This is a genomic window from Leptolyngbya sp. ST-U4 (genome assembly GCF_039962215.1).
In the GTDB taxonomy this organism is placed as follows: domain Bacteria; phylum Cyanobacteriota; class Cyanobacteriia; order Elainellales; family Elainellaceae; genus Leptolyngbya_A.
In genome coordinates this window covers 57,672-114,003 of the sequence record NZ_JAMPKZ010000010.1, presented here as the reverse complement: position 1 = coordinate 114,003, position 56,332 = coordinate 57,672, and the positions used below count along the sequence as shown (strand labels likewise).

The window sequence follows — 56,332 nt, the reverse complement described above, 5'->3', positions numbered from 1 at the left end:
CCAGTCGGCGGTTTGGAGATTCTGGAATCCGGTTTCGCGGGCGATCGTTTCGTACTGCGGCAGGGAAATGACATAAGGCAGACAGTAGACGCGGTAGATGTCTTGCAGGTGCTTTTGTTCGTCAGGGGTGAGGGGCTGATTCTCGGTGGGGCGATGGCACCAAGTCACCATGAGAAATTTGCCGCCCGGTTTGAGAACGCGATAGCACTCCTGCACAAATTTTTGTTTGTCGGGCATATGTTCGCCGCTTTCCAGTGACCAAACAAAGTCAAACGAATTGTCGGGAAAGGGAGGTTGCTGGGCATCTGCGACGAGAAACTGGGTGCGATCGCTGAGTCCTGCGGCTTTCGCCCGTTCTGCGGCGCGGTTTGCCTGCACGGGGCTAAGGGTAATTCCGGTGGTGTGCGCGTTAAACTTTTCTGACAGGTAAAGAGAGCTGCCGCCAATCCCACAGCCGACGTCGAGGATCTGGCTTGCCTGCTGCACGTCTGCCCACTTCAGCAATTCTTCGATTAAGTCAATCTGTGCCTGTCGGCGGTCTTTGCGCTCCTGTCCCGATGCACCGTAATAGCCGTGGTGCATGTGTTCACCCCAAATTTGCTCCCACAGACCGGAAGAAGTGTCGTAAAACTGCTGAATCTGCTGCTGAAGGGTTAGGGTCATGTCTTATCTGTCCAATGAGCTGATAAATGAAAGTTGCCAAGCGGATCGGCATTCTGGTATCTCTTGCTTAGTTTATTAGAGGATGTTTGAGAAGTCATTGCTGAGACCCAAACCGTCCCCTTACCCTCCCCTTTCAAGGGGAATCTATTGATCCCTGGGTTGCAAAGTCCCCTCGCTCTTTTAGAGCGACAAGCCAAACTTAGGGATTGAGGGAGCGATGTAGAACATTGCACACTGCTCAAACGTCTAAACGAACTTTATTGAGGAAACGAAACTGCTCATGCACTCACCAGATCAATGGATTTTTGAACCCGGCACGGAAGGTCCACCACCGCGATCGCCTGCCTCAAAGCAAACGCTGAAGGAAGACATCAAGCAGGGACTTGGCTACGTTCAGTTTGTGGTGCGGATGGCAACGCGGATTCGGAGCTGGAAGAATCGGATTCGCTTTGTGGTGGGCTTGATTCTGTGGAAGCCAATCCTGCCCGATCAAGAATAGTGCCCGATCAAGAATAGTGCTGGAGAAGAATAGCCGATGAGGAACCGCTGATGTATTACGACGCGAACCAATTTGACTTCGTTACGCTGCTGGAAGACAACTGGAAGGTTATTCAGTACGAGCTGAGTCAACTGCCAAGCCAAGACTTCATTCCCTATCCAGAGCGATATTTGCTCGACAAACGGACGGGCTGGGATGTGTTTGGGCTGTACTTTGTCGGGGTCAAGATTGACTTCAACTGTGAGCTTTGTCCGCAGACGGCGCGTCTGGTGAAGCAAATTCCCGGCATGATCACGGCGGGCTTTTCGCGGCTGGCTCCCGGAGCGCATATTGTGCCCCATTCGGGCAGACCGAGCGGTGTGCTGCGCTGCCATCTGGGTCTGGATGTGCCGCCTCGGTGCGCTCTGCGAGTGGCAAACGAAGTGCGATTGTGGAAAGAAGGCAAGTGCCTTGTGTTTGATGACACCTCCGAGCATGAGGCGTGGAATTTGAGCGATCGCCATCGCGATGTGCTGCTGCTTGACTTTAAGGCTCCGCCTGGCTTTCTAGCCGCCTAGCCCCATTGCCCGAACGGGTTACCACACTGGAGCAGTTGGAATCGCTTACACTAGGAAAACTCTCGCTGCAAAGGGTTCACCCTGTCTCACAAGCGTCTCACAATCAATACGTTTCAATGTTTTTGAAAAAGCTGTCGTTTCGGCCGTCCAAGTTTGTCACCGTGCCGCGCACGATTTGTTTTGGCTTCCTTGCCGTGATTCTGCTGGGAACGCTGCTGTTAATGCTGCCGATCTCGATCGCAGAAGGAACCTGGGGCGATTTTATTACAGCCCTCTTTACCTCGACTTCGGCGGTTTGCGTGACGGGGTTGGTGGTCGTGGATACGGGAACCTATTTCTCCTTCTGGGGGCAGTTCTTCATTATGCTGCTGGTCCAGATCGGGGGTCTGGGCTATATGACGGCAACCACGTTTCTGCTGCTGCTGGTGGGGCGGCGGTTTGGCTTGCGGGAGCGGCTGGCGATTCAGCAATCCCTTGATAGTCCAGGGCTATCGGGCGTGGTGCAGTTGGTGAAGTCGATTATTGCGACGACGCTGGTCTTTGAGTTGACCGGGGCATTTTTGATGATGGCCGTCTTTGCGCCGCAGCACGGGTTCGATCGTGCCCTCTGGCTGGGACTCTTTCATAGCGTCAGCGCGTTTAACAATGCCGGATTTGGACTTTTTCCGGACAACCTCATCAGCTATGCGACCAATCTGCCCATTAACCTGATTATTCCTTTGCTGATCATTTTTGGCGGCATCGGTTATCAGGTGATTCAAGAAATGTATATTTGGCTGCGCGATCGCATTACTCGCAGCCGCGAACGCGTTGTGTTTCCGCTCAATTTTAAGATTGTCACCAGCACAACGATTTTTTTGCTGGTGCTGAGCACGCTCGCCTTTTTCCTGGTGGAGTACCGCAACGAAGAAACCTTTGGACAGTACAATTTCACCGGAAAGCTGATGGTTGCCTGGTTTCAGGGAGTCGTTCCGCGCACAGCCGGGTTTAACTCGATCGACTACGGCAAAATGACTGATGCGGGGCTGTTTATCACCATTGCCCTGATGTTTATCGGCGCGAGTCCGGGCAGTACGGGGGGCGGCATCAAAACCACAACGTTTCGGGTGCTGTTTGAATGCACAAAAGCCGTCTTGCAGGGCAAGTCTGAAGTACTGTGCTATCAGCGAGAAATTCCAACCGCTCTGCTCCGCAAGGCGATCGGCGTGGTGTTTGGCTCTCTGACCACCGTGATTATTGCCACGACCCTGATCGCGATTTCCGACCCTGATGTGGAATTTATCCGGGTGCTGTTTGAGGCAGTTTCGGCCTTTGCGACCGTAGGGCTTTCGACCGGGATTACTGCCAGCGTTTCGGTTTTTGCCAAGCTAGTGCTCATTGCCACCATGTATGTCGGGCGCGTCGGTGTGCTGCTGCTAGTGTCTGCCTTTCTTGGCGATCCCAGCCCAACGCTGGTGCGCTACCCAGATGAGAACCTGCTCGTGGGGTAGTAGCTTTTCCCCTCTCGATCGATAGATTGTTTCCCTTCTGGTTTAGGCTAGAAAATACGTCAGAGAAAAAATGCCACGTTACCTGATAACTCCGTGACCCTATCTTCCCTTTCTTCTCTCAGCTTTTTTAAGAGCCTGCGATCGAATAACCGTCAGTTTGCCGTGGTTGGGTTAGGGCGATTTGGGCGCGCGGTTTGCATGACGCTGCACCATTTGGGCTATGAAGTGCTGGGGGTCGATTCAGACGAGCGACGAGTCGCCCAGGTACTCTCTGATGAAATTGCTTCCCACGCGCTGCAAATTGACTCTACAGAACCTGCCGCACTTCGAGAAGCAGGGCTGTTTGAGTTTGATACGGTTATTGTGGCGATCGGCAATTACGTTCAAGAGAGCGTTATCACGACGCTCAATTTGAAAGAAGGCAAGGTGCCCCACGTCGTCGCCAAAGCCTCTTCTGAAATTCACGGCAAGCTGCTCAAGCGAGTGGGAGCCGATCATGTGGTGTTTCCAGAGCACGAAATGGGCTGTGAGCTAGCCCGATCGCTGACCCGCCCCGGAGTGCTGGAGCGGTTTGAGCTAGACCCGGATCACAGTATCGTTGAAATTGTGGTTCCGGCAGAGTTTGACGGCAAGACGATTTCCGACCTCGATCTGCGGAGACGCTACGGCTTAAACCTGCTGGCTGTTTGCCGGGAAAACCAATTTGAAATTAATCCCAGCCCCCTGACCCGCTTGGCGAAGGGTTCATTAATGGTGGTTATTGGCTCGAATCGGGGCATCGATCAACTTCCTGTCTAGTGATTTCTTCAAGAAAAGAAACGGAAAAATCATCTCAACGCGATGTGAAGCAGTGCTAAATTGCTCTCGCTCCAATCCTGATTTTAAAAATCAGCGAGATTGAACTCACTTCTGATTTCGCTTCATCCCTACAGGAAAACGAGCCAGAGCAGAAACCAGGCAATCAATTAAGGAATAAGGGCTCACTTAAAGAAGCGAAAGAAGCGAATTGAGAGGCGAATTGCGGGGTTGTCGCTCATCAAACGAAACCGAACGATAAACGCTAATTTAAGTAGAAATTAAAGAAATAGGTAGAAATCGCTTTTTATTCCATAATGTTTGGGAGGTTAGATTGACCCAAGCTTATTTGCCCGATGTCTTTTAGCAAGTCGCGGTGAAATTATACCGATTCTGTCTAAGGCAGGGCATCGGCAGGGACTTAGAACCTGCTTAGGAGCTTTGAGATCCCCCCAATCCTCCTTCAAGAGGGGAAAGGAACTGTTGCAGTGATTGGGGTTGTCAAGGAAAAGCTGAACCATTCCATGTCCCTCTTTTACACCTCTCTTTTAAGGGAATTGAGGGAGGTCTGAGCCGATCGCGCCACCCATTCATTGCCCCTTCCCCTCGCTGCCTCTGCTGATTACTGGGTCGAGTGAATCTGATGCAAGCTCAAACTCAATGAGTATTAAAAATGAGTATTAGATGAGTATTAGAAGTTGAACGATAAAAAACAGCAATAATTTTTGGCAATTTTCCCCAAGTTGAATATTCCATCCTTACAAGTTTCTTATCCTTACAAACGAAAATAAAGCGATACAAAACAGCGCTCAGTCAACTTAGCTCCTGCCTTAAGCACTTCTACCTGAAAATACGATCGTATTTCCTGTTTTAATTCCGCTTTTAACCCTGCCGCTTGCCCTTTTCTAACATCAACGCTTAAAAAACAAATTCTTGCTTGTGAATGAGTCTTGGCGATATCTTTTAGTTCTGGTAAGTGGAATAGTGTTGGGGCTGATTGCTTCTCATTTTGTCAGAGCGGTTGTCCTGCGGCGAGAACTTGCCCTAGTACAGGACATGAGCGAGCGCAAACGGGCAGAACAGGCACTTCAGGAACGGGAAGCTTTGCTGCGATCGATCAGCAACAATATTCCGAAGGGAATTCTCTACCAGCTTGTGCATGACCCCAAAGACAACTCGCTGGCGTTTTCCTACATCAGTACCGGAATTCAGGACTTGCTCGGTGTCTCCGCAGAAGCCGTCATGCAGGATATTAATGTGCTGTACGACTTGCTGCTCGACGAAGACCGAAAAGAAGTCGAGCGCCTGACCCAGCTCTCGCTGAAAAATTTGACCATTTACGAAGCGCAGGTGCAACAGCGTAAACTGCAAAACGGCATTCCTCAAGGCATTGTCTGGTCAAGTTCGCGGGCGGTTCCGCGTCGGTTAGCCGATGGGCGGACAATCTGGGATGGGGTTGCGGTAGACATTACGGACTTAAAAGAAGCCGAAGCCGCGCTCCGCCAGAGTGAGGCACAAATGCGAGCCGTGCTTCAGTCGATTCCCGATCTGGTGCTGCTGACTAACCGCCAAGGATCGGGACTGGCATATCACCATGGCGGAGAGGTTATGCTGCTGACCCCGAAGCCCATGCAGGAAGAAGGAATGACCGTATTCAATACGCTGCCGGAAACGGTTGCCCGCGATCGAATGCGCTGTATTCATCAAGCCCTCGACACAGGAGAACTGCAAACCCACGAATACGAGCTGCACAACAATGGCAAAACTCACTGCGAAGAAGCTCGCATTGTTGCTAGCAGTTCCGATGAAGTCGTGGTATTCGTGCGTGACGTTACCGCAGCCAAGCAGCGAGAAGCCGTTCGTCAACAGTTTGAAACCGAGCTAAAGCAGGCAAAAGAAGCCGCCGAAGCCGCAAATCAGGCAAAAAGCACCTTTTTATCCCACATTAGCCATGAGTTGCGATCGCCCCTGAGTACGCTGCTGGGATATGCTCAACTGCTTACCCGTAGCCCTAATCTGACTGCGATCGAGCGCGAATATCTGGAAGTTCTGAACCGCAGCGGCGACCACCTGACGCAAATTATTAACGATGTGCTGTCCCTTGCCCGGATCGAGGCAGGACGAGTCACGCTCAAGCAAAGCCCGGTTCATTTGCCCGATCTGCTGGGAAACGTTCAGTCAATCTTTCACATGCGGGCAAAGGCAAAGGGGCTACAGCTTCGCCTTGATCCTGCCGCTGATATTCCCACCTGGATCGAAGCCGATGAGGGCAAACTGCGCCAGGTGTTGATCAACCTGCTGGACAATGCGATTAAATTCACGCTTTATGGCAGCGTTACGTTGAGGGCCACGTTCAAGTCTCCTGCAGTTCTTCAGTTTACCGTGATGGATACCGGAGTTGGCATGGCACCCGAAGACCTGAACTCAATTTTTGAAGCCTTTATGCAGACCGAGAGCAGCGAACGATCGCGTCAGGGCAGCGGCTTAGGTTTGACCATTAGTGCTCGTTTGGTTCAGCTTATGGGTGGTGAAATCAATGCCGAGAGCCAGCCCGGAAAGGGAACAGCCTTGCAGTTTACGCTGCCTTATCAGCCAGCCCAGCGGCATGAGCAGAACCCAGCGACGCTTCAGAGCGATGGCAAGCAAATTTCCCAGCAGAATAACCGTTATGCCTATCTAAAAGTCAGACTCGCACCCGGTCAGCCTCCGTACCGCATTCTGGCGGTAGACGACATCGAAGCCAATGCCAATCTCGCTCAGCAGTGGTTAACCCTGGCAGGCTTTGAGGTGCAAATTGCCCACAGTGGGGTAAAGGCGATCGAACAATGGCAAACTTTCTCACCGCATCTGATCTGGCTGGATCTGCGGATGCCGAAAGTCGATGGACTAGAGACAACCGCTCGAATTCGTGCCCTGGAACAGCAGCAGCAGCGGCAAACTACGAAAATTATCGCGGTGAGCGCGACCGTGTTTGAAGAAGAACGACAGCGTGCCTTTGCTGCCGGATGCGATGACTTTGTCATTAAGCCCTATTCCGAGGAGGTTTTGCTGAATACGCTTCAGCAGCATCTTGGAGTGAAGTATTATTACGAACAATCCACAGCCGAGGTTTCAGCGAACTCAGTGAACTCAGCGAACGCTCGATCGGGTGCGATGCCTGTGCTCAATTCAGCAGATTTTCAGGGAATGCCTCAGGAATGGATTGCTCAAGTCAACTGGGCGGCGCGGGTTGCCCGGGATGAATCAGTCAGGCAGCTTCTTGATCAGATTCCAGCAGAGCAGCAGGCTTTGCGAGAAGCGATCGCCCATCTGGTTGACCACCTTCAGTTTGAGCAGTTAATCGAGATCACAGATGCCCTATGCTAGACAGCGACTCTTCCCCAGCCGTGCCGCCTTTGGGCAATGACAAAATGACGGGCGGCAATATCTTGATTGTGGATGATCTGCCAGATAATTTGCTGTTTCTGGCAACGCTGCTAACCGATGCAGGCTACGATGTGCGAAAAGTTATTTCCGGGCAGATGGCAATCAGCGCGGCGCAGGCAGAAGTGCCCGATCTGGTGCTGCTCGATATTGTGATGCCGGGAATGAGCGGCTATAAAGTGTGTGAACTGCTGAAAGCCAATGCCATTACCCGCAACGTACCCGTAATTTTCCTAAGTGCCCTGGATGAGGAACTGGACAAAGTGCAGGCATTTCAGATCGGCGGTGTAGACTACATTACCAAGCCGTTCCAGGTGGTCGAAGTGCTGGCACGGATTGAAACTCATCTCAAAGTCGGGAGGCTCCAGGCTCAGCTTCAGCAGCAAAACGCCCAACTCCAGCAGGAAATTGATTCTCGCACGGCTGCCGAATCAGCGGTGCAAATGCTGAATCAGGGAATTGAGGAAAAGATTCAGGAGCGGATGACCCTGCTTAAAGCCAATCATGCCGAGCTACTCCAGCAAAAAACGCAGCTCGCAACCGCCCTGACCGAAGAGCATCAGCAAACTGCAATCAACCCTCAACACCCGCTTGTTTTATCCAGAGAATGGCAAACCACGATCGCTGCCCTTCAAACCGCAACTCAGCGACTGCTTACCAGCAAAACCCCGCGATCGAAATCGGACGATCGTCATCTTGCCATCCTTGACGCAACCACCCGGCGCATCCCGCAGCTCATGCAGCAAGCCTTATCCGTTCCCCTGACTGATTTCCCCACAGACTTTCAGCCGATCGCGATCGACCCCACGCTGCTTTGCCGTGATCTGATAGAACAGTTCTCCTCACCCGAAAATCTGCATCAAATTACCTTTGTCCCCTGGGGAAAAGCTCCCGGCAAGCTCTCGATCGATCCAGTTCTGCTTCAGCAAGCCCTGCACCATCTGCTTGATAATGCAATTTGCTACTCGCCCCCAGGTGGAACCGTGCTGCTGGAGCTATTTTACGAACCGACTCGACTGATTCTCCGCATTCGGGATGAAGGCATTGGCATTCCGCCAGAAGAACAGGTGCAAGTCTTCAGCCCTTTCTATCGGGCAAGCAATGTAACGAGTAGCCCTTTTCCTGCGGGTTTTGGCATGGGACTCGCGCTCGCTCAACAAGCGATCGACCTGCACCAGGGCACAATCAACCTTCAAAGCGAACTGGCACAGGGCACAACAGTAACGCTCACCCTGCCGCTCACCCTGGCAACCGAACCCTGATTTCTCGTCCTACCCTGAAAGAGATGAAGTTCGATCGCGCATTCGATACACTCAATGATTGAACCTTCCATCCCCTGATCCTCTCACTCCCCTGATCCTCCCCTTTACCGGCTCCCTCCCCGCCCGCTCCCGATGTACCTGAAAAGCCTTGAACTAAAATACTTTCGCAACTACCAGGAACAGCAGATTACCTTTTCTGCCCCTAAAACGATCCTGGTTGGCGATAATGCTCAGGGCAAGTCGAACCTGCTGGAAGCCGTGGAGCTGCTGGCAACCCTTCGATCGCATCGGGCACTGCGCGATCGAGAACTGGTGCTGGAAGGAGAACCAATCGGACAAATCCTGGGCAGCTTAGAGCGAGACACAGGCACGATCGATCTATCGCTGATGCTTCGCAGCAACGGCAGACGCACCGTGAGTTTAAATGGGGAAGCCCTACGACGGCAGCTTGATTTTTTGGGCGTGCTGAATGCAGTGCAGTTTTCCAGCCTGGATCTGGATCTGGTGCGGGGCAGTCCGAGCGAGCGGCGCGACTGGCTGGATACCCTGCTGACCCAGCTCGAACCCGTTTACGCCTATATTTTGCAGCAGTACAACACGATTTTGAAGCAGCGCAATGCCTTTCTCAAACAGCGCAGCGATGCCTTCGAAGGCGAAACCCCTGCCCCCGAACCCACTCAACTTGCAATCTGGAATAGCCAGCTAGCGGCGATCGGCTCACGGGTGATTCGGCGACGGGCGCGAGTTTTGGAACGATTGGCTCCGGTGGCGCAGTCCTGGCATGAAGCAATCAGCGACAGTAAAGAAATTCTGGAAGTGCGATATTTGCCCAACGTGCATCTCGAAGCAGACGACCCGGACATTGTGCAGCAAACATTTTTGCAGCGATTAGAGCAGCGATCGATCGCCGAACTGCATCAGGGCACAACGCTGGTCGGACCGCACCGAGACGAAATCGAGTTTGCGATTAATCAAACTCCGGCGCGGCAGTATGGCTCTCAGGGACAGCAGCGCACCCTCGTCCTGGCGTTAAAACTGGCAGAGCTAAAGCTGATTGAGTCGATCGTGGGAGAACCCCCCCTGCTGCTGCTGGATGATGTGCTGGCAGAGCTAGACCTGAACCGGCAGAACAAATTGCTTGAAACCATTCAAGATCACTTCCAAACGCTGATTACCACGACCCATCTCGGCTCATTTGATGCCCAGTGGCTCAAGTCTTCGCAGATCCTCACGGTCAAAGCCGGACAGATTGTGCCTGAGCACTAACAAATTGTGCCTAGGTACTCGTTTAGCGGCGTTCGATATCGCATCGCCCTGTCTCGCAAAGCCGTTGATTTCGCTCAGCCAGGATCGTCTTCAGGTTGGGCCGTCCGGTGAGCTGAAGTCGCCATTTTGCCCAGATTCCATAAACCGCATCCGCAATCCAGCCGACGATCGGCAGTTTGGTTATGGCATAAACCCAGCCCATGCCCAGCACCTCATAGACGCGACGAAAAACTTCCACGTTTTGAATCACTGTGCCGTCAGGCAAAACGGCGTGAATTCGTGCCATTGCTGCTTCGTAATCTACGCCACCGTGAAGCTGTGGGTCATAGTCGTCAGCCACTACATCCACAAAGGCAACCAACCCGCGATCGGCATCTTTGCGCCGCAAAAAGTTGACTTCGTGCAGACAGAGCGGACATTGACTATCGTAGAGAAGCTTAATTTTCCACGTGGGTTGCGCTTCAGGATTGCCTGCAAGATTAGCTTCAGGACTAGCCTCAGGATGGATAGCAGAATTCATTTGGAGGGTTTGCGGATTCGATGCGTGCAGGTTGGATGAGTGCATGGTAAAAGGCGATCGTCTTTTTCTGCATTCTGTCCTGTTTAGCAATGGATTTGCAAGAGTTGGTGTGAATTTCAGGAAAAACCTTGCGGCTCAAACTCCTCCCTGAGAACTAATAATTTATAAATTCAGTTCGTTACGATGACAAAAGGCTTCATTCACCGTTACACAGCATTTGCATCACGCATGTGATGTTTGATGAATCAGAAATTGAACAATCAAGTAAGGATTGAGTGAATACTGACAATGACTATCGCAATATTAGGCTGGGGATCGTTGATTTGGAAGCCGCAGAATTTACGCTATGAAGGTTCCTGGGAAACAGGTGGTCCCGTTTTGCCGCTCGAATTTTCCAAAATTGCTGAGAACAAGCGGCTCACAGTTGTGATTGATTCGCAAAATGGAGCAATGTGCCCAACACAGTTTGCAATTAGTACCTGTACAAACTTAGAAGATGCAATCGAGGATCTCAAACAACGCGAAGGAACGACCACAGAATATATTGGCTATATCGATCGAGCAAATAACCGAAGTTCGATCGAGGAATACCCAGCACAAATTAACGTGGATCAAACCGTGCGCGAATGGTGTGAGGCAAACCGAATTGCCGCAGTGGTTTGGACAGCCATTTTGCCAAATTTCCCTGATAAGATGGGCGTCCCGTTTTCGATCGATGCTGCGCTGCGTTATTACCAGAGTTTATCGGCAGCGGATCAAGCCAGCGTGATGGAATATATTGACAAAACTCCGGCTGAAACTGATACGCCTTTGCGTTGCCGAATGCAATGTCAAACTGTTATCCGCTAAATCCATCCATTGCAGATCTCACAGTCACGGATCTCACAATTGCAGATCTCACGATCGCAAATAGCTGGCTCCGTTGACATCCACGATCGCCCCGCTGAGAAACAGCGATCCCTCTGCAGCTAGGAACAAAATCGTGTGTGCAACTTCCTCCGGGGTAGCGACTCGTCCAAATGGGCTTTGCTGACGGATCGCTTCTCCCGCAGGACTTTCCAACACCGATCGCGCCATTTCCGTTTCCACAAATCCGGGTGCAACTGCCATCACGCCAATTCCATAGGGCGCAAGGTGCTGAGCGAGCGATTGACTAAGCGCATTCAATCCTGCTTTGCTGGCTCCGTAGGCGTTAGCAATTGGCTCTCCCCGAAATGCCCCACGTGACGAGACGTTGATAATTCGTCCCTGTTGTCGATCGATCAGGTGACGCGCCACGCAATACGCCACATTTGCCGCCCCGATCAAATTCACGCCGATCGTCTCCTGCCAAACCTGCTGCCAATCGGTATAAGACGTTTGATTCAGTGGATGAAGCTGATAGACGCCAGCATTGTTCACCAGAATGTCGATCTTGCCGAGTTTGGCGATCGTTTCATTCACCATCTGTTCGATTGCGATCGGGTCAGTTAAACTCGCCTGCACCAGAATGTGACCCTCTCCTGCAAGCTCCTGTTTTACCTGGGCTGCGGCTTCCGATCGCTGACCATAATGCAGGGCGACGGTCGCTCCGGCTGCGGCAAAGGCGATCGAGGTTGCGCAACCAATGCCGCCCGATGCTCCGGTAATGAGAACTGTTTTGTCAGAAAAATCTTTCATGATATTGCGTCCTTTCCGAAGGGGGAGCCGGGCATCACACACTCAAACAAATGCAAGCCAAATCGCTGTGATAGCTCCTCGCAGACCCTTACGCCTCTGGCGCTATTGCCTCTTGCATCCAGTAAGGGCGAGAAAACTGCAATTCCCAGGCGAGCGGGCACAACCACAATAATGCCGCCGCTCACCCCGCTTTTGGCAGGCAGTCCCACTTTGTAAGCCCACTCTCCGGCAAAATTGTACATTCCGCAGGTGTACATAACGCTGAGGATATCGCGGACATAGCAGGCCGGAACCGCCTGAACACCAGTCAAAGGATTTTTGCCGCGATTTGCTAGGGTTGCTGCCATTGTTGCCAGGTCGCGACAGTCTACGAGCAGCGAACACTGCTGAAAATAAAGGTCTAATGCTTCGTCGATTTTCTCGTCGATCATGCCGAAGTTGAGCATGAGATGCGCCATTGCTCGATTGCGGTGCCCGGTTGTGCGCTCCGACATAAACGTGGGCATATCGATATAGGGTTCGTGTCCGATGTATCGCTGAAACATGGTCAGCATTCGATTCAGACGATCGGTTGCGCCGTTGCCCTTGATCAAACTGGTAGTCGCGATCGCTCCGGCATTCACCATTGGATTATAGGGACGCTTCGACTGTTCATCTAAAACGATCGCATTAAACGCATCTCCGGTTGGTTCTACACCAACTTTTGCCAGCACCCGATCGCGCCCATGATCTTCCAGTGCTAATCCATGCACAAACACTTTAGAAATGGATTGAATTGTGAACTGCTGCTCCCGATCACCCACGCCAAACTGCTGCCCATCTACCGTGGTGACGCAAATGCTAAACCAGTCAGGATTCATCTTCGCCAGTTCGGGAATATAATCTGCGATTTTGCCTGACTGTAGCGATCGATACTGAGCATAAAGCTCTTCCAACACCGATTGCAGCAGATCAATTGAAATTGGGGCAGGGGCAAAGCTGGGAGTCGAGCGAATATCGGGAGTCAGGGTCATAAGCTCGGTGTAAAGCAGGTGTTACCATTCTCCCATTTCTTTTTCTTCTGATTGCGTTTTTTATTGCAGAATCATGGTTCACTTGATTCCTGCGATCGTTCCCATTCCGGTCTCGCAACAGTACTTTTTAATTGCTAAACGAATTAACATAACGTTAATTTTTTTGTTTCTCTACCGAGCGGCACATCTCAATTTCAGTCCTTCCGCATAAGCTTGTAAAATGAGCTATGTAGATACTCTCAAATACACTGTTAAACAATACCAAAGCGGCAGAATTAGCCGTGATGAGTTTCGAGCCTGGCTGAAACACAGTTTGACCCTGCAAATGAGCATCCGCATCGAGCAAACCACCAAACGAATGCTGCAAAGCAAAATTCAGGCGGTTCGATCGCTGTTCTAAGTTAAAAATTTTTAAGAGAGCTTTTTAAGAAAGCATAAGCTGGGCTGGCAAAGCGTAACTCATGCAGCTTTGGAATTGCTGCGCTACTCAGGTACGTTACAACACTCTAGCAACTGCTGAGCAGGAGCGGTGCAGAATTCAGTCAACCGCTCGGATATGGCTCCGGTTAGCGCAGGCAGAATAAAGCTTAGGCAGGACAAGGCTGGCAGGACAAGAGGCTGGCTTGCTTTTTTCCTCAACGCAGATTCCCAGATGCAGCGTTTCTCCCTGTCGCCTGCTTCAAGCTACAGGGGCTAACTATATCAAATTTGGACATTTTAGAGATTTGGAGAAATTGCAGAATTGTATCCCAGTTCTTTAGATAAACAATACTGCCAATTTTCCTGATCAGGGTGAGGCTGCGGTGTAGTTTGAAGAAGTGCGGATTTTCTAATCTAGAATTGCTAAGATCTTGCGGGATTTTGCGATCGATCTGGAATAGATTGCTGAAATGATGAGGTTTTACTCAAGACTTCAGTTCAACGCTTCCCGGTTTATCGTGTTTGACTGTTTAACTGAGCTTTTTTAGCTGCACTTTAGTTTTAGTTGCACTTTGTTTTAGCTGCACTCTGTAAAACCGTGAATTCCAGCAATTCTAAGGCAATGTCTCTCGAAGCGTGCATCCGACAAGCCCTAGAGCAGGGCGAACTCACTCCTGGTCTAGAAATCCGTATTGAGCAAATTGTAGAGCAGGGCAACCTGACTGAGCGCGATCGGCAACTGCTGCAATTGCTGCAAGATGCGATTCAGGACGACTGTATTCGCCGAGCATAGGCTTTTGTCTGCCTAGCCCGCCACGTCTCGCATCCGCCATTTCCAGATGCAGCTTGACACCAGATTTGTCACGATATGCGCCACCACGGGAACGAGCAAATTTCCGGTTTCTAGCGCGCCCCAGCCCAGCACTAGCCCGATCGTTGTTGCCCAAATCATATATGACCACTGCTCGCGGCCGCTAAAGTGCATTACACCAAAGCACAGGCTTGAAATCAGCAGTCCATACCAGTTCAACCCCACCGAGGGCAGCATCACCCCCCGAAACAGTAGTTCTTCGCTCAGTGCTGGCAGTAGCCCCAGCCAGATCAGATCGGGCAGGGCAAGCGGCTGAATAATCAGGGCTAGATAGTAATCTGCACTCTGACGATAGCCTGCCCAGAGCCGATAAGTAATCGAGCTAGCAGCCGTAATGCCAACGCCCAGCCCCACGCCCCACAGCGCACTCTGGATTGACCAATCCAGCGGCAGCAGCGCAACCGGATCAAGCAGTAGCCAAAGCCGCGAAGCCAGCAGCAGGACGATCGCCGTCACGCCCATTGCAGTGAGAACCTGAACCCGGCTTAAAGGTTCAACATCAGGCTGAGGAGTGGGGTTAGAAGGTGGCTCAGACACAGTTTCTTTAGGGGAGCTGGGATGGGAATAACGAGCAATTTTTAACAGCAATCTACTGCAATCTGGTATGCGAATAAACCCTCGGAAGGGTTACAGATTGCCTAATGATTATCTAATTTCTTGAAGAAAATTTGCTTTTGGGGAAGCTGCAATGCACTCCTGAAGATTGGCAATCTGCGATCGAAGACTTGCCGGATTGAGCCCCGCCCGATGCGCCACCAAAACGCCCAGGGCTTCGAGGTAGGAATGAACGGCGATCGTTTCAATTCCTAAGGCTTCAGCCGGAACGTTTAGACTCGTCTGGTTTTCTTGCACAGTAATTATCTGGGTGGAAGTCTGGCTCAGGCTCAGCACTGCACTGCCGCCGCAGGCACTTGCCGGAATCACCAGCGCATCGACTTCATTTGCCCAAATTGCCCCTGTGGAAGGCATCGATTCTCGTGAAGTTACAAACTGCGGCGCACGGCTCAAGCCGACCAGCACACAGGGCAAAAACGTATAGCCCAATTCTTCAGCTGCCGATCGGGGCGAAAGGGTCGGGTCAATTGGCAGGGGCGACAGGGCAGGCGCGTGGGCACAGGGAATCTGAAACGTCCGCACAATCAAGTGGCTGATCACCGCTTCGGCTCCTGCCAGCGGGTCAACTCCCTGCCCATGCCGATATTGCATCAGTGCCTCAGTGCCCGGATCGTCAGGAAATCGGGCGACGATCGCCACGGCTTCTGCTTTTGCCTGGGTGATCAGCTTTTCGACTGCCCGCAGCAAACTGCCCGGATTTTGAATCGTGCCCCAAGTCGCACCGGATTCTGCCGTCCGCAGTTCCACGCCGAGCGGAGCATCCGTGACCACATAATCTGTCATCGTCAGACCCAGAGTTGCCCGTGCCGCATCTGCCACCTGCAAATGACGCAGCCGTAGCTCGGGTTCAATGCCCTGATCCAGCACCAACCCCACCCGGTTTTGATGCACCGGACGCAAGCCCCAGCTTCCCGCCGCAAACTGATCCAACCCGTAACCCTCCACATAGAGCGCGTTTGGCAGCGACCAGTACAGCGACGCGCCATTCATCACGTTGGGATGGGTAATGAGGCGATCGGCAACTTGAGCCATTGCTTTTGCAACAGGCAGGGCATCCCCGGCATAGCCTCCGATCGCCGCCCCAATGCCCGTCGGTACAATTAACATCACCGTATAGGGACGAGAATTCACGCTCACACCGTTCTAGTTCAACTCATTTAAACCGTAGTAACCGACGAAAAAGGAATCGCAAACTGAGTCGGGCTCAGCACAACGGCTTCGATCTGGGCAGTTTGACGATCAGCATCCACCCCCGCCACCGCCCAACGCAACGGCTCACCTTGCACCTGCAAAGCCTTCAGGATCGACCGTTGCAAGTCCGCAGGTTCCGTGAGCGAAACTTCGATCGTCACAAATCGCGTGATCACTTTTTCTTGCTTTCCTGAAACTGCCCGAACTGAAGCTGATACACCGTGTCTTCTTTCTCAGTTTCAACTTTCAGATCCGATCGCGGATACGATACACACAAAAGCGCATATCCCTGCTGCTGCAAAGCGGGACTAATGCCCATCCCGTCGGTCTGATCTACCGTGCCTTCCAAAATTTGGGCAGCGCAGGTTGTACAAACCCCGGCACTGCAAGAATAGGGCAAATCCAATCCGGCAGCCTGAGCCGCTTCGAGGACGGTCTGATTTTCAGGCACGGTCAGGGTGTGGGCTGTGCCTTGGTGATGAAGTTCGACAGTGTAGGCTTGACTCATAGGAATGCGATCGATTGCGTGACTTGCATTAAAAACGGCATTGATTCGAGACTGGAGGCGTAAATGCCCCAGTGATCTAGACTAGCGCAAGCCGATCGCTTTCACGGAGTAATGTAACTGCGATGTAATGGCAATCGAACGGATATCAAGACGGATATACAAGATGGTTTGAGGCGTAGCAGAAATCCTGCATTGCCCCCTAAACCCCCCAACTGATTGTTTGCCGCTCTTAAAGAGCGAGGGGGGACTTTGAGCAGTGGGAACCTGCGGTTACAAAAAGAATGCCTGCAATGGTTCGGTTCCACCGAAATCAGTTCGCTTAGGGGGCGGTTCGGAACAGCGATCCTGCTATCCTTGGGGGAAAGTGCGACGGAAGTCATCGATTAAATCATCAATTTCCTCGATCGCCTGATTGACATCAATCCGCAGGGTTCCTAAATCAGGTTGCTCTAGCAGGCGCAGCAGCGAATCACGCTGGCTCTCAATCTGCTTAAATCGATCGCGCAGAGTTTGAGGATCGATCGGGGTTTCAGAATCAGGCATCGTTCGTGCTCCGTAGGCTCATGGGCAGGCTCAGAGACAGGCTCTGGTGAAAATCCGCTGGAAAATCATTCAGCAACGACACACCTAAATGGTGAATAATTGTGAAGGGAATTCCAGGACTCAACTTTATGTTACGTCAAATTTCTCTCGGCGCATTGGGCTTAACCGTGGGCAGCATTCTAACCGTGGTTGGATTTGCCGCCTACTTTTCGGGCAATCCCACACTCAACCTGATCGGCTTTTTCTATGGAATTCCAGTTTTGCTGGGTGGTTTAGCCCTTCGTGTTGCCGAACTCAAGCCCGTTCCCTACAGCCAGCCCGTTACCCCCGACCTGCTAAACCTGCGAAAAGAGCAGGCAACTGCCACCCAAAACCAGATTCGATCGGATGTCACCCGCTATCGCTACGGACAAAAAGCGCACCTGGACACCTCGTTAGACTATCTAGGGCTGGAGCCCACCGACGAAGAACGTCCCGATCTGATTGGCATCCGGGAAGAGTCGCGCAACGGAGCTTACACACTAGTACTAGAGTTTTATTCGCCCCTTATTTCCTTCAACACCTGGAAAGGGAAACGGGAAAAGATCGAGCGATTTTTTGGACCCGGACTGTACGCTGAAGTCGAACAGCCAGAAGAGGAAAGAGTCGATTTGGCGTTAATTCGGCAAAGTGAGCAGGCAGTTACCCCTTCGGAAAGCTCCGAAGCAACCGAGCCAGCCAGCTAAAAGTACTTTGGAAATGGATTTGTTAAAACGACGAGCCGGGCTGCTGCAAAAATTCGATCTCTTCTGGTGTACTGAACCTGCCCAAAATCGCGTTGCGGTGGGGAAAGCGTCCGAAGCGATCGATCACATCTCGATGTTTAATCGCGTAGTCGAATGTGTCCTGTAGCTCTGGAGCGTCGGCACTTAGCTTTTCAAACAGGGCAACCGATCGCGCCTGGTTTGGCAACATTTCGCTGTGTTCAAGCGGCAGGTATACAAAAATCCGCTGAAGGGGTGCTAGCTCTTGATCAAATTTGCGATCGATCGCAGTTTTCGCCACGGCTAGAGCTTTGAGATCGCTCGCAAATGCCTGGGGTGTCCCCCGATAAAGATTGCGCGGAAACTGATCGAGCAAAATCAGCAGAGCTAGTGCCCCTTGCGACGTGCGCTGCCACGAGTCGAGCTGTCCGGCGGCGGCTTGCTCAATCAGCGATCGAAACCGTTCAGCAATTGCGCGATCGAACTCAGGAGCTTTGCCAAACCAGAGCTTGCGGCAAGCAGCATAGGATGTATCCTCCCCAGGCGCACCAAACCAGAAAGTGAGGACTTCGGCGGCGGCAGGCTCCAGAGTCAGATTTTGGCTCATTGCGGCATCCGGTTAATCGAGGGCTGAGAAGAAGGGAACGGAGCAACCGGAGCCGTTTGAGAAGGCTGCACCTGCGGGTTTTGCTGAGAATTTTGCTGGCGCAGTCGCTCTAGCTGACGAGCGCGAAAATCAGAAGCAGCAGAGTTAATCGTACGCTGCTGTTCCTGGTTAAACTCCGACATGCTGGGCATGGATCCCATTTGCAGCCGATGGAATAGGTCATACATATCTAAACCATTTGTGCCACCAAAGGAGTCACTGTTTTGATCGCTGCTGCCCAATCCCGGTAAAGCCTGATTTGAGCTGGTCTGAGCAGAAGCAGGCAGGGCACAGAGTCCGCCGATCGCGCTCAAGCTCACTAAGGTAAAACAAACTCGTTTGAATGCTCCGTTCATATCCTCACCTTGTCACCGAAAATTGACTTCAAGAATAGCGTGGTTGCTGGGATAGGAGACGAATTCTCGCTTAAAAAGCTCCCAATCTGGTTTCAGGCTCGTTTGAGCAGTGGCAGATTCCCTAGCTCCCCCAACATCAAGAGATTTTGAAACAATCGGAAGCCATTGGGGGATGCCATTGGAAGATGAATTATGCAAAGCTGCGGCGCAGCAAAGGACGAATGCTCAGCAGGGCGATCGTGCTAAACCCAAGCAGAATCAACAGGGCAGTCCCCAGCGAAATCGACGCGAAGGGCGTTTGCATGACGATGCTGCTGAATAGCCAGTCTTTGTGCGTGTAGACATAGCGAATTGGCTCGATCGCATAACTGAGCGGGTTCAAACTTGCCACCACCTGCAACCAGGTCGGCATAAACGAGAGCGGAGCTAGCGCGGTACTGGCAAACAGCAGCGGCAGGTTGGTCACAAAAATCACGGCAATTAGCTCAATGTGTCCCGGCAGCGCAAAAGCAAGCCCCAGACTAAGAGCCGTCACACCTATCACCAGCGTCAGCACGATCAAAATTACCAGTCCAAGTCCCAGTGGATCGGGCAATCCTGCTCCTAAAACCGCATTCATCACAATAATCACGCTCGTCTGCACCAGGCTCAGCGTGGCGATAAACAGCGCAGAAGCCAGGACGATCGAAAACCGCGAAGCCAGCGGCGCAACCAGCAATCGGTTGAGGAAGCCAAATTCGCGATCGAACATGACAGGCAATCCGGCGTTGAGCGCGCCGCCAAAGGCAGTAAACACAATCACCCCAGCCGCGAGAAACTGCCCGTAGTTCATGCTTTCACCAAACAGTCCTTTCGGCGCATTCTGAAACAATGCTCCAAACAAAATCAGCCACATCACAGGCTGAATAATTCCCGCAATAAGAGTCGAAGGGCGACGCTGAAGCTGAATAAACAGCCGACGAGTCAGCGCAGCCGTCTCCTGAACGAAATCACTGAATCCAGAAGCGGGGGCGTTTTCCCCGTTTGGGGAAGTGCTTTGCATCGGTTCAGCCGTTGCCTGAGATTTGTTCAGGCTAGAAGGAGTAAGGGTTTGACCCATCTGAAATTGCCTCCCAGTTCAGATTCTATTCCTGTTGCATCAATCTAAGTTCAATGTCTTTAGACTAACGCATCTTCTGGAGCGGGATAAGCGTTTGAGCAAGCGGAATAGGGGGCGATGACCGTACTGGGCTGGGAGGGGGCGGGAAGTTTCGGGAATGGGGGGGCGATCGGGTGTAGGTCAGATTCAGTGAATTACTCATGCTCCTTCGAGGCGTGCCGCGGTGCGCCTTTTTAGCTGTGGTTTTGAAAGGAGTCTGAGGCGAGGCAGAAAACTGGCTCTTGTACCCTGCTGTGGTTCCTATTGGTCCAGGGGGTTAGAGCGAGCGGGGGGCTGGTTTAAGAGGGTGCTCAAATCGCTATCTGAGTCATCACTTGCGGTTGGAGCAGGGGCGATTTCCTCCTGGCTCGATCGGATCGAAGTGCTTTGCCCCGCCTCAGGCTTTTGCTCGACTTGGGCAGCGATTCCTTCAGCGTTGCGCTCTGGGCTAATCGTCCCTTCGGGAAACCGTGAGGCGATCGGGGTAAGGGTCTGGGCAATGGCAGCATCCTGCTCAAGCTGCCGGGTCGAGGAGACCAGACCGCTCAGCCCGTTGACGAGACTGCGAACATTGTCCCGAAAGCGGGGATCGCCCGTGAGTTCGTCCAGATCGGCGGTGATTTTTTGGGCATTTTGAAACGTTGCCCGCGCTGAGTCGAGGGTTTGCTGAAGCAATAGGATATTATCGGCTGTGCCGACAGCATCGGTGAGATTTCGCAGGGTCGCTGACGCCTGAGCTGCATTGGCAGAAAGAGTTTGCAGGTTTTGGACGAGGTTGGTATCGCTGCCGCCAAGGGCTGGAGAGAGCTGACCTAAAACCGACTGAATCTGGGTGCTGGTAGTGCTGATGCTGTTGAGCGTTGAGACGATTGTCACCCGATTGGTATTGAGCAAGTCGCTCACCTGAGCCGCCGTAAGAGCCGTCTGGTCAGCAGCGCGTCCGATCGATCGGGCAGAGAGGGCAGCTTCTCGCGTCACAGAACCCACTTCTTGCTGAAGCGATCGGGCAAGGATAGCGACTTCTCCAGTCAGGCTAGCAACCCCAGTCGCAGCCTCGGCACTATTGCGCGTGAGCTGACGCAGTTCGTTAAAGAATCGGGGATCAGAAAAGGTGTTGGCAAAGCGAGTGGTGGCATCGAGAAGCTGGTTAAAGGTGACTCCGCCTTGTCCCTGAAGTTTGTCACCGTTACAAACAATCACCTGGCTATTGCAGTCTGGCCCCAGGGGGTCAGCATTGGCGAAGGCGGCCGGGATATCTTGCTGAGGCGTGATTTCGACAACACTCTCTCCAGTTAGGCTGGTTTGATAAACGGCAACCAGAGAGTTTTGGGGAATCACGACGGTTGCGGGGGAAATTTCCAGATCCAGCTCAACTAAATTGGCAGAGGCGCGAATGGTCTTGGTTTGCCCCACCTGCACCCCGCGATATTGCACCTGCGCGCCTTCTTGAATGCCGGACACGGTAGGAAACCCGACCGTAATAATGTAGCTGCGGCGACCGGGAGCAAAGCCCCGAATCCACAGAATTAGCCCGCCCAGCAAAGCCAGCCCCAGCAAAATGAGCAAGCCCACAGAACCTTCTCGAACGGTACGCGATCGCATGATGTGCCCTCTGATGCCAATGGAAAATACAGGTAGATGACCGATCGCCAATCTAAACTCTCATCTGGCTGGCAATCTAGCTATAGGCTTCCCGAAAGTCTATTGTCCATAGTGGATGGTCTTTCGTCCACCGTTTTTTAAGGATGTGCAGCATTCTGGCAACACGGCAAGTCTGCTTTTAGCCAGCAATCTGAATCGGTCCGTTAATACTGCCGCTAAAGAACTGACGCGCTACAGGATGATCGGTCGTATCGATATCGGCTGGGGTTCCCTGCCACTGGATTTTGCCGTGATACAGAAACACAATCCGATCAGCAGTGCGGCGAATGGTGCTGTCCTGGTGGGTGATGATGATGTAAGTGCTGCATCCACCCCTGGCGCGCTGGAGTTGGCGAATCAGGTCTTCGATCACGGTGGAGGCGATCGGGTCGAGTCCGGCGGTTGGCTCGTCGTAGAGAATCACTTCGGGGCTAGAAGCAGGGTCATCGGGATCGTCCATAATCGCTCTGGCAAAGCTGACTCGCTTGCGCATCCCCCCAGAGAGTTCGGCTGGAAATCGATCGCCAATTCCTGGCAAACCCACCATTTCCAGCTTTTCTTCGACGAGCTGCCGAATCCGCTTGCGGGATAGCCGCGAGTGCTGATACAGCAAAAAGCCCACATTTTCTGCAACAGTGAGCGAATCAAACAGGGCAGCGTTCTGAAACACCATGCTGATATTGATCGGATCGGGATTGTCATCCACGGAGCCTTCACGCCGCTGTCCCTGAACGTAAATTTCGCCTTCGTCTGGCAGCAGCAGTCCAGCAATCACGCGCAGAATAGTCGATTTTCCGGTTCCCGAAGGACCAATAATCGCGAGTGCTTCACCCCGCTTGATCGGGAGGTCAATGTGATCCAGGACGACCTGATCACCAAAGGCTTTTGTGACTCCTTTGAGTTCAATCAATGGTTCAGCCATTTTCCGAGTAGAAGCGGACAGGAAGGATGATCGCGGGTCTATAGTCAGTCATCAATATGGATTGAATTGACCAAATCTAACAAAATCGGGCAAATAAAATTGGGCAAATCATCTGAACAAACTGGGCTGCGGTGCCTTCTCTGTCTCAAGCGAGAAGTTTTTCTAGCACAGGAGAGATATGAGAAATAGAATCAGTTGTACGGATGACGATCGCTACTTCTCACTCAGTGTTATTCTTCAGGCAATCCGCTTGTGGTTAGGGTGCAATTACCCGAAGGAAAAGCTGCTTCGCATTGATTCCAACAGTCCTTGCGGAATCCTCAGTCTTCCTTTTGTAGTCTAAGCGTTAAGGGTTCATTGTTGGTTGAGCGTTGGCTCCTACAGCTGAATGTACGGCTGAAGGGTTCCGGGCGATCGTCTTGCAGGGAAGGTGTTCTACCTTGTCAAAGAAACCTCGCCAAAGAAACCTTGTCAAAGAAACCTTATTACAAAGCTGCCCTAAGAATTATCTCAGGCGGAGAAACTCCTGTTCCATTCCGGTAAAGCGTTGCTAAAGTAACTCTGCTGAATCTTAATACGTCATTCGCTGAGTGCATCCCTAAACTCTGCCTGAAGTTTCTGCATTATCTTCTGGCGCAGGCTGCTTGCTCTATCCTGTTTCTAATTTCTTGCTTCTATTTTGCCTCTACACTGCTGATCTCACTGTTTCCCTAAATTTAGCTGGCTATGTTAATGGCTCTTCTCAAACAAGCACTGCTGGTGCTTAAGCAGGAATCCCGCTACCGAACTCCCAATCGGGTGGGGCAATGGGTTAAGTGGCTGGCTCCTGGTTTATTTGTCAAACGCTGGCTCTTGATTAGCGCAAGTGGGCTGGTGTTTGTGGTGCTGGGCTTGGCGATCTGGTCAAGCTTGACTCCGGTTTATTACCTGATCGAGCTAACGCGAGACTCACTGCGAATCATCACGACGCTGATTCCGAACTACATTAGTGGTCCTTTGGTGATTATTGGTGGGATGCTGCTAGTGCTGTGGGGACAGTCGCGCAGCTTTAATGCCATTACTGAAGTGCTGATGCCAGAGGGCAACGAGGAACTGGTCGATCGCCTGATGAATCATCGACGGTTAAATCGCGGCCCCAAGATCGTGGTAGTAGGGGGCGGCACGGGTTTATCGACGCTGCTCAGAGGCTTAAAAGCTTACAGCGCAAACATTACGGCGATCGTCACAGTTGCAGATGACGGCGGATCTTCGGGCAGACTGCGGCGCGAAATCGGCGTTTTGCCACCGGGTGATATTCGCAACTGTTTGGCGGCACTGGCGGACGAAGAAAAACTGCTGACCGAGCTATTTCAGTATCGGTTTCAGGCAGGGGATGGGCTGAGCGGACACAGCTTTGGCAATTTGTTTCTGACGGCGATGAGCGAAGTCACGGGCGGCAACCTGGAGCGGGCGATCGCAGCCATTTCGCAGGTATTAGCCGTACGCGGGCAAGTTCTTCCGGCGACGCTCACCGATATGCGGCTTTGGGCAGAAATGGCAGATGGACGGCTTATCGAAGGCGAATCAAATATCCCCGAAGCAGGCGGCAAAATTGTTCGCATTGGCTGCACTCCTGCGAATCCTCCGGCTTTACCTAAAGCGATTCAGGCAATCCAGGAAGCCGACTACGTTATTATTGGTCCCGGTTCGCTCTATACCAGCATCGCACCTAATCTTTTAGTGCCGAAGATTGCCCAGTCGATTGCCCGTTCTAAAGCACTGCGAATCTATGTGTGCAACATCATGACCCAACCAGGGGAAACCGACGGCTTTACGGTGTCTGACCATATCCGCACGATCGATCAAGTGGCAGGTGCACTGCTGTTTGATGCAGTACTGGTGCAGCGGCAGTCCCCTTCGGCAGGTTCGCTGATTAAATATGCTCAAGAACAATCCCATCCGGTTTATTTCGATCGCGAAGCCGTCATGCAGCTTGGGCGACGGGCGATCGTGGCAAATGTGATGGACGAAGACGAACAAACCGGATTAGTGCGCCATGACCCCGATCGGCTGGCACGAATTTTGCTGCGGTGGTACAGCCGGGTAAGCGGGTAGCGAATTCTCCCGTTTACTTCTCTTATTAACTTTTCTTATTAATCTGATTGACTTGCGCTGACTTCTGATCAACTACGAAAGGGTTGGACTACAATGAGTACCGCGATTACGCGCCAGTCCTTTGTGCCTGACTCATCATGTCTCAAGACCTTATTCGATCGCTTGTCTGGATGGATTACCGTCTGGCGGTGCTGTTTACCGTGCTTCTGCCGCTGATTCTTTTAGTTTGGGCACTGTTTGCCAAAGTGGAACCTGCCATGCGACTGCTGATCATCTACTGGCGAGTAGCAAGCTTGCTGGCGATCACGGTGTATCTGATGACTGGGAATTTGCCGATTAGCTTTATTACAGGTCTGCTGGCACGGGTGCTGATTCCGATCAGCTTGTGGTTCTGGGTCGATCTAAACGAGGAAATTTCTGAACTGCGCAAGAGCGGCTTCAAGCTGGCATTTTCTGCCTGGAGATGGGCGGTTACAGTTTATTGTGCGCTGGGTGCGCTGGCGAGTCTGCCCTTTTTGCAGTGCGCGTTTTCTCAGGCGACGTTTGCCAGTCCTTTTTGTCAAGTGTGGCTCCAGCCTGCGATCGGCTATCACGCCTTTTTCCACCCCCGCTATACGTCCGGCTTCCTGGGCTTTCTGGGCGTTGCAGGACTGGTCATCTACGCGCTGTACCTGATTTACTTCGTCTTTGTGCGGCTCGGCAAACAAGGGCGATCGGCAATCGAGCAGTAAAGGGCTTTGGCTCTGCGACCTGCCGCAATGCTTTTCAACCATTCCCTATCCCATCGCCATTCGATCGCCATCACCATTCGATCGCCGAGCGCTCCTGTACCACCTGCTGATAAACTGCCTGAGTCTCGACCGCCAGTTTGTGCCAGTTAAACCGCAAATCCAGATCGGTGTAAGCGTTTTCAACCATCTGCTGCGCGAATTCGGGATGCTGAAGGATTTCGATAATGCCCCAGGCGATCGAGTCCGCGCTGCCTGCATAGGTCACCATCCCGGTTTTGCCGTGCTGCACGACTTCGGGAAATCCGCCTGCGTTAGAAACCACGACCGGAATGCGGGCGGCAAAGCTTTCGAGTGCCACAATGCCAAACGGCTCATACAGGCTGGGGAATACAGCACAGTCAGCGATCGTGCGAAACTGATTTAGCTCGTCTTCTGCCATAAATCCAGCGAAATAGCATTTGTGCCAGATACCCGTCTCCCAGGCTTGCTGCTTCAGGCTATCGGTGTTGCCGCCGCCAATAATCACAAACTTGACCCGTCCACTCATTGCCCCAATCACCTTTGGAGCGGCTGCCAGCATCAGACTGACTCCCTTCTCGTAAGTAATCCGCCCGACATAGTAAACAATCTTTTCCTGATCGGCGGCAAAGCGACGGCGAAACCGCCAGTAGTCAAACTCTCGCCGGGGTTCCTGCCGTTTGAGACAGATACCGTTGTAAATCACATCCATTTTGTCTGCCGCACACCCAAAGACACGCACGAGTTCCTGCCGCATGTACTCGGTGCAGACGATCACACGCCACGCTTCGCTGATTAGCCTTGCTTCTTTGCTGTGAATATAGCGGTGGGTATCATTGTGCAGTCCGTTCCAGCGTCCGTGTTCTGTGGCGTGAATTGTGGCAACCATCGGTACTTTGAAGATGTGCTTCAGGGCGATCGCTGCATCTGCCACTAGCCAATCGTGAGCGTGGATCAGATCAAACGGTCCGTCTTCCTGCAGTAGCTTGCCGCCGTGCTGACCCATGCTGTCATTCATCCGGGCAACCCACTGGAAAAAGTTTTGGCTCTCTCCCACTGGAACCCGATGCACGGAAATGCCATCCACCACTTCGTAGCGAGGAGCCTGTCCGAACTCCACCGTCAGCAGGTGAATCTCATGCCCCAGCTTGACCAGCTCTGGATATAGCTCTGCTACATGGCGCGAAATTCCTCCCACAATGCGCGGTGGAAACTCCCAAGCCAGTACCAGAATTTTCATACCTGACAAACCTCGCGGGAATCGCAACAATCGCAGTAGCCGTCAGTTCGGGACGGGATGCAGGAATAAAACCCGTGCATGAGAGAAAGGGTTTTCTGCTTTCCTTATATCCACCAAAGCGACGATCGCTACAATTGCAAGATAAAAAACAAAAGGGGATAAAGCCTATTCTATTTCGACTTGTTCACTGTCTTTTGTCGAATCAGGCTGACGAGTAAATCGGGCATGAAGTCGGAAGGGCAGCAGACGATTTAGCGGAATAATGAAGTAAAGTTGAAGACGTACGGCGATTTGGCCCCATTGGAAAAGATAGGGCTATTTACTGTTTAGTTTTTATTGGTCTGGTTTTTATTGGTCTAGCGTCTGCAATTTGCATGGAGGCACTGCCGTCTCAGATGATAATTTCCGAGGCTCCGCTTCAGCTTTTGCTGTTTGTGGATAAGCGACCCAGTTCGGGCGAACGCATTCGTCAGGTCAGAAATTGCCTTAAAGCCCTAGCAGCTAGCCATTCCAGTGAGCCTTATACGCTTCAGATCGTCGACGTGAGTGAGCAACCTCACCTGGCAGAGCACTTCAAGCTAGTAGCAACTCCCTCTCTCATCAAGATTCATCCTGAACCGCAGCAAATTCTGGCAGGAAGTAATCTGGTCGCCCAGATCGAAGATTGGTGGTCACGCTGGCTGCGATCGGTTGAAGATTATCTGGAATCGTCTCGCCTGGCTGAGGTGCAGGACAGCGAAAAACTAGAGCAAATTCGCTCCATCAAAGAATCGGCGGAGCTACTCAAACTGTCCGACGAAATCTTTCGGCTTCAGCGTGAGAAAGAAGAGTTTCAGGCACAGCTTCAGTTCAAAGATCATCTGATTGCAATGCTGGCACACGATCTGCGAAATCCCCTAACTGCGGTGTCGATCGCCCTTGAAACCCTGGAACTTGGCAGCACTGCAAAATCAGACGGCGGATTTCGGCTGAAGCCCGATCTGTTTGCCCAGTTGGTTCGCCATGCCCGCACCCAAACCAAAGCACTCGATCGCATGATCACCGACATTTTGCAGGCAGCCCGCGAACGCAACTCCGAATTTCGGATGCAGCCGCAAAAGCTAGAGCTGGGGAAACTCTGCCTGGAGGCGATCGAGCATTTAGGCGATCGAATTGAGGCAAAAGTACAGCAGATTTCGACCGATATTCCCTCGGATCTGCCCTACGTCTATGCGGATGCCGAGCGGGTGAAGCAGGTGATTGTCAACTTGCTCGACAACGCCATTAAATATACCCCCGAATCCGGCACGATCTCCGTGGCAATTCTGCATCGCACCACTCAAAAAGTCCAGGTGAGCATTAGCGATAATGGTCCTGGCATTCCGCCCGAAAATCAGCAGCACATTTTTGAAGATCGGTTTCGGCTTGAGCGCGATGAAGGAAAGGAAGGCTATGGCATTGGGCTAGCCCTTTGTCGCCGCATTGTACAGGCACACTACGGGCAAATCTGGGTCGATTCCGAGCAGGAGCAGGGAAGCTGCTTTCACTTTACGCTGCCCGTTTATCGGCTTAACCCCTCCCCGTGAATTCCTGCTAAATCTCTACTGAATTTCTAAATTCAAAACATATCGCCCAACCTGGAGCTGATTCGTCCACAGTTCATACTCCACCCGAAACTGTTGCGGAATCGGCTGACTAGAGAGCGTAAGGCTGCGCGTAAAATTGCGAAGGCGAATCGGCTGCTGACGCGCATCGTCGTTTTGAAGCCAATAGCGGCTCACCCCGTAAACGCCCTGTTCCCAAAAGTGGCGATAGCTAAATTTGCCGTTACCCTGCATTGTCATCGTAACGCGATAGGGCGACAGCTCTAGCCATAGCAATCGAGGCGTTCTCGGCATTGCATTTTCTGATTCGCGATCGACAGGATGATCGTCAAAAGCATGACTTTCAAAAGCATGACCGTCAAAAGCATCAAACCCCTGCACTAAGGGTTCGGTCATCAGCAAATGAAACCGCTCTGCGTCTTTTTGATAAAGTGTTGCCTCCCCCTCGACCACTGACCATAGCGGCAAATCGTAGGACATGAAAGACAAACAGACCGGATGGCGATGTTGAGTCAACATAGCAATGAAGAAAGCGATGAAGAGTAAAAGAAGACACGGGCGACAGGGTAATCAAATGATTCCGGAAAGAGTTAGGATGACTAGCGTGCTTATCGTCAGTCTATCCCAATGCCTACCGACGCTATCAACCTGAACCGTACTGAACCCCATCATTCGCTGACGATCGCCCCTCCCAGCGAGGGGTTTGCGCTACGGGGACGAATCCAGATTCCGGGAGATAAGTCAATTTCCCATCGGGCGTTGATGCTGGGTGCTCTGGCAAGCGGCGAAACCCAAATTCAAGGGCTGCTGCTAGGCGAAGATCCGCGCAGTACGGCAAGCTGCTTTCGGGCAATGGGCGCAACGATTTCTGAACTTAACACCGATCGCGTCACGGTGCAGGGCATTGGCTTAGGGCAGCTTCAAGAGCCAATCGATTTTCTCGACGCAGGCAATTCGGGAACCACAATGCGGTTGATGCTGGGGCTGCTGGCGTCCCATCCCGGACGGTTTTTTACCGTGACGGGTGATGCTTCGCTTCGATCGCGTCCGATGTCTCGCGTCATTAAACCCCTTCAGCATATGGGGGCGCAAATCTGGCACCGAGCGGGGGGCTACGCGCCGCTTGCCGTTCAGGGACAAACGCTCCAGCCGATTCACTACCGGTCGCCGATCGCCTCTGCCCAAGTAAAATCCTGCATTTTGCTGGCAGGGCTGCTCACCGAGGGCAAAACGACCGTTACCGAACCTGCCCTCTCGCGTGACCACAGCGAACGAATGCTGCGGGCATTTGGGGCAACTATCACGGTTGATCCCGAAACGTGCAGTGCAACGGTCACTGGACCTGCTCAGCTTCACGGGCAGACCGTAATTGTCCCAGGAGACATCAGCTCCGCAGCCTTCTGGATGGTAGCCGCTGCGATCGTTCCCGGTTCTGATTTAACAATCGAAAATGTGGGGGTCAATCCAACCCGCACTGGCATTCTGGAAGTTTTACAGGCGATGGAAGCCGATGTGACGCTGGAAAATCAGCGCGAAGTTGCCGGAGAACCCGTTGCCGATGTGCGAGTTCGCTATGCACCGCTTAAAGCCTGCACGATCGCCGGAGACGTAATTCCCCGACTGATCGACGAAATTCCAATTCTGGCAGTCGCAGCAACTTGTGCCAGTGGCACCACTCTGATCAAAGATGCCGAAGAGTTACGGGTTAAAGAAAGCGATCGCCTCGCAGTGATGGCAGCCCAACTTAGCCAGATGGGAGCCAGCGTCACTGAATTACCCGATGGTTTAGAAATTACCGGACAAACCCCCCTGACGGGAGCCGAACTCGATAGCCACACCGACCACCGAATTGCAATGAGTCTGGCGATCGCTGCCCTAATTGCCACTGGCAAAACGACGATTCATCGAGCGGAAGCGGCTGCAATTTCTTACCCGGATTTTGTGCCGACGCTGCAACGGGCATGCGGGTAGGGGGGGTTATGGATGAGCCAATGGGGGACTCGAGGATTGGATAATGCTTGTTTTTCGGCGACGAAGACGTTTTTCTGTCATTGGTCTTCTAAGCTGGCTTTATCTGGTAGCTCTGCTGGTATGGTTTAGTCTCCGCCTCTTATTCTTCGATCGATTCTGGTGGTTAGCCTTGCTGAATACGCTGGCTTTCTATCTGTTTGTGCCGATCGTGGTCTTCTTGCCCCTATACCTCTGGTCTCGTCAGCGACAGTTGCTCCTGGGATTGCTCTTTGCCTGCCTGCTCTTTCTCAGTCTGTTTTATCCGCTGTTCAATCCCTTTGCCAAAGCCGCGCTGCCCGCTCCGGCACAGCCTACCTTAAAAGTCATGAGCTTCAACCTGCGCTGGGATAATCAGAACTATGGCAAAGTTGCTCAGATGATTCGCACTGCTCAGCCCGATTTAATTGGCTTGCAGGAATTACAGCCTGGTGAAGTGTCCAACCTGGCAGCAGTACTCGCACCTGATTACCCTTACCGCGCAGTGCATCCGGTTGATTTGTTCCACACAGTTGCGCTGTTCAGCCGTTTACCGATCGACAGCATGACCGCCCTGCCTAACCCGCCCTTGGAACGGGGGCTGCAAGTCACAATCCACGTAAGAACGATCGACCGCTCAATGTGCTGGTCACGCATCTTGCCCCCAACAATATGCCCCTTTTCCCGCTGAGTCGATTTGCTGCTGAAACCCGCGATCGCTACAGCCGTCGAGCTGCCGAGACTGCCTCTCTTCAGACGCTTGTGCGGTCACAATCACTGCCAACTCTGATGCTGTGCGATTGCAATATGACCGATACCTCCGAAACCTATGCCCAGCTTCGCCAGGTGTTCAAGGATAGCTTTCAGGAGCGCGGCTGGGGCTTGGGTCATACCATTTCAGTAAAAGGCATCCCGTTTCCGGTGCAAAGAATTGACTATATCTGGCATACCGATGAGATTCAGGCGATTGACGCATTTGTAGGACCAGACGCAAACTCCGACCACCTGCCGATCGTTGCCACCCTTCGCTACCCCTAACTTGCCCGATCGCCTAACCCGCCCGCTCGCTACAGAGGAGAATCATCGTCGTTTTAGGCAACGGCGGGATTTATACTAACTCTGGTAGGAATGATCACAGCGAAAGCTGATGTGAGCTTCATGGCAGACGCAACTCCCTCGATTCAGTTTTTTGAAGGTATTTCTGAGGAGCTGAGCGGTATCAGTTTTCGCCGCAATCGTGCCACCGGAGTTCGCAGCATTCTGATGACCTTTAAAGGCCTGCGATCGATCGATCGCTTCCAAAGTTATACCAATCGATTTGCCGGAGGAATGTCACTCAACGACAGCGAAGGCAATATCAACATCGAGCCAGCCTCAGTACGCTTTGTGTTTGGCGGACCCGAAGGCGATGATTTGGAGCGAGTCGAATGTGTGCTGCAAGTCGATCGCGAAGATCACTGGGAACGGCTGATGCGCTTTATAGAGCGATATGCTGAGGCAAATGAAATGACATATGGAGAGTCCCGCAAGGAGTAGCGCATGAAAATTGCAGTGACCGGAGCAACCGGATTTATTGGCAGTCGTCTGGTTGAACGGCTTCAAACAGAGGGACATTCCGTGGTGGTGCTAACGCGCAACGCCGATCGCGCCAAGTCGCTTTTCCCAGTCTCTAAATATCCCAATGTGGAAGTCGTCGCCTATCAGCCTCTGCAATCGGGAACCTGGCAGCAGTTAATTTCAGGCTGTGATGGCGTGGTGAATTTGGCAGGTGCGCCAATCGCCGAAAGCCGCTGGACGCCTGAACGCAAGCAGGAAATTATGGATAGCCGGAAAGCAGGCACTGAAAAAATTGTGGAGGCAATTGCTCAGGCAAATCCGCGCCCGTCTGTGCTGGTCAATTCCTCGGCGATCGGCTACTACGGCACGAGCGAAACGGCAACCTTTGATGAAGCCAGTCCGGCAGGAAACGACTACCTGGCAGAAGTATGTCAAGCCTGGGAAGCCGCCGCGCAAAAAGTGGAGGAGTCGGGGACTCGGCTGGTGATCCTCCGCACTGGAATTGTTCTCGGTCAGGGTGGGGCGATCGCCAAGATGCTGCTGCCCTTCCGAATGTTTGCCGGAGGACCGATTGGTAACGGTCGCCAGTGGTTTTCCTGGATTCACCTTGAAGATATGGTGAATTTAATTCTCAAGGCACTGACCCAGCCCGAAATGAGCGGAACCTATAACGCAACGGCTCCAAACCCGGTACGAATGGCAGAACTCAGCCAGAGCCTTGGGGACGCGATGAAGCGTCCATCGTGGCTACCTGTGCCCAATTTCGCGCTGGAGCTAATGCTTGGCGATGCTGCAAAGGTCGTCCTGGAAGGACAGCAGGTTTTGCCAAAGCGAACCCAGGAAAGCGGATTTGCGTATCAGTACACAACGGTCAAACAGGCATTAACCGATGTGGTGCGCGAAGACTAGGATTGCAGATTCAATCCATTCATGATCTAGATCATCATGCTTTAGATCAGGTCGTTTGAGTTGCGAAGGCGAATGAGCTGGCGGCGCATTTGTGGGGAAGCTTCGACTTCGGAAACTTCCTGCACGTTAACCTTGGATTGCATCGGCTCTAAATACTCATCTGCCCCATAGGAGAGGGCATCAAGCAAAATCTCCAGGAGCCGATCGCGATCGAGCAGGGTGTGTTTTTCCTCAATCAGGCGAAACTTAAGGTGAATTTCGCAATCATAAACTGTGAACTCTGAGTCGGTCGGGTGGTGCTCAATGGAGTCGGTCTTCATCTGAAAAGATAACCGCCCAAAGGCGGGAGTGAGGTGAACTAGACGATCAGGTTAAACACACGCATTGGGTAATGGTTTTTAGAGGCGCACTTGTCTGAAGCAGGCTTTGCAGGACAGTAAAGGCAAATCAGAGGGATAGCGAGGCTTTGCTAAAGTGCAGGAAAACTGCTTATGGCTTAAATTCACTGCTAAAGCTAGTCTTCCCAAAAGGCAAACAAAGCAAACCAATTCACCTGCTAAAAACAAATCGTTAAATTGTCCTAGTTTCTATAAATAGCACCATTTCTTAGAAGTACAGGCTAGCAATCTATAAAGTCTCTATGAGGTCATGAAACTCAACTTCATCACTGCTTTAAACCCTGCTACCAGACGATCGATTACAAGCAATTGAAGAATCCGTCCAAGCTAGCTTCCATAAAGCTTCTAGCGATTGACAGGTCGCCGGAACCGGGGAATGCAGTGATCCCTCAAAATTCCATCCTGAAGGACAACCAAACTTTACCAAAAAGACCTGATTCGGAAAAATTTTGTGTGTCAGTTCTACTTTCTAAAATTGGCTAATACTGAGAGAACAAGTCAGCTTAATGAACTAAATAGGTTTCACTCAATGACGTTTCCCACATGTTCTTCCAGGACTGGAAAGGCATTAAAACCAGCTTTGATCTAGTTTGAATTTTTACTTGCAATCCGTAGCAACACCAGGAAAATTGGGCATTGCTGAATGGAAATCGGATTTTCGATAGGGAGTTCTGCGCTAGCAGTGGTTTGCAGATCACCCTTACAGAATTCATCTATCGGAGCAGCAATGCCGAAAATTGCGATTGCGCCATCTCAATTCATCTCACATCAGATGAGATTGTAAGCGAATTCGTAAGGTTTCGAGGATTGACGTGTTGCGGCTTTGTAAAGCTAGCTCCACTGTTCTGGCGGCTGCGTAAACTGTTCTAGTGTGAGCAAATGAATTCGCTCATCCTGCTGTGCAACCGCTCGATCGCCTGCGGTATTGTAGCCCCAATCCGCCAGAAATAGCTCAACATTCTGCAAATCAACTTGAGGGGCAATGGTCTGAAGCGTTTTCAGCCGATCTTCAACAAACCAGATCAGGGGTTCAGAAGCAGCCGCTGACTGCTGGAGCTGGCGCAGGGTTTGCGCTTTGGGCTGGCGAACTGATTTGCCGAAAATTCGCGACGCAGACAAATTCACGCCTGCCTGAGCAAGCAACTGCTGGACAAAACGATCTTCTTTCGTCGTCACAATAAATAGCTCAATGCCCTCTGTAATAATGCGCTGAAGCTGTAGAGTGACACCTGGATAAAATCGGTGCAGCGATAGCCAGCCTGCCAGATCCAGCGTAATCCATTCATCGCGGACGCGATCGACGACCTGCTCGACCTCCACCGGAACCAACCCTTCGGTTTGTACCAGATCCAGGCAAATCGCGCTCCAGTTCCGCAAGATCTCTGCTTCGGGCATTCCTTGCAGGATCGATCGCAGGACACAGGGCATTTCCCAGCCCGTTTCAACCACAGGACGCAGACGATAAAAAATTTCTGCCAGTCCTTCTGGCGGCGTTTTGTCCCCAGCCAACCAGATGCGGCAGTATGCTCGCCATGCGGTTTCAAAATACTCCAGCAGTCCGTCGCAAATCACGCCATCAAAATCAAGTGCAAGCAGGGTTGGCTGTTTCTGGGTCATAACAAATTACCCCTGCTGCGCTTCTTGCTGCACTGATGTTTGAATCCAATCCCCTAAGAGGGCATTGACGCGATCGGGAGCTTCATCCTGGGGACAGTGACCTACGCCCTCCAGCGGAATGAACTGCTCCACAACAGGAAAATTTGCCAGATTACGCCCCAAGTCCACAGGTTCCCAGGGGTCATCAGTTCCCCACAAAATTAGCACTGGGCAAGAGAGGCGTTCTAGCAGATCTTCGGGTAAGGGACCATAGGAATAGCGGGTGAAAGCAAGAAACACATCTGCCGCACCTGGATCAGCCGCCGGAGCCATGAGCAAATCGACCAATTCATCGGTGACGATTTCCGGGTTGATATACGCCTTTTGCAGAATTTTCCGCACTGTTTTTGGACGGGCTATCAGGCGAAAGAAATTTTGCCCAACCCAGCGTACAGACAGAACGCTCTGCAATAAAGGAGCACCGACCCGCCGATACCAGGGCAATTGGGCACGCCGGCGATCGTGCAGAAGCCGTAAAGAGCAGTTGAGCAGGGCAACTTTCCGGGCAATTTCAGGATGATCTGCCGCTGCTTGCATTGCCGCAATACAGCCGACCGAGTTTCCTACCAGAAAAGCAGGCGTACCGACGACCTCTTTGCAGAAATCGGCAATCTGCTGTCCCCACGTTTCAAAGGTGTAGTCAATTTCCTCACCAGGCTTCGGTTTTGCCGAGTTGCCAAAGCCAATCAGGTCGACCGCATATACTCGCCCAATGCCTGCCAGCACCGGAATATTTTTGCGCCAGTGTCGCCAGGATGCACCAAAGCCATGAATCAGGACGATTGCAGGCCCGGTTTGCCCTTGAGTTTGATAACAGATGGGAAAACCACGCCACATCCAGGTCTGAGGGGCAGCCAGGAGAGGAGTTGGGGTCAGCGTCATAGCCGGGAGAAATCTAGAAGGATTACGATTTATTACTTCTCTTATTGTGATACGAGTTTTCTAATTTTCAATGCGCCAGGGGATACAGTCTTTCAAAGGTCATGGAGGATCACGAGATGGTAACGGCTCACCGAGAAGGTTCTATTTTTTAGCATCTCCAGTTCGGCAGCGAAGGGCAAGTGGACTAGAACCGATCTGCTCAAGCCATTGCTCAAGCGATAAAAAAGCCCTCACCCGATCGGCAAGGGAATAAATAGCCGTGACGAACAATGTGCAGCAATGCGAATGAAAAGGGGGTGGCCATTCGTCGCGGATTATTCAGCAAGGGCAGTGCGAAGCAGTTTCCCCGATAGAGCCATCGGCTCATTTCAAATTAAGTGAATATTTCACCGAAACTACGATTCGAAATCCTTAGCCAAAGCGACCGCTGACGTAATCTTGAGTTGCCTGCTGCCGGGGCGAATTGAAAATATTCTCGGTGCGATCGTACTCCACCAGATAACCATAGCGACTGCCGCCGTTCCCTGCCTCAGCATTAAAGAACGCAGTGTAGTCCGCTACGCGAGAGGCTTGTTGCATATTGTGCGTGACAATAATGATGGTGAACTGCTTTTTCAGCTCGTGCATCAGATCCTCAACCCGCAGCGTTGAAATCGGGTCAAGGGCGGAGCAAGGTTCGTCCATTAAAATGACTTCCGGTTCGATCGCGATCGCCCGTGCAATGCAAAGCCGCTGCTGTTGGCCCCCAGAAAGCGACAGACCGCTGGCCTTTAATTTGTCTTTGACTTCATCCCACAGTGCAGCACCCCGCAGGGATCGCTCTACCAGTTCGTCCATATTGCCTTTATAGCCGTTAACCCGCGCACCAAAGGCAATGTTTTCGTAGATCGACTTGGGGAAAGGATTGGGTTTCTGGAACACCATTCCAATCCGACGACGCACTTCGACCGGGTCTACTTTCGAGTCATACAACTCCGTGCCCTGATAGGTGATTTTGCCTTCGACTCGCGCTCCCGGAATCAAATCGTTTAAACGGTTATAGCAGCGCAGCAGGGTACTTTTGCCGCAGCCCGAAGGACCGATCAGCGCAACCACTTTGTTTTTGGGAATGTCCAAGAAAACATTACGAACTGCCTGAAACGACCCATAGTAGATGGACACATTCTCAGTGCGGATAACCACATCGTTACCCACAGAACTCGGTCTAAATTCGGACTGTGCTGGAGAATTCGTCATAGTGAATGAAGAAGAGTGGTTTAGGCGTAGAACTCTGCGCGCTTCAAATCGGAATAAACATCAACCTTCTTAAATCGATCGTAACTTTTTCTTCAAAAAAGCAGATCCACAAATCAGGTGAACTAAACGAATGAATTCAAGGAAAAGCTCGTTGATGGAACGCTAATAAACCTTACGGCGAGTTGCGACTCGTGCCACAATACTGACCACCAAAATCAAACCCACAACGACCAATGCTGCAACCCACGCAAGCTCCTGCTGGTTCCTGTAGGGTGAAATTGCGAAGTTGTAAATCAGAACCGACAGCGTTGCCGTAGGCTGCCATACGCCTCTGACATCATACTGGTTAAACAGAGCAGTAAACAGCAGCGGAGCCGTTTCACCCACTGCTCTTGCCAGTGCCAGCGTCACGCCCGTTGCAATAAACGGTAGGGCAGCAGGCAAGATAATCTGAGAAATCGACTGAAAATTTGTTGCGCCAATGCCAACTGCCGCCTGTCTTACATCCGGCGGAATCGACTTCAGCCCTTCCTCGGCGGTGCGGATAACGATCGGTACCATCAAAACCGCCAGCGCAACGCCCCCTGCCACTGCCGAGAAAGTACCCGTTACCAGGACTACGATACCGTAGGCAAACAGTCCAGCAATAATCGACGGTACACCACTCAGCACATTAGTACAAAACCGTACAAACTGCGACAGCTTATTGCCGCGCCCAAACTCAACAGTATAAATTGCCGTCAAAACGCCGAACGGAACACTAATCAACGCACCAATTAAGCTGGTAAGCAGTGTTCCCACGATCGCATTGCGAAACCCTCCCCCATCAACTAGAGGCGGCGGCGGCAGCTCAGTCAACACGGCTGGACTCAGACGGCTAAATCCGTTGGAAATGACTGTGTAGAGAATCGAACCCAGCGGCAACAGCGAAAGTGCAGCGCAAGCCCCAACCAAACCCGTCATGATTTTGCCGACCAGGTTTCGGGTGGGTGACGGCACAAAGAGCGAATCGTCTGAAACATTAAAAGCTGAATTGGCGCCCCGATCGCGTGGAATCGTCATAAATTTACTGGAGTCACTGCAAAGAACACGACCTTACTCAACTTCCTACTCAACTTCCTGAAAGCGGCTGATGATGTACTCTGCCAGGATATTCACCGCCAGCGTCAGCAGCATCAGCACCAGTGCCGCAAAAAATAGCGAAGAACGCTGTAGCCCACTTGCTTCGCCAAACTGGTTTGCAATCAGCGCGGCGATCGTCGAAGCAGGCGCAAAAAACGAAACATTTACCCGGTTTGCATTCCCGATCAGCATGGCGGCTGCCATCGTCTCGCCTAATGCCCGGCCCAAGGCCAACATCACCGAACCGATAATGCCTGATAGACCCGCAGGCAAAAGCACTTTGAGAATTGTTTCCCAGCGCGTTGCCCCCAGCCCGTAAGCTCCTTGACGAAGCTGCGGCGGCAGAGAGACCAGCGTATCGCGCGAGATAGCAATAATCGTCGGCAGAATCATGATCGCCAGCACCAGTGCGGTGACAAACATCTGGCGCGTCGAGGGCGGCGTTGAAAAGAAAGGAATCCAGCCAAACACGCTGTGAAGTCCACGCAGTAGGGGCAGGATTGCGGGAATCAGCACAAAAATGCCCCACAGCCCGTAAACCACGCTGGGAATTGCAGCCAACAGCTCAACCAGAAAGGCGATCGGAGTCAAGATCTGACGGGGCAAAAAGTCTTCGCTCAGGAAGATTGCAACGCCGACCCCGACCGGAACCGCAAACAACAGTGCCAGAATCGAGCTAACGATCGTGCCATAAATCTGCGGCAGTGCCCCAAATGCATTTTCAACCGGGTTCCAAACTGACTGAGTTAGAAACCCTAAGCCGAACTGGGTAATGGCTGGAAAGGCAATGCCCAGCAGCGAAAAAGTAATCCAGACCAGAACTGCACCAATCCCCACTGCAAGGATCAGCGTCAGCCAGTAAAAAATGCGATCGATTAAGCGCGTGGCGTGAAACTTGCTTGAGGCTTGAATTAACGATTCTTCGGGAGCAGCAGATGGCGAAGTCATAACTTTAAGAAAAGAGCTGGAGTAACAAAAACCAGATGACTAAATCTCACAAAGAATCTCAAGGTCAACTTCGACGATGGCTCAATTTAGCCATTTACCAGCATACCGCAGGCTTTGCCCCCAGAGGATTTGCCCTGCTTGAAACCAAGCAGCCGTTGAGCCATCGACATTCAGACAAACTGCATCGAATTCATTGAGCGAGTTGCCTTGAAACTGCACCATCAATTTGATTTCAACTGAACCTTCGATCGCAGCAGACAAGACTTTTGTTCGCCAGGATTTGTCAAGAAGGGCAACCGTCTACTCACCGTCCAGGTTAACCATTCGGAAAGCAACGATCGCCCTTGACTTGACTTACTTCCTTGACTTACTTAATGGTGGCGACTTCTTCCTTCACACGACCTGCCAGATCCGGATCGGCTGGGAGATAGCCCAGATCGCTGGCGGCTGTTTTGCCGTTGTCCAGCGTCCAGTTGACCACGTTCTTGATCGCTTCACCCTTTGCTGCGTCCTGGTACTGAGGATAGAGCAGCAGCCAGGTTAGCGTGGTGATCGGGTATGCCTGTTCATCGGTCGGGTCGGGAACCAGCAGCGCGAAGTCTTCCGGCACAGTTTGACCCTTGAAGGCTAGCGCACCTGCTTCGGGAGTTGGCTCGATGATGTTGCCAGCCTTGTTTTCCATCGCAGCCATCGATAGCCCATTCTCTTTGGCATAGGAAAACTCGGTGTAGCCGATCGCGCCCGGAGTTTGCTGAATTTGAGCCGTTACACCTTCATTGCCTTTTGCACCCGTACCTACGGGCCACTCCACCGACTTATTGGCTCCCGCTTTCCACTCAGGGCAGGCTGCCTTCAGGTGGTTGGTAAAGCCGAAGGTCGTGCCGCTGCCGTCCGAACGGTGAACAAACTGGATTTGTTCATTGGGCAGATTCGTTCCCTGATTAGCAGAAGCGATCGCCGGGTCGTTCCACTGGGTAATTTCTCCCGTGACGATGCCGCAATAAACCTCGCGGGGCAATTTTAGATTGTCTACGCCTTCCAAGTTGTATGCCATCACGATGCTGCCGCCTGTCACCGGAACCTGAATCGCGTCAGCTCCGTATTTTTCTCTAAACTGTGCTTTTTCTTCGTCCTTCAGAGGCTGGTCGCTGGCTCCAAAGTCAACCGTACCTGCTAAAAACTGCTCAACACCTGCACCGCTACCCACCGACTGATAGCTAATTTGGGTGTTCGGATTTTCTTTGTTGTAGTCTGCAAACCAACGCTGATAGAGCGGAGCCGGGAATGATGCACCAGCACCGCTGAGGCTGACTGCTGCACCGCTATTGCCTGCTGCCGGGCTTGCCGCAGGAGCCGTTGCCGAAGGACCTTCATTGTTACTGGAAGCGCAAGCAACAGCAACCGACATAGAGAGGGCTGCCAAGGAAGCTAAAACTGCGCGTCGCTTAAGCCGTAGTAGGGATGTCATGAGAAATGCTCAGGGTAAAAACTCTGGATAGTTTCGCCTGCATCCTACTGTCTTTAGATAAAGGAATTGTTAATACGTAGGTTAAGATGAGTTTATATCTTTAGATAGAAAAATATTTACCCCTTCCTACAGACCCATTAACCCTTGCACTAGCCCTGTTTCTCTTCCGTAAGAGCTATCTCTTCTACTTCCCTCTACTCAAGGCTGTAATTAGTAGAAGCTGTAATCGGTAAAGGCTCTAACGAGTGGAAATTCAGCTAGTTAGCTTAGGATAGTGGGCAGTGTAATCAACAAGACCATGTACCACGTAATCTATGACGGAAACTGTAACCTGTGCGTCAATCTGGTTCGACTGCTCGAAACGTTAGACCAGGGCAACCAGTTTCTCTATGTGCCAATGCAGAATGAGGAAAGTCTGAAAGCAGTTGGCATTTCTGCAAAAGACTGCGAGCAGGGCATCATCCTGCTGAATGCGAACGATGTCAAACAACGCTGGCAGGGCAGTGACGCAGCAGAAGAAATCGGCAAACGGCTGCCCTTTGGAGAAATCTTTGTTGAGGCATACCGCGCTCTTCCGGGGGCAAAGTGGCTTGGCGATCGGGCGTATGAGCAAATCCGAGACAACCGCTACACGCTGTTTGGTGCAAGAGAAAACACTTATCGATCGCCTTATCCCGCCTGCGAAACCGGGAAATGCGAGGGAACGGTGTATGATAATGAAGCCTAATTTTTAACATATCTGGTTTGGAGGGATCGCCATGCTGACGCTGAAGATCGTGGTCTACATCGTCGTCGCTTTCTTTGTCGGTCTGTTTTTCTTTGGTTTCCTGTCAAACGACCCGGCGCGGAACCCCAGTCAACGCGACCTCGAATAATCGAGATTCTGGAACCCCTCAGGCTTTGTGCCTGTCCAATAAACAAGATATCGCTTTACAAGCTATCCCTTTTGTAGAGCGAGTCGCTGTCGAAGACGGCTGAAGTCCTGAGTGAGGGCTATCCGTCCTTACTGTTGCGCTGTAAGTATGCCCTATCCGGTTCCGCCACCCCTACCGCCAGTCGTTCACCATGTCACGCCAAATGCTTCTCCTGCCGTTTCGCCACCGATCGCTCCTGATGCGATAGAGCCTGTTTCGTCTACGGATTTGCGGGCGGAAGCGCGTGTAGATGCTCGATCACTGGGTGGTGCGATCACCGTTGAACTCGCTGAACCCGCACAGCCCGACGCTCAAACTAAGCCGGTTCAAACCGAACCGAGCCCACCTGAGCCAGCGCGCAGAGAACGATCGATCGCATCGCAGTTTCCCCAAGAGGTCGTCGCTCAAGCAGAAACGCCATCCCCTGTTCTTCCAGTGAATCCACCCGGAACGGGTTCTAGTCGAGCCTCGATTCGCCCGGTTGCTGAACTGGATGCGCTGATTGCAGTAACTCAGGCGCGATCAACTGTGCCTCGGAACGAGCCTGCGCTTGAAGTCGAAGACTTTGCGCGATCGGGTCAAATTTCCCCCCGGCGTCCGTCAACTTCACCCTCCACTCCGCTCCCCCCTTCGGTGGAATCTGCGACGGCAAATGGGCAGTCCCCAGCAGAAGCGGCTGCGCCAGGAAGTTCAGACTCCGGGCAAGTTTTAACCATTCCGGGTCAAAATGAGGCTCCTGCCGTCCCCGCTGACGGAACGGGAGCAGATCAAAGACAGCCCGCGAATCAAACGCCAAACCAAGCTGCACAAACTGTCCCGGAAGTTATCGAACTCTCTGCCGATCGCCAGGAATATGACGAGCAGCGACAGGTGTTTCGCGCCGAGGGGAATGTTGTCATGCGGTTTCGGCAGGCAATTCTAACCGCCGATCGCGTTCAGGTGAATATCCCCAATCGCTTAGCTGTGGCAGATGGAAACGCCGCTCTGCAACGCGGACAGCAAACCCTGCGCGGAGAGCAGTTTACCTATAATTTTGGCTTTGACCGGGGATCAGTGCTGCAAGCCAGAGGCGAAGTTAATCTCGGTGCTTCGACCGATTTTGATGCGAATCAGCGTCCTGTTGTCGGAAGTCCGCTCAGTTCTGCTCAGTCGGTGGGAGCGCAAATCACTGAGACTCAGCCGCTTCAGGCAGCAGGCAGTGGCGGGGGGCTGATCTTTGGAGTGGCAACCGGAGGTCAGGCTGCACCCAGTCAGCAGGGAGCAACGCTGTCTCGTCTGCGCTTTGAAGCCGAGCAGCTTCAGTTCAACGGGCAAAGCTGGGAAGCAACCAATGTGCGACTTACAAACGATCCCTTCTCGCCGCCGGAGCTAGAAGTGCGATCGAACCGCGTCACAGTAACGCCCCTGTCGCCCACCAGTTCAGAAATTCGCGCCCGCAATCCCAGAGCCGTATTTGACCAGGGCTTAGAGCTGCCCCTCTTGATCGATCGCGCTGTAATAAGCCAGGAGCGACAGAATCCGGGTTTATTTAATATCGGCTACGACGAACGCGATCGGGGCGGATTTTTTATCGAGCGTGCCTTTAATGTCGTTTCGAATTCGATCGTAGACTTTAGCCTGACGCCGCAGATCTTGGTGCAAAGGGCAATCGAGGAAGACGGGTTTCTCTCGGGTTCATCCTATGGTCTGATCGCCAGCCTCACCGCGACTCCCACCCCCACCACCTCAATTGTCGGAAATGCCGTCTTTACCAGTCTGGATCTTGGGGATCTCGAAGATACGTTCCGGGCAAGTTTGCGCGCACAGCAGCGTATTTTTGCCAATCACACGGTGGCAGTGGAATATAGCTATCGCGATCGGCTATTTAACGGGTCGTTAGGCTTTCAGAATGTGCAAAGCAGTCTGGGATTGGTGATTACTTCACCAGTTTTTACACTGGGTCAAACGGGAATTCTGTTGGACTATCAGGCTGGCGTTCAGTTCATTAATGCCCGCACCGATCGAGATAGTTTATTGCGGGAACAAAACGTCGATCCGCAGGCAGACGAAGAAGATAGGCGCGTTGATTTGACTCGTTATCAAGCGACTGTCTCTCTATCGCGCCCAATTTTGATTTGGGCAGGAACGCCGCTACCAGCCACGCCGACCGAGGGCTTACGCTATACTCCCAATCCCGTTGTACCCTATGTTGCTGTGACTCCCAGTATTCGTGGGGTGTACAGTGCTTACAGCAACAATGAAACCCAGGCTAGCGTGAATGGATCGATCTCGCTGTCAGGGCAATTTGGTCATTTTTCGCGCCCGTTTTTGGACTACACCGCTTTTAACATTTCCTATTCGCGCGTTGCACTCAGCGGAGAGTCGCCCTTCCTGTTCGATCGCGTTGCCGATGTACAGGTGCTTAGCGCAGGCATCACGCAGCAAATTTACGGTCCGGTTCGGTTTGGTGTGCAAACTGCCTACAATCTTGACAACGGAGACACTATTGATACGGTCTTCACCCTAGAGTATAGTCGCCGTACCTATTCGATTACAGCTGCCTACAGCCCAAGGCGAGAAGCTGCTTCGATCGTATTCCGCCTGTTTGACTTTAACTGGACGGGTGATCCGGGTCCGTTTTCGGGCTTAAATTCAGAAGATAATGTGATTGATGGCGTACAGCAACAATAAATCCTTCCGGTTGATAGTTGGCGTTTCCCTGCAAGACTTGAGAGACTAGAAATGCAATTGCAAGAATGTTTGTTCAAGCAATGCAAAGTAGTTTCCCCGAAAGAAACTGCTCCTGACCCTGTCTCCCCCTGCCACAGCCATGAATCAACTGGCAAAAGAAATCTCAGCAGAAGTGACGGAACTGATTAGCCGCTACGGATTTGACCTGGACGGATATTCGGTCAAGGCACTGGTCGATTACTGGATGCAGCAGTATCCTGCGCTTTGGATTCGCCTGGCAACAATCGAGGCCCTGTATCAAGGACGCTATAAAGCAATCTCGATCGAGCAAATTTTAAACCTGTGGCGACGGCGGACTCGTGCGGTCTACCACTTCAGCGGCGAATTTGAGCGCATAGTTAGCCTTCGTCCGATGCTGAGTGCCGGAGACCTGTCCAGTTCAGCTTTGCTGGGGGTGAAAACGGCTCAGCTCTCAATAAAGGGGACTGCAATCGATGGGACTGCTGAAGAATTCAGAGCCGATCGCAGCGAAACTCCCCAGGCGGGGGCGATCGATGGCTCAGTTCAGGAGAATCTCAGTGGGAAAAATGCCACAGCTAATTCCCCCGCAGAAGGTACTGCTCTGCATCAAACAAGCTGTCTGCAATTGCCGAACACAACGCAAAACAATTCCACCTCTGGAATCATCAGTTCAGAAGAAATTCGCCATGCGATCGTGAGCGAACCCCCACCCATTGACCAGTTCACACCGACGCTGGAAGTTTCTGATTTCTACTGGCGGCTCAAAGCCGTTGTGCAGGCAAGGGGCGCAGGCGCAGTCGAAGAAATCGGCAGAAGAAACTAGGTTTCGGAAAATGCTTGAAAATTCATCATTGTCCCCGGAACCGCCGCTTTAAGCCTGCTAGCCTGAAGGCGAAAGGCAGGATTTTGAAGTGAATTAGGAGATGGGTGAACGATCGCCGCTCCTGGAAAACTCAATTCTGTCCGAATGGTTTCAAAGCCTCCCGTTTATGGGGACAAAACCAGAAAGTGAAATCGAGGGGGCAATGTAGGAAAGCTGCCCCTGGATTAAACTTCTTCCTCAGCCAGGGACTTGGAATCAGGCTTCGGTCGGGGCTGGGCTGGTAGCGGCAGTGGTTGAAGCGATCGTCGATTGGGGCTGTGCGCCACCCATACGGATTTCTGAGCAGAAAGATGCCATGCTGAAACCGCCAAATCGCTTCAGGATGCTGGTTCTCAGGCGCAGATTGGGGCTGGCAAACCAGAGCCGCTCTTCAGAATACATCGTTTCGTATTCGGTGATGAGCGTCAGCGCGTCGTCACTGCCCATGATGTAGCGTCCTGCCACTGGAGCTTTTTCAGCGTAGCCCTGTTCGCGCAGAAGCTTGCCCTCGTTTGATTTTTCAGCATCGGCGATCGGCACTAGCACCGTCGAGCCAGCGTGCTTTTCTTCGTCCCATTCCATTGTGCCGTCCCAGCTCACCCGTGCTCCGCAAAGTGCCAGAGCCGGATCGACTTCGTACTGCTGACAGAGTTTGACGACAGCCGGGTCGTCTTTGGGCAGTATCTCGATCGTCAGATTTGACTTGCCACTTTCCGACTGTTTAAACGCCAGGTGATGGCTTGTGCGCTGGGAAAACCATTTTCCTGAACTTTGCTGAAAAAACTCTGTAATATCCATGAGGGGCTGAAATTTAACGAAGTTTTACAAGATTCTCAGAAGCAATACTCACTATCTTAAAACATAAGACATTAGGACGAACTTGCACTGGCAGGATTAGCGAGAATCGCGCAGCAAACAGGTTGCGTCCAGCACGATCAAATTTCCGTCACGTTGCACGGTGCAGCGTTGCCGTTGCCTTGCCAGGGCAGGAGTTCCCTGTTGCAAATTGGCTACCGCCTGCTCGATCGCCTCCGGGTATTGGCGAATCCAGGTATTTTTTAGAAATTCTGGACGAAAAGAATCGCGGCTCACTACCCAAAAATCAATGCCATAGGTGCGAATGACGTCGGTTAAAGCAGCGCGATCGAGGCTGTATTGTGCCCGAATCAGATCATTCGCTCTTTGGCGAAAGGGAGTGATATAGCCGTCGTGATACGGAATCGCATATTCGCGCCCTACCAGAATCGGTCGCTTGGCAAAGGTCGGAACAAAGTCGATATCTTGTACCAGGGAAGCAATTATTGTGTCTTTGGGCTGCTGAGCAAAAAACTGGTAAAGCTGGGGGTTTGGTCCTGTTTTGTAGTTCACCTTCATAAAAGGGTAGGCGTAGCTGGGATACAGCAACAGAGTCACCGTCGTTACCCCAATCAGTGCCCAAGCAATTGCCTTTATGCCAATCTGCCGCGATCGTTGTAGCCCGTGCAGCAGCCCATCGAATGCCACCGTCAGGACGATCGCCGCCGCATACACCAAGACAATTCGCAGCGTATAGGCACTATAGCGACTGGGCAGATGGAGCCGGAACAGCAACAGATGCGCCATCATGAAGAGTCCGAGGGCAACGATCGTGATTTGCAGCAACATCAGAGGTTTGGTCTGACGCAGCAGCGGTAATCGGTTTCGCAGCGGTTTAAGGTACAGCAGCGGCAGCAAAAAACCGATTGCCAGCAGAAACGGTTTAAACGTAGGAAACAGCCCGCCTCGAAAGCTAACCAGCCAGAAATAAAGCGGATCGGGATAAAAGAAAGGATTGCGTCCGCCGACGTAAAAGTCGGGCAGTTGTTTTGCCTCTGCTACGCTCACTACCGGATCAAATTGCGTCGTCACCAGCGCATAGGGCAGCAGCACCAGAAACGCCACCAGCAAACCCGCCCCGCAAAACCAGTAATCCCAGCGATTTTCAGAGAGCCTCAGTTGCCCTGATTGCCAGCGCAAGGGTAGCCACAGCAGCAGTCCGGCAAACACAAACACAAACTGCGGATAAAATAAGCCTTCCAGCGCGATCAGGATGAGACAGGCAAGGAGCGATCGCTTCAGCAAAAAGTGCAAAAACGCCAGAAATATCGGCAGCATAAAGGCTCTGGGCGTTGCCGAAGCCAAGTCATCCTGACTCCAAAACAGGTAATTGAGCAGCAGACAGGCAAGAAATCCGGTCAAGGGAACGGGAAGCAACTGAAGCGCAAGCCGAAAGCCGTAGTAAGTAGCAATCAACCCCAGCAGGGGCGGGAGCAGCTTACTCAGCAATAGCGGATCAATGCCGATCGCCGCAAACACCCGATAGAAGCCGCTGTAGCCCCAGGGCGCAACCGACTGAAAATAATCTGCAATCCAGTCATCGGGAAACAACTGGGGGTCAAGAAATCGCTGCATCCAGAAAATATGCTGCCGGGCGTCGTCCTGCACAATGTAAAAATTCGCAAATGCTTTTTGCAGTCCCAGAATGCCAAACAGGGCAGCAAAGGTCAGGCTCAAACTCAGCCAGAAGCGCGTCTGCGAAACCGAAGGGTGAGCAGGAATTAGCCAGGTGTGGAGACGTTTAGCAAGCATGGATTCAGGAGATGACGATCGATTGAGAGGATGTTTGATGCAGTGTGAGGGGTTTGACATTGCCGCCTAACTCCCCTCATGCTGGGGGACTTTGGGGGAACTTTGAGTATTGAGAGCAGGCTCGGTTCCCGCCAGAATTGACCCAGGGGAGCAGTTCGGGGCATAGCCATAACTTTTCAAACATTCTCTTTTCTTAGACGGGCGATCGGCTCCGTTTGCTTCCCCCTTTTGCGATCGCCCCTGGCAATCCGGTAAACTTTGGGGGATTTTAGCAGTTTGCGACTCCGGGAGAAAGGGTCAGTGGTGGCAGAACCGATGCGAAGCAGCTCCCCCGATGGGGCAATCGGGATCAGGACAATTGGGAAAGAGTGGCGATCGTTGCCTGCCTGGTTGCGCTATGGCGTGGTTGCGCTGCTGGTCATTGGCATTTTCTTTCGGTTTTATCATCTCGATCGCAAAGTTTACTGGATCGATGAAACTAGTACCTCGCTGCGGACACTGGGCAACACACGAGTCGAAGTTTTGCAGCAAGCTTTTACCGGAGAAGTGCTCAGCGTCGAGGAGTTTCGGCAGTATCAGCGTTTGCGTCCTGAGAAAGGATGGGGAGACACGCTAAACGCCCTCACTGGAACGGCAGAACACACGCCCTTGTACTTTTTGCTGGCGCGGCTCTGGGTTGGGTTTGTCGGGCATTCGGTCGGAACCATGCGCTTCCTGACAGCAGTATTCAGCGTTCTGGCGATTCCCTGTTTGTACTGGCTTTGTCGCGAACTGTTTGCAAATCCGGCAGTTGCCTGGACTGCGATCGGGCTGTATGCAATTACGCCGATTCACGTTTTGTTTGCTCAGGAGGCGCGTCCCTACAGTTTGCTCACGGTGTGGGTGCTGCTGTCGAGTGCGCTGATGCTGCGGGCTTTGCGTTTGGGAAGACCAATCCACTGGATTGCGTATGGAGTAACGGTCGTCGCCGGACTTTATACCCAGCTTTTGTTTACTTTTGTGCTGCTGGCGCAGGGTTTGTATGTCCTGATTGTGGAAGGAATTGGTAAACGGCGGATCACTGGCAATCTCACTGCATTTCTACTCACGGCTTCAGGTGCAGTCATTAGTTTTATTCCCTGGATTGCGCTGCTGTTTATTCGCCAAGAACAAGTAAGCGAATCGACTTCTGCATTGATTGGAAATCAGCCGCTATCTGCCATGATCGATCGCTGGGTGTTTCACCTGAATCAGGCATTTCTCGATCGCGATCTGGCTTCTGCAAATCTCCTGATTGTTCTTTTAGCTGCGTTTGCGCTGTATTTTTTGATTCGTCATACGCCGCCTCGCACCTGGCTATTGATCGGGCTATTGGTAAGCGTCACATTTCTTTGTTTGGCAATTCCTGATTTGATCAACGGGGGCCGCCGATCGCTGCGGATTCGCTATTTATTTCCGTTTATCTTAGGCATTCAGATTACATTCGCGTTTTTATTCACCACGCTGACCACTGAGCGTCGAAAATGGCAGCAAAAAGTGGGTCAACTGCTCTTAGCAGGGTTTGTGATTGCAGGAATTATCGCTTGCAGTGTCAGTTCTCAGGCAGTGGTTTGGTGGAATAAGAGCAATCCGCGCAGTGCCTATTACCCGATCGTTTCAGAAATGATTAATCAACAGCCAAATCCTCTGGTCATTAGCGACGGGTCGGTTTCCGATACGCTGGCATTTAGTGCATGGCTCCGCCCAGACATTCGATTGCAGCTTATTGAAGATTTCCGCAATCTGAACATTGCTGAAGGGTTTGATCCAATTTATCTGCTCAATCCTGAACCCAATAATCGAAAAATTCTGCGATCGGACTATCGCCTCAAGCTAGTCTACGAAGACCGCACTGATCCAGACGATCTTGAAGAACGCCTGTGGACGGTGGAGAAAAGGCGATCGAACTAGGGTTGAACTTCAACCAGTGTTCCAATTGCAACCTGTGCATAAAGTGCCTGAGCATCGGCATCGCGCATTCGGAGACAGCCATGGGAAACTGCCTGCCCGATCAGCTCTTCTCGATTGGTACCGTGGAAGCCGATCTGATGCACACCGTCTGTCCAGAAGCCGACCCAGCGAGAGCCAAGGGGATTGTCGGCGCCTGAGAAGAAGAGTTCGCCCGTGAACGGATGTCGCCAGACCGGGTCTTTTTGCATCGAGATAATCCGAAAACTGCCAACCGGGGTTTCCCAGCCTTCGCGCCCGACTGCGATCGGATAGTTCGCAATTTCCTGATCATGTTGATAAACCACGACCTGACGATCGCCCAGACGCACCACTAGCCTGGTGTGGGCAGCGATCGGGTCAGGATTGAGGGCAGATTGCAGCGTTGTGGCGAGTCCGGCACGAGTGGGATTAACGGGTCTAAAGGGGGCTTCTTCTTGAGGCGGCAGCGTTGAGATGGGCGGCAAAATAGGGGATTCAGGGTCAGCTTGAGACAATTGCCAGTCGGTAATGACGAGCAGGGCAGCCGTCACAAAACTAAGAATCATGAAACTTTGTTTCAGAGACTCAAACCGACCGTTCATTCCTCATGCCGAACTTTTAGGTTTTCCTTTTTATTTTAGCGGCATGATTTGGGGCAAGCCAGGCTCTACTAAAGACAGGCTCTACTAATGTCGTTGGATCACGGCTCTCAGCCCGCTCTGATTGAGCAACCGAACCGCATCCTCGGCGTTATCTCGATCGCTAAACGCTCCCACCTGCATCAGCGGTCTCCCTCGACCCGAAATCAGAAATGCACTGGGAATGAGCGATCGCACCAATGCTTGAACTCGCTCACTGCCTGCCTCCACTACCACGCGATAGCGCAACATCGATCGCTCCGGACTGGACACAGCACTGCCTGCATTCCAGGATTGTCCAGCAGAAACGTTAATGCGCGGCATATCTCCCGTATTCCCAATCGGTGCATCTCCATCGGGAACAGGCAAAACGTTGGACTGAAGCGTCAGTCGATCGTCGATTTCAGGCGAGGCACTCGGGACGACAGCCAGTTGAGGCAAAGGCGGCGGCGCAGGCAGGGACAGAGACGACTGTATTACCGGAATGGCAGGGGAACTGTTTTCAAAAGGAGTAGCAATGCCAGCAGCAAACGGCTGAGGCGCACGGAAAGGAACAGACACAGAAACCGCAGCCATTAAAACGGGTTCAAAAGACGACGGCAGCGAGGGCATTAGCGAGGGCATCAACGCCTCTGGCAGTAGATTCAGCGAATCGGCAGGATTCATCCGCACCCCAGAATTTTCGGGCGGCGGCACTGGAATTGGAATCGAGACTGCTGGATCCGCTTCAGCAATCGCCTCAGGTTGGGCAGTGTTTTGCATGGGCGAGACGCGATCTGTCCGTAAAGAGCCTGACACCGCAAAACGTGGGGCAGCGATCGATCGATCAGCGTTAATCTCCCTCGGCGGCAGTTGACCAATGAGCGCGGTAGCCACCAACGTCGAACGGCGATCGGTAAAATCGGTTGAAACTGTTGAAGCAGAAGGAATTGAAGCAGAAACTGGAGTAGGGGGAATTGGAGCAGCCCTTAAAGCAGAGGGATCGGCAGGATGAATCATTTCGATCGATTGCGGTTCCGGGGTCTGCCCTGTTTCTGCGGGTCGAACAAAACCCTGATCCGCCTGCACAGCGGCAATTTGAGTAACAATCCCATCAAAATCAACCCTGCCCGAAACCTGCTGGGCGGAAAGCTGGTTGCCTGCGATCGGCACGGTTTGACTTGTGCTGGCAGCGTTCACATCCTGTCTGCGGTTTTGCCGAAACTGATTTTGTCCTGCATCCTCGGCGGTGCCTAAGTCAGGCTGGGCGTTATTCACGGCAGCTACCCCGACTTCGCTGCTGTGTTCGATCGCATTTCGTCGTAAAACCGGATGTGCGCTGTCTTGCACCAATACGCCAGTTCGATTGCGGCGGATTTGATTCTGAATGATTAACGGGGCGGCAGATTGAGCGATCGTGATTCCGACCTCGGCTTGTTCAAAGAAATTTTGCCGCACTTCCGGCTGGGCAGTTCCGGCGATCAAGAGTCCGGTTGCCCGGTTCTGGCGAAAGCGATTTTGCTGAATTGCCGCCAGTGCATTGCCCGTAACCGTTATGCCTGACGCCTGACTGCCTGAAAACGTATTGTGGGCGATCGTTGGATTGCTCGACTCGATCCAGAGTCCGTGACCCTGGGGATTGGTGATCGTTATGCCAGTAAGCAGCGCATTCATTGCGCCGATTAGCGTTACGTTCTGAGAACCCTGGCTGGAACTCACAAACTCGCCGCCGCCACGAATCACAATGCCCTGTCCTGCCGTGCTGGAATCGCCCTGAATTGTGATGCCCGATCGCATCTGGAGCGGGAAAACTTCGCCTGTCTCGGCACTATAGAGTCCGGGAGAAAGCAAAATTACGGTGTTAGGCTGTGCCACTTGCAGCGCATGGTGGATCGTGCGAAAGGGCAATTGCTGACTGCCAGAACCCGGAATATCTTGACCGATCGCTGGATTGACGAATAGAAAGGTTTGGCTGCGCTGTGATAGCGAACCTGGTGCACTCGGCTCGATTTGGGCGGCAGCTGCATTGTTCCAGCCATTAAGCAAAGCCAGGGTCAAAGCGATCGTCAGCGATGCACAGGTCAATCCTGTACAAGTCAACCCCGCATCTAAAAACGGCAGGAGCGATTTTTGAGCTTTGGAGCCACTTTGAGCGCGTGAAGTCATCAAACGCATGGATTCTTTCCCAACACCAACGGATATGGACAGCAGCCTTGCCCGACTTGCCTGGATCACTAACCTGGATCAGGGACCGGAATAAACAATCCCCAATTACTGACCTGAGTAAACAATAAGGAAAAATTAGCAGCGATTAACGCCAAGTTTAGCGATCGTTCTGCAAATTCTCCGAATTCAACTCTGTCTATAGCGTTCTAGAGGATGAGTAATGAACTAAATTCTGCCTGATTTTCTGAAAGTAGTGACAGGATAAGGTAAATTTTTTTTGCTGGGGCAATGGTTCGACGAGCAAAAATTCTACTGGGACGGTGGCTCTGCTGCGTACGGCTGAGGCTGTCCTGTTAGGATGACAAATAGCTAAAAGGTGCTTACAAGGTACTTAATAAAGTGTGAGTCGCGACCCGAACCGCCCCCTACATGATTCAAGATTGGGAGACTTTGAGCTGGAATGGAGCCTGAAGTCCTTCATTGAGAGACCTTGAACCCAACCCCGGAGCGAAAGTCCTCCAGAGTTGGGAGGGTGGGGCAAATGCAGCACGATGGATACCTACGGTGGATACTTCTAGAGCATCCTCTTCGAGCGCACTGGATTTGATCCCACTGGATTCGATCCCACAATGGGCGGAACAATCAACGCAATAGGCAGCAGGATGGGCAGCAAGATGGGCAGTAAAGCGGGCAGTCAGAACGAAGGCTATCAGTCAGCCGTTTATCGGATTCTCGATGCTAACCTCGATCGCGCCCGTGAAGGGCTGAGAATTATCGAAGAATGGTGTCGATTTGGACTGAATCAGACGCAGCTCACCGAGGAGTGCAAGCAGCTCCGGCAGGAACTTGCCCACTGGCACAGCAACGACCTCCGCGCCGCCAGAGATACCCCAAACGATCGCGGCACCGACCTCACCCACCCTCAGGAAGCCGAGCGATCGAGTGTGGCCCAGGTGCTTCAGGTCAATTTTTCCCGCACTCAGGAGGCACTGCGCGTTCTGGAAGAATACGGCAAGCTTTATTCGGGAGACATGGCAGCTGCTTGCAAGCAAATGCGCTACCGGGTGTACACGCTCGAAACTCGGCTGGGCGGCTATGAGCGACAGCAGAAGCTAAGACAATCGACCCTGTATCTTGTGACATCGCCTTCTGATCATTTGCTCGAAGTGGTCGAAGCGGCATTACAGGGCGGACTCTCTCTGGTGCAGTATCGCGACAAAGAAACCAACGACCTCACCCGGATCGAGAATGCGAAACGCCTGAAACAGCTTTGTCATCGCTACGATGCGCTGTTCATTATTAACGATCGCATTGATCTTGCACTGGCAGTAGACGCAGACGGCGTGCATCTGGGACAGGACGATGTGCCGATCGCCCTTGCCCGTCAGCTCTTGGGCAGTCAGCGCATTATTGGACGCTCTACCCACAGTCCCGAAGAAATGCACCGGGCGATCGAAGAAGGAGCCGATTACATTGGTGTGGGTCCAGTATATGAAACGCCCACCAAAGCAGGCAGACCCGCCGCCGGACTGGAGTATGTGCGCCATGCCGCTGCTCAGGCTGCGTTGCCCTGGTTTGCGATCGGAGGCATTAGTGCAGACAATTTAGACGCAGTGCTTTCTGCCGGAGCCGAGCGAGTTGCCGTTGTACGGGCAATTATGGCAGCCGAGGAACCTACCCTGATGACCCAGTATTTTGTTTCGCAGCTCGATCGAGTGCAAACGCTCCGCGCTCATGCGATTTCTTGAGGATTCAAGTCACGATGTCCCCCACCCACCTCATCACCCTGAAAGTCAACGGAGAGCCGCGCCAGTGTTCTGCTGAAACGCTCTTACCCGATTTACTGACTCAGCTTGGCATGAATCCACGGCTCGTTGCAGTGGAATACAACGGTGAAATTTTGCATCGCCAGTTTTGGACAGAAACGAAAATGCAGGCAGGCGATCGGCTGGAAATAGTGACGATCGTGGGGGGAGGATTACGCCATTAAGTACGGTTATCTCCGCTAAAATCCACCTTAAGCCTGCTTATCCCCTTAAAGAGAAGGCGGTAAACTAAAAGGGTAGCGACTTTGTAACATTTGGTTAACTTTTGGGAGCAGTAGCAGCGTTCAATCCATTATGCTGTGCGCCTGCACTAATCCTGAACCCAGCCAAAGCCGATACGATTACTCATCAGCTTGGATAGGCACGGGACTATGTTCAACAAACTGTTTGCATTAATTAAGCCTGCTTTAAAACCTTTTCTGATTGCCAGTTTGGTGATTACGATCGCCTTTAGCCATGCCGGCGGCGCATTGGCAGCAAGCGGAGGGCGTGTGGGTGGCGGCAGCTTTCGCGCTCCGACCCGTACAGCTCCGGCTCCCAGTCGCCCCTATGGAGGTGGGGGTTACGGTGGATATGGCGGCGGTGGCGGCTACTACCCCGGTGGTGGATTTGGGTTTCCCTTCATACTGCCCTTTTTTGGCTTCGGGGGCGGTGGCTTATTCAGCATCTTGATCTTTCTTGCGGTCGCAGGCTTCCTGACGCGGGCACTGCGGGGAGCAGCGCAAGGCGGTAACGACAACAGCGACGGCTATGACGGCTATGATTCTTCGGTGACGGTAGCAAAAGTGCAGGTCGGTCTACTGGCTCAAGCCCGCGATCTGCAAGCCGATCTGAACCGGATTGCCACTAATGCCGATACAGGCAGTTCTGAAGGCTTGGCTCAGGTGCTTCAGGAGTCTACGCTGTCACTGCTGCGTCACCCCGAATATTGGGTGTATGCGTCGAGCAACGCTGAGCAAGCTAGTCTGCAAGCTGCCGAAAACCAGTTCAATCGGCTGGCGATCGCAGAACGCAGCAAATTTGCCGAAGAAACTCTCTCGAACGTCAATCGTCAGTTGCGTCAATCCACCCTGCGGCAGCAGCTTCAAGGTGCGGGCGGTGCCCTAGAGCTATCCCGGGATCCGGGCGAGTATATTGTCGCAACAATCATTGTGGCAACGACCGGGCGTCTTCCCCTACCCACAATCAACACCACTCAAGATCTGCGGCAGGCGTTGAGCGTTCTTGGTTCTGTTTCGAGCGATCGGCTTCTGGCTCTGGAAGTGCTATGGACACCACAGGCAGAAGGCGACACCCTGAGCAGCGACGAAATGATTGCTGAGTACCCCGATCTGAAGCGGATTTAGTACGCTAGAAGATACGGGATGCAGTGGGGGCTGAGTCTTCAGTCCCCTCTTTTGTGTGAAGCATTGTTTGACATGAATTTTGTATGATTAGCTACCTGAAGGGCACGGTTGCTGGCGTGCAGAAGATCAGCAACAGTCGGGTGATTTTGACGATCGATGTAAACGGGATTGGCTATGACGTGCAGGTAAACGCCAGACTCACGCAGCAGCTCCCACCCGTGGGCGAAGATGTCCAGATTTTTACCCATATGCAGACGCGAGAAGACCAGACAGTGCTGTTTGGGTTTGGCTCCCCGTCAGAGCGAGATTTGTTTCGCCAGCTGATCAGCGTCACGGGTGTTGGTCCGCAGGTGGCAATGGCGTTGCTGGATGCTCTGGGCTTGCAGGATTTGGTGCAGGCGATCGTGGCAAGCAACATTCGGCTGCTGTCTAAAACGCCCGGTGTGGGCAATAAAACTGCCGAACGGATTGCCCTGGAACTCAAAACTAAGCTGGCAGAATGGCGAATGCAGTCGGGCTTGGGGTCAACCCCCAGTGCGGCTCCGGTTGCCGCTGTGCAAGAAGATGTCGAAATGACCCTGCTGGCACTGGGCTACAGCAGCGATGAAATTACCCACGCACTGCAAGCGGTTGGACAAAGCACCGCTCTTTCTAAATCGGACAATGCAGAAGCCTGGATTCGGGAAGCGATCGCTTGGCTGAGTCGGATGTAGGGTAGGGTATCAGGCATACGGCTAAGAACGGTACAAGCTATTCCTGTAGCGGCTTTTGGTACATCCTGGGAATG

At 52.4% G+C, this 56,332-nt stretch carries 57 protein-coding genes (1 of these 57 running past the window's edge); 28 read left to right on the top strand and 29 right to left on the bottom strand.

Going from position 1 to position 56,332, the window contains the following annotated elements; all coding sequences use genetic code 11:
• Positions 1-663: the 5' portion of a methyltransferase domain-containing protein gene (locus NDA02_RS16045; RefSeq protein ID WP_190790944.1), read on the bottom strand. Its footprint begins 183 nt before the window's first position; only the first 663 of its 846 coding nucleotides appear in the window; its start codon is at positions 661-663; its stop codon lies beyond the left edge, outside the window.
• Between the two features lie 280 nt (positions 664-943).
• On the opposite strand from NDA02_RS16045, the gene NDA02_RS16040 reads away from it, so the two are divergent.
• From NDA02_RS16040 to recF, 7 genes are all read left to right on the top strand, one after another.
• Positions 944-1,162, top strand: a complete 219-nt coding sequence (locus NDA02_RS16040) for a hypothetical protein (protein WP_190790945.1) — start codon at positions 944-946, stop codon at positions 1,160-1,162.
• A 50-nt stretch (positions 1,163-1,212) separates the two neighbouring features.
• Positions 1,213-1,719, top strand: coding sequence for an aspartyl/asparaginyl beta-hydroxylase domain-containing protein (locus tag NDA02_RS16035; protein WP_190790946.1), 507 nt, complete (start codon positions 1,213-1,215; stop codon positions 1,717-1,719).
• A 116-nt stretch (positions 1,720-1,835) separates the two neighbouring features.
• Positions 1,836-3,209, top strand: a complete 1,374-nt coding sequence (locus tag NDA02_RS16030; RefSeq protein ID WP_190790947.1) for a TrkH family potassium uptake protein — start codon at positions 1,836-1,838, stop codon at positions 3,207-3,209.
• A gap of 93 nt (positions 3,210-3,302) precedes the next feature.
• Positions 3,303-4,007 (top strand): NAD-binding protein, encoded by a 705-nt coding sequence (locus NDA02_RS16025; RefSeq protein WP_190790948.1) that lies wholly within the window; start codon positions 3,303-3,305, stop codon positions 4,005-4,007.
• Between the two features lie 936 nt (positions 4,008-4,943).
• Positions 4,944-7,370 (top strand): ATP-binding protein, encoded by a 2,427-nt coding sequence (locus NDA02_RS16020; protein WP_190790339.1) that lies wholly within the window; start codon positions 4,944-4,946, stop codon positions 7,368-7,370.
• Positions 7,364-8,689, top strand: coding sequence for a response regulator (locus NDA02_RS16015; RefSeq protein WP_190790340.1), 1,326 nt, complete (start codon positions 7,364-7,366; stop codon positions 8,687-8,689). The genes NDA02_RS16020 and NDA02_RS16015 overlap by 7 nt, the downstream gene beginning before the upstream one ends.
• A gap of 132 nt (positions 8,690-8,821) precedes the next feature.
• A complete protein-coding gene (gene recF, locus NDA02_RS16010; protein WP_190790341.1) occupies positions 8,822-9,955 on the top strand; it encodes a DNA replication/repair protein RecF in 1,134 nt (377 codons plus the stop codon).
• 22 nt (positions 9,956-9,977) lie between these two features.
• Here the strand turns inward: recF and NDA02_RS16005 are convergent, their stop codons facing one another.
• Positions 9,978-10,475, bottom strand: coding sequence for a DUF393 domain-containing protein (locus NDA02_RS16005; protein WP_190790342.1), 498 nt, complete (start codon positions 10,473-10,475; stop codon positions 9,978-9,980).
• 288 nt (positions 10,476-10,763) lie between these two features.
• Here NDA02_RS16005 and NDA02_RS16000 point away from each other — a divergent pair, with 288 nt between their 5' ends.
• On the top strand, positions 10,764-11,324 hold the full coding sequence (locus NDA02_RS16000; protein ID WP_190790343.1) for a hypothetical protein: 561 nt from the start codon (positions 10,764-10,766) through the stop codon (positions 11,322-11,324).
• 48 nt (positions 11,325-11,372) lie between these two features.
• Here the strand turns inward: NDA02_RS16000 and NDA02_RS15995 are convergent, their stop codons facing one another.
• On the bottom strand, positions 11,373-12,134 hold the full coding sequence (locus NDA02_RS15995; RefSeq protein ID WP_190790344.1) for an SDR family oxidoreductase: 762 nt from the start codon (positions 12,132-12,134) through the stop codon (positions 11,373-11,375).
• On the bottom strand, positions 12,131-13,147 hold the full coding sequence (gene glsA, locus NDA02_RS15990) for a glutaminase A (protein ID WP_348255281.1): 1,017 nt from the start codon (positions 13,145-13,147) through the stop codon (positions 12,131-12,133). The genes NDA02_RS15995 and glsA overlap by 4 nt, the downstream gene beginning before the upstream one ends.
• A 220-nt stretch (positions 13,148-13,367) precedes the next feature.
• Here glsA and NDA02_RS15985 point away from each other — a divergent pair, with 220 nt between their 5' ends.
• Positions 13,368-13,547, top strand: coding sequence for a hypothetical protein (locus tag NDA02_RS15985; protein ID WP_190794602.1), 180 nt, complete (start codon positions 13,368-13,370; stop codon positions 13,545-13,547).
• A 618-nt stretch (positions 13,548-14,165) separates the two neighbouring features.
• Entirely contained in the window at positions 14,166-14,360 is a 195-nt protein-coding gene (locus NDA02_RS15980) for a hypothetical protein (protein ID WP_190794601.1), read from the top strand.
• Between the two features lie 12 nt (positions 14,361-14,372).
• Here the strand turns inward: NDA02_RS15980 and NDA02_RS15975 are convergent, their stop codons facing one another.
• The 5 genes from NDA02_RS15975 to NDA02_RS15955 form a co-directional block, all read right to left on the bottom strand.
• Positions 14,373-14,975, bottom strand: a complete 603-nt coding sequence (locus NDA02_RS15975; protein ID WP_347277934.1) for a CPBP family intramembrane glutamic endopeptidase — start codon at positions 14,973-14,975, stop codon at positions 14,373-14,375.
• 108 nt (positions 14,976-15,083) lie between these two features.
• Positions 15,084-16,184, bottom strand: coding sequence for a DUF3326 domain-containing protein (locus NDA02_RS15970; protein WP_190794600.1), 1,101 nt, complete (start codon positions 16,182-16,184; stop codon positions 15,084-15,086).
• 26 nt (positions 16,185-16,210) lie between these two features.
• Positions 16,211-16,420 (bottom strand): hypothetical protein, encoded by a 210-nt coding sequence (locus tag NDA02_RS15965; protein ID WP_190794599.1) that lies wholly within the window; start codon positions 16,418-16,420, stop codon positions 16,211-16,213.
• The gene (locus NDA02_RS15960) at positions 16,417-16,752 is read right to left on the bottom strand and encodes a 2Fe-2S iron-sulfur cluster-binding protein (protein WP_190794598.1); all 336 of its coding nucleotides are present in this window, start codon (positions 16,750-16,752) and stop codon (positions 16,417-16,419) included. Before NDA02_RS15960 ends, NDA02_RS15965 begins: the two co-directional genes overlap by 4 nt.
• Before the next feature lie 348 nt (positions 16,753-17,100).
• Complete coding sequence (locus NDA02_RS15955) at positions 17,101-17,295, bottom strand: hypothetical protein (RefSeq protein WP_190794605.1); 195 nt, start codon at positions 17,293-17,295, stop codon at positions 17,101-17,103.
• A gap of 128 nt (positions 17,296-17,423) precedes the next feature.
• Here NDA02_RS15955 and NDA02_RS15950 point away from each other — a divergent pair, with 128 nt between their 5' ends.
• Positions 17,424-18,020 carry a DUF2854 domain-containing protein gene (locus NDA02_RS15950; protein ID WP_190794597.1) on the top strand — a complete coding sequence of 199 codons (597 nt, stop codon included), beginning with the start codon at positions 17,424-17,426 and terminating at the stop codon, positions 18,018-18,020.
• 22 nt (positions 18,021-18,042) lie between these two features.
• On the opposite strand, the gene NDA02_RS15945 is transcribed toward NDA02_RS15950, so the two are convergent.
• From NDA02_RS15945 to NDA02_RS15920, 6 genes are all read right to left on the bottom strand, one after another.
• A complete protein-coding gene (locus NDA02_RS15945; protein WP_190794596.1) occupies positions 18,043-18,645 on the bottom strand; it encodes a DUF924 family protein in 603 nt (200 codons plus the stop codon).
• Positions 18,642-19,040 (bottom strand): hypothetical protein, encoded by a 399-nt coding sequence (locus NDA02_RS15940; protein ID WP_190794595.1) that lies wholly within the window; start codon positions 19,038-19,040, stop codon positions 18,642-18,644. Before NDA02_RS15940 ends, NDA02_RS15945 begins: the two co-directional genes overlap by 4 nt.
• 190 nt (positions 19,041-19,230) lie before the next feature.
• Positions 19,231-20,082 carry an ABC transporter permease gene (locus NDA02_RS15935; protein ID WP_348255305.1) on the bottom strand — a complete coding sequence of 284 codons (852 nt, stop codon included), beginning with the start codon at positions 20,080-20,082 and terminating at the stop codon, positions 19,231-19,233.
• Between the two features lie 121 nt (positions 20,083-20,203).
• Positions 20,204-20,341 carry a hypothetical protein gene (locus NDA02_RS15930; protein WP_348255279.1) on the bottom strand — a complete coding sequence of 46 codons (138 nt, stop codon included), beginning with the start codon at positions 20,339-20,341 and terminating at the stop codon, positions 20,204-20,206.
• A 98-nt stretch (positions 20,342-20,439) separates the two neighbouring features.
• Positions 20,440-21,780, bottom strand: coding sequence for an MlaD family protein (locus tag NDA02_RS15925; protein WP_348255278.1), 1,341 nt, complete (start codon positions 21,778-21,780; stop codon positions 20,440-20,442).
• 178 nt (positions 21,781-21,958) lie between these two features.
• Complete coding sequence (locus tag NDA02_RS15920; RefSeq protein ID WP_190794593.1) at positions 21,959-22,741, bottom strand: ABC transporter ATP-binding protein; 783 nt, start codon at positions 22,739-22,741, stop codon at positions 21,959-21,961.
• 726 nt (positions 22,742-23,467) lie between these two features.
• Here NDA02_RS15920 and NDA02_RS15915 point away from each other — a divergent pair.
• Together NDA02_RS15915 and NDA02_RS15910 are read left to right on the top strand one after the other, a co-directional pair.
• A complete protein-coding gene (locus NDA02_RS15915) occupies positions 23,468-24,835 on the top strand; it encodes a gluconeogenesis factor YvcK family protein (RefSeq protein WP_190794592.1) in 1,368 nt (455 codons plus the stop codon).
• A 137-nt stretch (positions 24,836-24,972) separates the two neighbouring features.
• Positions 24,973-25,566, top strand: coding sequence for a DUF3177 family protein (locus NDA02_RS15910; protein ID WP_190794591.1), 594 nt, complete (start codon positions 24,973-24,975; stop codon positions 25,564-25,566).
• A 70-nt stretch (positions 25,567-25,636) separates the two neighbouring features.
• Here NDA02_RS15910 and NDA02_RS15905 read toward each other — a convergent pair whose 3' ends face one another.
• Positions 25,637-26,824: a glycosyltransferase family 4 protein gene (locus tag NDA02_RS15905; RefSeq protein ID WP_190794590.1), complete on the bottom strand. Its 1,188-nt coding sequence runs from the start codon at positions 26,822-26,824 to the stop codon at positions 25,637-25,639.
• Between the two features lie 374 nt (positions 26,825-27,198).
• Here NDA02_RS15905 and NDA02_RS15900 point away from each other — a divergent pair, with 374 nt between their 5' ends.
• The gene (locus NDA02_RS15900; RefSeq protein ID WP_190794589.1) at positions 27,199-28,389 is read left to right on the top strand and encodes a histidine kinase; all 1,191 of its coding nucleotides are present in this window, start codon (positions 27,199-27,201) and stop codon (positions 28,387-28,389) included.
• A 15-nt stretch (positions 28,390-28,404) separates the two neighbouring features.
• Here the strand turns inward: NDA02_RS15900 and NDA02_RS15895 are convergent, their stop codons facing one another.
• The gene (locus tag NDA02_RS15895) at positions 28,405-28,926 is read right to left on the bottom strand and encodes a hypothetical protein (protein ID WP_190794588.1); all 522 of its coding nucleotides are present in this window, start codon (positions 28,924-28,926) and stop codon (positions 28,405-28,407) included.
• 108 nt (positions 28,927-29,034) lie between these two features.
• Here NDA02_RS15895 and aroA point away from each other — a divergent pair, with 108 nt between their 5' ends.
• The 5 genes from aroA (at position 29,035) to NDA02_RS15870 (ending at position 32,859) form a co-directional block, all read left to right on the top strand.
• Positions 29,035-30,378, top strand: a complete 1,344-nt coding sequence (gene aroA / locus NDA02_RS15890) for a 3-phosphoshikimate 1-carboxyvinyltransferase (protein WP_190794587.1) — start codon at positions 29,035-29,037, stop codon at positions 30,376-30,378.
• 43 nt (positions 30,379-30,421) lie between these two features.
• Positions 30,422-31,084 carry an endonuclease/exonuclease/phosphatase family protein gene (locus tag NDA02_RS15885; protein WP_190794586.1) on the top strand — a complete coding sequence of 221 codons (663 nt, stop codon included), beginning with the start codon at positions 30,422-30,424 and terminating at the stop codon, positions 31,082-31,084.
• Positions 31,066-31,431 carry a hypothetical protein gene (locus tag NDA02_RS15880; RefSeq protein WP_190794585.1) on the top strand — a complete coding sequence of 122 codons (366 nt, stop codon included), beginning with the start codon at positions 31,066-31,068 and terminating at the stop codon, positions 31,429-31,431. Before NDA02_RS15885 ends, NDA02_RS15880 begins: the two co-directional genes overlap by 19 nt.
• A gap of 120 nt (positions 31,432-31,551) precedes the next feature.
• Positions 31,552-31,929 (top strand): photosystem II reaction center protein Psb28, encoded by a 378-nt coding sequence (psb28, locus tag NDA02_RS15875; protein ID WP_190794584.1) that lies wholly within the window; start codon positions 31,552-31,554, stop codon positions 31,927-31,929.
• A 3-nt stretch (positions 31,930-31,932) separates the two neighbouring features.
• The gene (locus tag NDA02_RS15870) at positions 31,933-32,859 is read left to right on the top strand and encodes a TIGR01777 family oxidoreductase (RefSeq protein ID WP_190794583.1); all 927 of its coding nucleotides are present in this window, start codon (positions 31,933-31,935) and stop codon (positions 32,857-32,859) included.
• A gap of 41 nt (positions 32,860-32,900) precedes the next feature.
• Here NDA02_RS15870 and NDA02_RS15865 read toward each other — a convergent pair whose 3' ends face one another.
• The 8 genes from NDA02_RS15865 to pstS all read right to left on the bottom strand — a co-directional run bounded on the left by NDA02_RS15865 (position 32,901) and on the right by pstS (position 40,569).
• Positions 32,901-33,179 (bottom strand): Npun_R1517 family heterocyst differentiation transcriptional regulator, encoded by a 279-nt coding sequence (locus NDA02_RS15865; RefSeq protein WP_190794582.1) that lies wholly within the window; start codon positions 33,177-33,179, stop codon positions 32,901-32,903.
• A gap of 909 nt (positions 33,180-34,088) precedes the next feature.
• Positions 34,089-34,874 (bottom strand): HAD family hydrolase, encoded by a 786-nt coding sequence (locus NDA02_RS15860; protein WP_190794581.1) that lies wholly within the window; start codon positions 34,872-34,874, stop codon positions 34,089-34,091.
• A gap of 6 nt (positions 34,875-34,880) precedes the next feature.
• The gene (locus NDA02_RS15855; protein ID WP_190794580.1) at positions 34,881-35,795 is read right to left on the bottom strand and encodes an alpha/beta fold hydrolase; all 915 of its coding nucleotides are present in this window, start codon (positions 35,793-35,795) and stop codon (positions 34,881-34,883) included.
• 411 nt (positions 35,796-36,206) lie between these two features.
• Positions 36,207-37,031: a phosphate ABC transporter ATP-binding protein PstB gene (gene pstB, locus NDA02_RS15850; protein ID WP_190794579.1), complete on the bottom strand. Its 825-nt coding sequence runs from the start codon at positions 37,029-37,031 to the stop codon at positions 36,207-36,209.
• Positions 37,032-37,193: 162 nt separating this feature from the next.
• Positions 37,194-38,093: a phosphate ABC transporter permease PstA gene (pstA, locus tag NDA02_RS15845; RefSeq protein ID WP_190794578.1), complete on the bottom strand. Its 900-nt coding sequence runs from the start codon at positions 38,091-38,093 to the stop codon at positions 37,194-37,196.
• 45 nt (positions 38,094-38,138) lie between these two features.
• Positions 38,139-39,101 (bottom strand): phosphate ABC transporter permease subunit PstC, encoded by a 963-nt coding sequence (gene pstC / locus NDA02_RS15840; RefSeq protein ID WP_190794577.1) that lies wholly within the window; start codon positions 39,099-39,101, stop codon positions 38,139-38,141.
• 81 nt (positions 39,102-39,182) lie between these two features.
• Positions 39,183-39,362 carry a hypothetical protein gene (locus NDA02_RS15835; protein ID WP_348255274.1) on the bottom strand — a complete coding sequence of 60 codons (180 nt, stop codon included), beginning with the start codon at positions 39,360-39,362 and terminating at the stop codon, positions 39,183-39,185.
• 106 nt (positions 39,363-39,468) lie between these two features.
• Positions 39,469-40,569, bottom strand: a complete 1,101-nt coding sequence (gene pstS, locus NDA02_RS15830) for a phosphate ABC transporter substrate-binding protein PstS (RefSeq protein WP_190794575.1) — start codon at positions 40,567-40,569, stop codon at positions 39,469-39,471.
• Between the two features lie 298 nt (positions 40,570-40,867).
• Between pstS and NDA02_RS15825 the strand changes: the two genes are divergently transcribed.
• The 4 genes from NDA02_RS15825 (at position 40,868) to NDA02_RS15810 (ending at position 44,997) form a co-directional block, all read left to right on the top strand.
• On the top strand, positions 40,868-41,296 hold the full coding sequence (locus NDA02_RS15825; RefSeq protein ID WP_190794574.1) for a DCC1-like thiol-disulfide oxidoreductase family protein: 429 nt from the start codon (positions 40,868-40,870) through the stop codon (positions 41,294-41,296).
• Positions 41,297-41,327: 31 nt separating this feature from the next.
• The gene (locus NDA02_RS15820) at positions 41,328-41,444 is read left to right on the top strand and encodes a photosystem II reaction center protein I (RefSeq protein WP_190794573.1); all 117 of its coding nucleotides are present in this window, start codon (positions 41,328-41,330) and stop codon (positions 41,442-41,444) included.
• A gap of 147 nt (positions 41,445-41,591) precedes the next feature.
• Positions 41,592-44,153 (top strand): DUF3769 domain-containing protein, encoded by a 2,562-nt coding sequence (locus NDA02_RS15815; RefSeq protein ID WP_348255272.1) that lies wholly within the window; start codon positions 41,592-41,594, stop codon positions 44,151-44,153.
• Between the two features lie 139 nt (positions 44,154-44,292).
• A complete protein-coding gene (locus NDA02_RS15810) occupies positions 44,293-44,997 on the top strand; it encodes a hypothetical protein (protein ID WP_348255271.1) in 705 nt (234 codons plus the stop codon).
• 255 nt (positions 44,998-45,252) lie between these two features.
• On the opposite strand, the gene NDA02_RS15805 is transcribed toward NDA02_RS15810, so the two are convergent.
• Complete coding sequence (locus NDA02_RS15805; RefSeq protein WP_190790115.1) at positions 45,253-45,834, bottom strand: phycobiliprotein lyase; 582 nt, start codon at positions 45,832-45,834, stop codon at positions 45,253-45,255.
• A 96-nt stretch (positions 45,835-45,930) separates the two neighbouring features.
• Complete coding sequence (locus NDA02_RS15800) at positions 45,931-47,643, bottom strand: hypothetical protein (RefSeq protein ID WP_348255270.1); 1,713 nt, start codon at positions 47,641-47,643, stop codon at positions 45,931-45,933.
• 315 nt (positions 47,644-47,958) lie between these two features.
• Here NDA02_RS15800 and NDA02_RS15795 point away from each other — a divergent pair, with 315 nt between their 5' ends.
• The gene (locus tag NDA02_RS15795) at positions 47,959-49,572 is read left to right on the top strand and encodes a glycosyltransferase family 39 protein (RefSeq protein WP_348247135.1); all 1,614 of its coding nucleotides are present in this window, start codon (positions 47,959-47,961) and stop codon (positions 49,570-49,572) included.
• Here the strand turns inward: NDA02_RS15795 and NDA02_RS15790 are convergent.
• Positions 49,569-50,156: a L,D-transpeptidase gene (locus tag NDA02_RS15790; protein ID WP_348255269.1), complete on the bottom strand. Its 588-nt coding sequence runs from the start codon at positions 50,154-50,156 to the stop codon at positions 49,569-49,571. The two genes, NDA02_RS15795 and NDA02_RS15790, sit on opposite strands and share 4 nt — an antisense overlap.
• A gap of 120 nt (positions 50,157-50,276) precedes the next feature.
• Positions 50,277-52,382: a DUF1565 domain-containing protein gene (locus tag NDA02_RS15785; protein WP_348255268.1), complete on the bottom strand. Its 2,106-nt coding sequence runs from the start codon at positions 52,380-52,382 to the stop codon at positions 50,277-50,279.
• A 665-nt stretch (positions 52,383-53,047) separates the two neighbouring features.
• Between NDA02_RS15785 and NDA02_RS15780 the strand changes: the two genes are divergently transcribed.
• The 4 genes from NDA02_RS15780 (at position 53,048) to ruvA (ending at position 56,258) form a co-directional block, all read left to right on the top strand.
• Positions 53,048-54,121, top strand: coding sequence for a thiamine phosphate synthase (locus tag NDA02_RS15780; protein WP_348255304.1), 1,074 nt, complete (start codon positions 53,048-53,050; stop codon positions 54,119-54,121).
• Positions 54,122-54,135: 14 nt separating this feature from the next.
• A complete protein-coding gene (gene thiS / locus NDA02_RS15775; RefSeq protein WP_348255266.1) occupies positions 54,136-54,363 on the top strand; it encodes a sulfur carrier protein ThiS in 228 nt (75 codons plus the stop codon).
• Positions 54,364-54,570: 207 nt separating this feature from the next.
• The gene (locus NDA02_RS15770) at positions 54,571-55,545 is read left to right on the top strand and encodes a DUF1517 domain-containing protein (RefSeq protein ID WP_190792332.1); all 975 of its coding nucleotides are present in this window, start codon (positions 54,571-54,573) and stop codon (positions 55,543-55,545) included.
• Positions 55,546-55,628: 83 nt separating this feature from the next.
• A complete protein-coding gene (gene ruvA / locus NDA02_RS15765) occupies positions 55,629-56,258 on the top strand; it encodes a Holliday junction branch migration protein RuvA (RefSeq protein WP_190792331.1) in 630 nt (209 codons plus the stop codon).
• Positions 56,259-56,332: the final 74 nt, after the last annotated feature.

Excerpts from the sequence above, each read along its gene's own strand:
- ruvA (WP_190792331.1), top strand. The coding sequence starts at position 55,629 with ATGATTAGCTACCTGAAGGGCACGGTTGCTGGCGTGCAGAAGATCAGC.
- NDA02_RS15940 (WP_190794595.1), bottom strand. The coding sequence starts at position 19,040 with ATGAACGGAGCATTCAAACGAGTTTGTTTTACCTTAGTGAGCTTGAGC.
- NDA02_RS15800 (WP_348255270.1), bottom strand. The coding sequence starts at position 47,643 with ATGCTTGCTAAACGTCTCCACACCTGGCTAATTCCTGCTCACCCTTCG.
- NDA02_RS15770 (WP_190792332.1), top strand. The coding sequence starts at position 54,571 with ATGTTCAACAAACTGTTTGCATTAATTAAGCCTGCTTTAAAACCTTTT.
- NDA02_RS16015 (WP_190790340.1), top strand. The coding sequence starts at position 7,364 with ATGCTAGACAGCGACTCTTCCCCAGCCGTGCCGCCTTTGGGCAATGAC.
- glsA (WP_348255281.1), bottom strand. The coding sequence starts at position 13,147 with ATGACCCTGACTCCCGATATTCGCTCGACTCCCAGCTTTGCCCCTGCC.
- NDA02_RS15795 (WP_348247135.1), top strand. The coding sequence starts at position 47,959 with ATGCGAAGCAGCTCCCCCGATGGGGCAATCGGGATCAGGACAATTGGG.
- pstS (WP_190794575.1), bottom strand. The coding sequence starts at position 40,569 with ATGACATCCCTACTACGGCTTAAGCGACGCGCAGTTTTAGCTTCCTTG.
- pstC (WP_190794577.1), bottom strand. The coding sequence starts at position 39,101 with ATGACTTCGCCATCTGCTGCTCCCGAAGAATCGTTAATTCAAGCCTCA.
- aroA (WP_190794587.1), top strand. The coding sequence starts at position 29,035 with ATGCCTACCGACGCTATCAACCTGAACCGTACTGAACCCCATCATTCG.
- NDA02_RS15885 (WP_190794586.1), top strand. The coding sequence starts at position 30,422 with ATGCTTGTTTTTCGGCGACGAAGACGTTTTTCTGTCATTGGTCTTCTA.
- NDA02_RS15805 (WP_190790115.1), bottom strand. The coding sequence starts at position 45,834 with ATGGATATTACAGAGTTTTTTCAGCAAAGTTCAGGAAAATGGTTTTCC.
- NDA02_RS15855 (WP_190794580.1), bottom strand. The coding sequence starts at position 35,795 with ATGACGCTGACCCCAACTCCTCTCCTGGCTGCCCCTCAGACCTGGATG.
- NDA02_RS15920 (WP_190794593.1), bottom strand. The coding sequence starts at position 22,741 with ATGGCTGAACCATTGATTGAACTCAAAGGAGTCACAAAAGCCTTTGGT.
- NDA02_RS15865 (WP_190794582.1), bottom strand. The coding sequence starts at position 33,179 with ATGAAGACCGACTCCATTGAGCACCACCCGACCGACTCAGAGTTCACA.
- NDA02_RS16035 (WP_190790946.1), top strand. The coding sequence starts at position 1,213 with ATGTATTACGACGCGAACCAATTTGACTTCGTTACGCTGCTGGAAGAC.
- NDA02_RS15960 (WP_190794598.1), bottom strand. The coding sequence starts at position 16,752 with ATGAGTCAAGCCTACACTGTCGAACTTCATCACCAAGGCACAGCCCAC.
- NDA02_RS15950 (WP_190794597.1), top strand. The coding sequence starts at position 17,424 with ATGTTACGTCAAATTTCTCTCGGCGCATTGGGCTTAACCGTGGGCAGC.
- NDA02_RS16005 (WP_190790342.1), bottom strand. The coding sequence starts at position 10,475 with ATGAATTCTGCTATCCATCCTGAGGCTAGTCCTGAAGCTAATCTTGCA.
- NDA02_RS15860 (WP_190794581.1), bottom strand. The coding sequence starts at position 34,874 with ATGACCCAGAAACAGCCAACCCTGCTTGCACTTGATTTTGATGGCGTG.
- NDA02_RS15900 (WP_190794589.1), top strand. The coding sequence starts at position 27,199 with ATGGAGGCACTGCCGTCTCAGATGATAATTTCCGAGGCTCCGCTTCAG.
- NDA02_RS15790 (WP_348255269.1), bottom strand. The coding sequence starts at position 50,156 with ATGATTCTTAGTTTTGTGACGGCTGCCCTGCTCGTCATTACCGACTGG.
- pstB (WP_190794579.1), bottom strand. The coding sequence starts at position 37,031 with ATGACGAATTCTCCAGCACAGTCCGAATTTAGACCGAGTTCTGTGGGT.
- NDA02_RS15820 (WP_190794573.1), top strand. The coding sequence starts at position 41,328 with ATGCTGACGCTGAAGATCGTGGTCTACATCGTCGTCGCTTTCTTTGTC.
- pstA (WP_190794578.1), bottom strand. The coding sequence starts at position 38,093 with ATGACGATTCCACGCGATCGGGGCGCCAATTCAGCTTTTAATGTTTCA.
- recF (WP_190790341.1), top strand. The coding sequence starts at position 8,822 with ATGTACCTGAAAAGCCTTGAACTAAAATACTTTCGCAACTACCAGGAA.
- NDA02_RS15915 (WP_190794592.1), top strand. The coding sequence starts at position 23,468 with ATGTTAATGGCTCTTCTCAAACAAGCACTGCTGGTGCTTAAGCAGGAA.
- NDA02_RS15955 (WP_190794605.1), bottom strand. The coding sequence starts at position 17,295 with ATGCCTGATTCTGAAACCCCGATCGATCCTCAAACTCTGCGCGATCGA.
- NDA02_RS15810 (WP_348255271.1), top strand. The coding sequence starts at position 44,293 with ATGAATCAACTGGCAAAAGAAATCTCAGCAGAAGTGACGGAACTGATT.
- NDA02_RS15985 (WP_190794602.1), top strand. The coding sequence starts at position 13,368 with ATGAGCTATGTAGATACTCTCAAATACACTGTTAAACAATACCAAAGC.
- NDA02_RS15785 (WP_348255268.1), bottom strand. The coding sequence starts at position 52,382 with ATGCGTTTGATGACTTCACGCGCTCAAAGTGGCTCCAAAGCTCAAAAA.
- NDA02_RS15815 (WP_348255272.1), top strand. The coding sequence starts at position 41,592 with ATGCCCTATCCGGTTCCGCCACCCCTACCGCCAGTCGTTCACCATGTC.
- NDA02_RS15945 (WP_190794596.1), bottom strand. The coding sequence starts at position 18,645 with ATGAGCCAAAATCTGACTCTGGAGCCTGCCGCCGCCGAAGTCCTCACT.
- NDA02_RS15995 (WP_190790344.1), bottom strand. The coding sequence starts at position 12,134 with ATGAAAGATTTTTCTGACAAAACAGTTCTCATTACCGGAGCATCGGGC.
- NDA02_RS15780 (WP_348255304.1), top strand. The coding sequence starts at position 53,048 with ATGGGCAGTAAAGCGGGCAGTCAGAACGAAGGCTATCAGTCAGCCGTT.
- psb28 (WP_190794584.1), top strand. The coding sequence starts at position 31,552 with ATGGCAGACGCAACTCCCTCGATTCAGTTTTTTGAAGGTATTTCTGAG.
- NDA02_RS15930 (WP_348255279.1), bottom strand. The coding sequence starts at position 20,341 with ATGAGTAATTCACTGAATCTGACCTACACCCGATCGCCCCCCCATTCC.
- NDA02_RS15870 (WP_190794583.1), top strand. The coding sequence starts at position 31,933 with ATGAAAATTGCAGTGACCGGAGCAACCGGATTTATTGGCAGTCGTCTG.
- NDA02_RS16030 (WP_190790947.1), top strand. The coding sequence starts at position 1,836 with ATGTTTTTGAAAAAGCTGTCGTTTCGGCCGTCCAAGTTTGTCACCGTG.
- NDA02_RS16040 (WP_190790945.1), top strand. The coding sequence starts at position 944 with ATGCACTCACCAGATCAATGGATTTTTGAACCCGGCACGGAAGGTCCA.
- NDA02_RS15910 (WP_190794591.1), top strand. The coding sequence starts at position 24,973 with ATGTCTCAAGACCTTATTCGATCGCTTGTCTGGATGGATTACCGTCTG.
- NDA02_RS15905 (WP_190794590.1), bottom strand. The coding sequence starts at position 26,824 with ATGAAAATTCTGGTACTGGCTTGGGAGTTTCCACCGCGCATTGTGGGA.
- NDA02_RS15825 (WP_190794574.1), top strand. The coding sequence starts at position 40,868 with ATGTACCACGTAATCTATGACGGAAACTGTAACCTGTGCGTCAATCTG.
- NDA02_RS15895 (WP_190794588.1), bottom strand. The coding sequence starts at position 28,926 with ATGTTGACTCAACATCGCCATCCGGTCTGTTTGTCTTTCATGTCCTAC.
- NDA02_RS15935 (WP_348255305.1), bottom strand. The coding sequence starts at position 20,082 with ATGCAAAGCACTTCCCCAAACGGGGAAAACGCCCCCGCTTCTGGATTC.
- thiS (WP_348255266.1), top strand. The coding sequence starts at position 54,136 with ATGTCCCCCACCCACCTCATCACCCTGAAAGTCAACGGAGAGCCGCGC.
- NDA02_RS15880 (WP_190794585.1), top strand. The coding sequence starts at position 31,066 with ATGCCCCTTTTCCCGCTGAGTCGATTTGCTGCTGAAACCCGCGATCGC.
- NDA02_RS16000 (WP_190790343.1), top strand. The coding sequence starts at position 10,764 with ATGACTATCGCAATATTAGGCTGGGGATCGTTGATTTGGAAGCCGCAG.
- NDA02_RS15925 (WP_348255278.1), bottom strand. The coding sequence starts at position 21,780 with ATGCGATCGCGTACCGTTCGAGAAGGTTCTGTGGGCTTGCTCATTTTG.